The sequence below is a fragment of the Streptomyces pseudovenezuelae genome, from assembly GCF_029892565.1.
GTDB lineage: Bacteria > Actinomycetota > Actinomycetes > Streptomycetales > Streptomycetaceae > Streptomyces > Streptomyces pseudovenezuelae_A.
Genome location: NZ_JARXVH010000002.1, coordinates 1 through 53,889 on the forward strand (window position 1 = coordinate 1; position 53,889 = coordinate 53,889).

Genomic DNA, 53,889 nt, shown 5'->3' on the forward strand with positions numbered 1-53,889 from the left:
GCCTGCTACGACCCCTCCATCCACCAAGCCAACAACAAGGTCAGCACAGCCGCTGAAGAGCCCTTGGCGGCATAGAGGTTGACTCAGGAAACTCACGCGACCAGCAGTTGCCTGCTGTTCCCGGTACCGGTACCGGAGGGCGGCAGCGGAGCGTGACCGGCCGATTTCGCTACAAGTTCCGAAATTAATCCGGGCGGGCACCGGCACGTGGCCGAAACACACCCTTCCTAGCCTCACTGTCAGCCGCAGAGACCCTTCCAGCTCCCGGGGTCCGCGGCACCGAATTCGCTACTTTCGCCGAAATCCCTTCCCTGTCTCGGCGAATCAGCGCCTTCACGACAGGAGCCCCCCGTGCCCGACCTCTCCCGACGCGGCGCCCTGCGGCTGACCGCCGGCATGGCGCTCGGCTGCGCCCTTCCCCTGGCGGGCTGCGGGCGCAGCGACGACACCGCCACCACCGGCACCGCCCGGCACGTCGACGCCTCCCCGGCCACCGGCGCCATCAGCGTGTGGGCCGCGCAGGGCGACGCCGATGTGCTCGACAAGGTGATCAAGCCTTTCAAGGCGGCGAACCCCGACGCCAAGGTGACGTTCACGCTGATCCCGAACGCCGAGTACTACACCAAGCTCCAGGCGGCGATCGCGGCGGGCAAGGGACCCGACGTCGCCCAGTTCTTCCCCGAGTCGCAGGCGCAGTTCCTCGACCCGGCGACCCTGCGCCCCGTGCCGGACGGTCTCGTCGACCCGAGCAGCTTCTTCACGAGCCTCTGGGACGCGGGAGTGGTCAAGGACGTGGCCTACACGGTGCCTTGGTACGCGTACACATACGCCCTCGTCTACCGCTCCGACCTCGCCGCGAAGGCCGGCGTCAAGGCGCCGACCACCTGGGACGCCATGGGGTCGTTCCTGAAGGCGCTGCGAGGCGCCGGTGCCGTGCGCGGACTCGGGGCCGACATCGGCTGGGACATCTTCAACGGCCAGGACGTCGCGATGTACGCCTGGCAGGCAGGCGGGTCGCTGTTCTCCTCCGGTGGGAAGTGGACTCTGGACACACCGGAGTTGATCGACGCGCTGACGTACAACGCGTCCTTCTTCACCTCGGGCGCGGCCGACACCAGCACCCCCACGTTCCTCGACGCGCAGCCGTACTTCGTGTCCGGGAAGACGGCGTCCATGATCACCGGCCCGTGGGTCATCGGCCAGCTCGACGCCGCCGCGAAGAAGGACGGCTGGACGGCGTCCCATGTCGCCACCGCCCCGCTGCCGGCCGGTTCGTCGGGCAGCGTCTCCTTCTCCGCCGGCGGCACTTGGGGCGTGCTCGCCGACAGCGGGAACGCGGACGCGTCATGGAAGCTGATCCGTCATCTCGCCAAGCCGAGCACCCAGGTCGCGCAGTACAAGGCGTACGGCTCGTTGCCGGCCGTCATCCCGGCCTGGAAGGACGACGCCATCGCCGGGCAGCCGCTCCTGGACGCCTTCTTCACCCAGCTGAAGAACACCCGGGCCTTCCCGCAGGTCGCCACCTGGCAGCAGGTCGCGACCCGGCTCGGCAAGGAGATGGAGGCCGTCGCCAAGGGCACGGAGAGCGCGGCGAAGGCCGCCGCGAACGTCCAGGCGTACGCCGAGAGCCTCGGCACCGGGGCGAAGTGATCCGCCGATGACCACGACTCTGCTCCCCGAGACCCGGGAGAGGCGGCTCAGCGGGGCGAAGGCCCGTCCGGCGGGCCGGTCCCGACGGTCCGCTGCCCGCCGTACGGCCGTGGCCTGGCTCTTCCTCGCCCCCTTCGCCCTCGTCTTCCTGCTCTTCACGGCGATCCCCACCGTCGCCGCGCTCGGCTTCAGCCTCACCGACCTGCGGGGCGCCGACCTGCGGACACCGTTCGCCGTCGACTTCACCGGAGTCGAGAACTACGTTCGCCTGTTCCAGGACCGCAGTTTCCGCCAGGACATCGGCAACACCGCCGTCTTCGTGGCCGTCGGCGTCCCGCTGACCATGGGCGTCGGATTCGCCCTGGCGCTCGCGCTGCACTCCGGCATCCGCCGACTGCGCGGAGTGTTCCGTACGGTCTTCTTCGCGCCGGTCGTCACCAACGTCGTGGCGGTCGCCCTGATCTGGAGGTACGCCTTCAACGCCGACGGCACGGTCAACAAGGTGCTCGGCGCCATCGGCCTCGCCGGACCCAACTGGCTCGACGACCCGAACCTGGCCATGCCCGTGGTCATCCTGCTCGGCGTCTGGCGCAACTTCGGCACCGCGATGGTGCTGTTCCTCGCCGGACTGCAGGCGATCCCGCAGGACGTGTACGAGGCGGCGGCCCTCGACGGGGCGGGCAGATGGCGGCAGTTGCGGCACATCACGCTGCCGCTGCTGCTGCCCACCACGCTCATGGTGTCGGTGCTGCTGAGCGTCTTCTATCTCCAGGTCTTCGACGAGCCCTACCTGCTCACCGGCGGCGGCCCGCTCGGCTCCACCGAGTCCATGGCGCTGTACACCTACCGCCAGTTCGGGGCCGGTGAGTTCGGCACCTCCTCGGCCGCGTCCTTCGTGATGCTCGTGCTGGTGGCCCTGGTGAGCCTCGTCCAGTTCAGGATGCTGAGGTCCCGCACATGACCGCCGAACCGTTGATCACCCGCCAACGGGCCCTGGCCCGGCCGCTGTTGTACGCCGCCCTCGTCCTGTGCGCACTGCTCACCCTGCTGCCCTTCGTCTGGGTGGCCAGTGGCTCGCTGCGCAGCCTCGACGAGATCCGCGCCGACCCCGGAGCGTGGCTCCCGCACCGCGTCACCCTCGACAACTTCGTCCGACTCTTCGGCACTCAGGGCTTCGGACGGTTCCTGGTCAACAGCGTCGTCGTCGCGGCCCTCGTGGTGGTCGGCAACATCGTGGCGGCCTCAGCGGCCGGCTACGCGCTCGCCAAGCTCGAATTCGCGGGCAAGCGGCTGGCGTTCGGCGCGGTCATGGCGGCGCTGATGGTGCCGTTCTCGGCGGTGTTCGTCACCCAGTTCGTGATCACCGTCGACCTGGGCCTCGCCGACACCCTCACCGGAATCGCCCTGCCCGCCCTGGCGTTGCCCCTGTCGGTCTTCATCATGCGGCAGTACGCCCTGTCGATCCCCGACGAACTCCTCGAAGCGGCCCGCATCGACGGCGCCGGCGAGTTCCGCATCTTCTTCCGGATCTTCCTGCCGCTGGCCGGACCCGCCGTGGCCACGATCACGATCATGTCGTTCCTCAACTCGTGGAACAACTTCATCTGGCCGCTGATCGTCGCCCAGAGCATGTCCACCTACACCCTGCCGGTGGGCCTCGCCGCCACCAGCCAGGCGGCCGGGCACGTCACCGACTACGGCCTGATGCTGGCCGGCGCGATCGTCGTCATGCTGCCGGTGCTGGTGCTCTTCCTGTTCCTGCAGCGCTACTTCGTGCAGGGCATCGCCGGATCGGGCATGCGGTGACGGCGAAAGGGGCGCTGATGCCCGGCATGAACCAGAGCGCCGTGCGCCGCGTCAACACCTCCGTCGTCCTGCGCGCCCTGGCGGTCTCGGCCGGACCGACGACACTGACCGCCCTCGCCGACGGCAGCGGTCTGTCCCGGCGCACCATCGAACTCATCCTCGACTCCCTCCTCGCGGCGGGCTGGGTGACCGAACTCGAGCGAGTCCCGGTCAGCGGCTCGGCCGGCCGCCCCGCCCGCCGCTACGAACTGCGCGCCGAACACGCCCTGTTGGCGGCCATACGCATCACCACCCTGGACGTGTCCGCCGTCGTCGCCGACGTCCGCGGCCACATCCTCGGCCGCGCCCACCGCCCCCTGCGCGCCTACCAGGACCCGCAGGCCACCCTCGACGACGCGGCCGAACTGGTCCAGGAGGCCCTCGCCGACGCGGGCGGATCCCCGGACCGGCTGCGGGCCGGCGCGGTCGCCAGCGGTGGCGCGATCGACGACGAGGGAGTCGTACGGCACCTGGTGCACACCACCCGCTGGAAGGGCGTGCACCTGCCCGAGGAACTCACGCGCCGGCTCCGGGTGCCCTGCTTCGCCGACAACGACACCAACCTCGGTGCGCTCGCGGAGCGTTGGCGGGGCGCGGCCGGCGACCACGACAACGTCGTATGGGCGATGCTCGGCAACCGGACCGGCCTCGGCATCCTCATCCGGGGCGCCGTGCACCGCGGTCTCGACGGAGCCGCGGGCGAGATCATCGAGGCGGTCTCGCTGCCGGTCGACTCGGTCGAGAACCTCCCCGCGGCCTGGCTGACCTCGCCGGAACCGGCCCGCCGGGCCGTCGCGCTCGCCCGGTTCGACGCGGCCCGGGCCGGCGACACCGGCGCGCTGGCCGAGGTCGACGAACTCGTGGCGAACATCGCGTCGATCCTCACCACCCTGTCCTGGACGGTCGCCCCCTCGCTCATCGTGCTCGGCGGCGGAATGGAGGACGCGGCCGACGTGCTGCTGCCCCGGGTTCGCGCGGCGATGCGCCGCGCCCACACCCCGGCGGTCGAACTGCGCGCCACCCGCCTCGGCCACGACGCGCCGCTCATCGGCGCCGTCAAACTCGCGCTCGACCGCATGGACACCGAACTGTTCGGCCCGCTGCTCTCCAGCCCCTGATCCGCCCCCACGGAGCCTGAATTGACCCACACCCCCCGCACCGACGTCCTCGTCGTGGGCAGCGGCATCATGGGATCCCTCGTCGCCCGACTGCTGCGCGACACCGACCCCGCGCTGCACATCACCATGGTCGACGGCGGCACCCCGATCGGCCGGACCCCCGGCCTGCACCTGCACGACCTCGACGACCCGGTCCTGTGGGCCCGCTACAACGAACAGGTCGCCACCGGCATCCAGGGCATGTACACCGGCGCCGCGGCGGTACGCGAGCCCGCCGGCAGCCTCGACGCCCTCCCGCCCGGCATGGTCCACGCACTCGCCTTCGGCGAGGACGCCACGGCGATGCCCCAGGCGGCGCTCGCCTGGAACGCCGGCGGCATGGGCGTCCACTGGACCGCCGCGACCCCGTGGCCCGCCGGCGACGAGGTCTTCGACTTCGGCGCCCCCGACCGCTGGGCCGCCGACCTCGACACCGCCCACCGCCTCCTCGGCGTCACCCCGTCACCCATCGGCCCGACCGCGATCGGCCGACTCGTCCTCGACGCACTGCGACGGCGCTACGACGGTGTCGGGCCGGACGACCGACGGCCGCAGCCGATGCCCATGGCCGTCGAGGCCACGGCGACCGGACCCATGCCGCGCACCGCACCCGGCACGATCTTCCCTCCGATCGCCACCGGCGAGGACCCCGCCTTCACGCTCCGCACCGGCACGCTCGCGACCTCGCTCACCGTCTCCGGCGACCGGGTCACCGGCGCCCGGCTGCGCGGTGTCGCCGACGGCGCCGCGTCCGAACTCCGGGCGGACACCGTGGTGTTGTGCGCCGACGCGCTGCGCACCCCGCAACTGCTGTTCGCCTCCGGCATCCGACCCCAGGCGCTGGGCCGCCACCTCAACGAGCACGCGTTCGTCACCGCGCGCGTGCTGCTCGACACCGAGCGGTTCGGTATCGACGTGACCGCCCTTCCCCTTCCGCGCCCGGGCGAGTTCAGCACGGACTCGCTGTGGCTGCCGCAGAACGGGCCGACACAGCCCTTCCACGGCCAGATCATGAACCGCACCTACGTGGACGGCGACGGTCGCCCGCTCGCGCACTCCGTCGGCCTGTCCCTGTACGTGCCCGTCCAGTCCCGCCCCGAGAACCGGCTCGTCTTCTCGGGCACCGAGGCCGATCTCGCCGGGCTGCCGCGCATCGGTGTCGAGTTCGGCCACTCGGACGCCGACCGGGCGCTGATCCGGCGGGCGTTCGACGAAGTCCGGTCGATAGCCGAGCAGTTCGGCCCGTTCGACCCCGATACCGAGAGCGCGCTGCTGCCGCCGGGCTCCTCGCTGCATGTGACCGGCACTGTCCGGGCAGGCGCCACCGACGACGGCACCAGCGTGTGTGATCCGAATGGGCGGGTGTGGGGACTCGGCAACCTGTACCTCGCGGGCAATGGCGTGATCCCCACCCCGATGGCCGCCAACGTCACCCTGACCGGCGCGGTGACCGCGGTGCGGGCCGCCCGGGCCGTCGCCGTACGGCACTCCGCACTCGCCGCCCACTGAGAGGAACCCGACCGTGATCGACATCGCCAAGGAGTACCGCGTCGCCCTGCCGGCGTGGATCGACGACGAACTGGCCGACGTGCCCGCCGTCGTCCCCGACCGCGCCGACCGGATGCGTCTCGTGCACCGTCTCGCCGACCGCAACTGGCGTGAGGGCAACGGTGGTCCGTTCGCGGCGCTCGTCGCCGAGCAGGACACCGGACGTATCGTCTCGGTCGGCGTGAACGTGGTTCTCACCTCCGGTGTCTCCAGCGCCCACGCCGAGGTCGTCGCGCTCGGGCTCGCCCAAACCGCCACCGGTGGCTGGGACTTGGGCGCCGAGGGGCTGCCCGCCCACGAACTCGTCGTCAACTGGCGGCCGTGCGTCCAGTGTTACGGCGCCACGATGTGGTCCGGGGTGCGCGGCCTGGTGGTCGCGGGGGAGGGGCCGGAGCTGGAGGAGATCACCACCTTCGACGAGGGCCCCCTAGGCGCGGACTGGGCCGAGCAGTTCGAGGCGCGCGGCATCAAGGTCGTGCACGACGTGCTGCGCGACGAGGCGCTCGCGGTGTTCCGCGCCTACCGGCGGGCCGTCGACTCCGCCGACGGCGTCGTCGTCTACAACGCCCGTGGCGGTACTTCGTGACCCCGCGCTTCGCCACCGACGTCATCACCTTCTACCACCCCGAGTTCTGGGGCCTGAAGACCGCCGACGAGGTGCGTGCCGTCGCCCTGGCCGAGCCCCGGGGCTTCTGGGAGCGGGTCATGGACGCGCTCGTCGAAGCCGGCGTCACCGGCATCGAACTGACCTTCCCGCCGGGCGACATCGACTCCGCCCTGCGTGCCTACGGCGACGCGGCCGGGTTCCGGCGCGCACTCGCCGCCCGCGGTCTGTCCGTCGTGAGCGCCTTCGTCGCCGGCAGCGAGGCCCCCGACTGGCGGCACGGCGACAACCTCCCCGCGATCGTCGCCGACGCCGAACGCCGTGCCGCGTTCCTCGCCGAGGTGGGCGCGGAACTCCTCGTCGCCGGGCTGCCCATGCGCGCCACGGCGGGGACGCGCCCGCCCTTCTTCGTCGACGCCGCGTACATGACCCGCATGGCCGACATCGCACACACCGTCGGGGAGGCCGTCTCGCACCTCGGAGTGAAGCTCGCCTTCCACACCGAGTCCAACAGCACGCTCTGGTACGAGCGGGACATCGACCTCTTCATGGCACTGACCGACCCGCGCTACGTCTGGCTGTGCCCAGACTCCTGCCATATCGCCCTCGGCGGCGGCGACCCCGTCGCCGTCGCGCGCCGCCACTCCCAGCGCATCGCGCTCGCGCACTGGAAGGACGCGGTCAGGCCGATCGACGTGGAACTCACCATCGACGAAACGGTCTTCTCCCAACAGCAGCCCTACATGACCGAACTCGGAACCGGCATCGTCGACTGGCCGGGCTGGGCCGACGCGATGTCCCGCACCCCGGGCGCCGGCACGGTCCTCATCGAGCTGGACGAGGCGGCCGACCCGGTCGCGGCGCTGCGGGCGGGTACGGCCGTCGTACGGGCGGCGCGGGTGTGACCAGGGCCGCGGCCCTCGGTCTCGGTCAGCGCGGCTCGCCGCGGTACGTGCCGAAGTACCAGCGGTTGCCCTCGGGATCACGGGCGGCGAAGTCGCGGGAGCCGTAGTCGGTGACCTGTAGTTCGGTGGTGATCTCGGCGCCGGCCGCCTTCGCGCGGGCGTGGACGCCGTCCGGGTCGGCGGTGACGACGTAGGCACTGAACGCGCCAGGCGGGGTAGGGCAGTTGGTGGGGTCCTGGCCCTTACGGACCGAGCCCAGCATGACGCCGCCGCCCTCGGGCCAGGCGAGTTCGGCGTGCTCGACCAGGTCGCCGTCGCCGTGGACCACGGTCTCCTCGAAGCCGAAGGCCTCGACGAGGAACCGGATCAGTGCGCGGGCGTCCTGGGCACGCAGGCTCGGCCAGACCTGCGGGGCGGGCGGCTGCTTGACCGAGTCGGGAGTGGTGGACGTATCGGAGCCGTCCGGTGCGTCAGGGGTGCTGGTGGTGTCGGGTGTGGTGGAGGTGTCCGGCGTGCTGGACATGATGGGCCGCCTTTCCTGTCGTGCCGGTGGGCGTGGGTCCGTCGAACACCTCCAGCTTCACGCGGGCGGATGGTGCCCGGATTGGATGTTTCGGAACTCCTGCGCCAGCCAGGCGCTCGGCGTGCAGGCGGCCAGTGCCGCGAACTCGCGGTCGAGGTGCGACTGGTCCGCGTAACCGCAGTCGGCGGCCAGCCCCGCGAGGTCGGTGCGGGCGGGGCTGTCAGCAAGTCGGCGTCGGGTCCGGTCGAAGCGGATGACCCGGGCGGCCGCCTTGGGGGTGAGGCCGATCTCGGCGCGGAAGCGGTTGCGCAGGTGGCGTTCGCCGTAGCCGGTCTCGGCGGCGAGTTTGTCGATGCGCAGCCGGCCGCCGGTGGCCAGGAGCAGTCCCCAGGCGTCTGCCACCACCGAGGTGCAGGCCGGTGGCCCGCTCTCGTGGTGGAACATCCGGCGCAGCAGCCAGCCGTCCACGACGCGGAAGCGGGCGGGCCAGTCCGTGGCCTCGCGCAGCCGGTCGTGGGCCTCGCGGACATCCGCGCCCAGGACGTCGTCGGCGTGCAGGTCGATTCCGGTGAGTTCCCCGGCGGGCAGTCCCAGCAGGACGCGGGCGCCCAGGGGGCTGATCCCGATCTGGATGCCGGACTGACGTCCCGGGATGTCGATGAGCGCGGGCGTCAGATGCAGGCCGCCCAGCAGCGCGGCGAAGTCGCCCGGAGCGGCGGCGGGGTCGGGGTGGGCGGCCATGCTCAGCGGGTCGTCGAGGGTGAGGATCAATGTCAGCCAGGGCGAGGGCAGCCCGCGGTGCCGGGTCGGCGGGACCCCGCGCTGGCGGTAGCCCGCATACCAGCCGACCAGCCCGCGCAGCGCCGGCGACGGAGCCGCCCGAACCGCCTCGTCCACGATCTCGGCACCCACGCGCCCATTGTCCCGCGCGGGCCCGCACCGCGCAGGAGCACGTCGGCATGCCTTCGGACGCCGTTACAGCTTTCGGCCGACGCCTCCGAAGTCGTCGACCTCCAGGACCTCCGCGTCGGGGGTTGTCGGGCGCCAGCGGGAGACCGAGACCAGGCCGGGGTCGAGCAGTTCCAGGCCGTCGAAGAAGCGGGCGAGCTGCTGCGGGCTGCGGTTGACGCGAGGGTTGTCGCCCGCCTCGTTCCACTGCTCGATCATGGTGCGCATGCCTTCGGGGTCGAGGACCTCGGTGTCGTCGCACAGCACCAGGAAACTCCCGGCCGGCAGCGCCTCGACCAGGCGCCCGACCAGGTCGTACGCGCTGTCGTCGACGACGTGGGCCGTGATCCCCAGCAGCACGAGGGCGATGGGACGAGTGAAGTCCAGGGTCTTCGCCGCACCCTGCAGGATGGTCTCCGGATCGTGCAGATCGGCGTCTATGTAGTCCGTCCCGCCCTCGGACGAGCTGGTGAGCAGCGCCTCTGCGTGGGCCAGCACGATCGGGTCGTTGTCGACGTAGACGATCCGTGTCTCGGGAGCGATCCGCTGCGCCACCTCGTGCGTGTTGTTCGCGGTGGGCAGGCCCGTGCCGACATCGAGGAACTGGCGGATGCCGGCCTCGCGTACGAGGTACTCCACCGTGCGTACGAGGAACGCCCGTTGGGCCCGGGCGATGTCGAGGATCTGCGGGTTCGCCTCGACGATCTGGTCCCCGACCTGGCGGTCGATCTCGTAGCAGTCCTTGCCGCCCAGCCAGTAGTTCCAGATCCGGGCGGAGTGCGGGACGCCGTTGTTGAAGAGCGCGGTGTCAAGTGGCATGAGAACTCCTGCAGTTGGCCTGTCGCCACCTCATCGCCAACGGCGTGATCAGTCAAGCCGGAGGGGCACCACCGCGCGCCGCGCGTCCGCGGGCGAACCCGTCAGCCATGTCAAAATGTGCGGGTCCCGCAGCTCCCCTGTCGCAGGTCCCGCCGCCGTGCCCCGCACCGACCCACCGAGGTTCCCCGTGACCAAGCCCGCCCCCCGTGAGCCGCAGCGCCGCAACTCGCGGTCCAACCGGGCGCGCATCCTGGCCACGGCCCGCCAGGAGCTCGGGCGGAATCCGGACGTCACCCTGGAGGAACTGGCGCGCGCCTCCGGTGTCGTACGGCGCACGCTGTTCGGTCACTTCCCGGGTCGCGCGGCCTTGCTGGAGGCGCTCATCGAGGAGGGGTCCGAGGCGCTGCGGGAGGCTCTGGAGCGTGGGGCGCGGCCCGCGGAACCGGCTGAGCGGGCGTTCGCGTATTTCATGTTCTCGCTCTGGCCGGTCGGCGACCGCTACCGGATGCTGTTCGGCCTGACCCGGCGCGACCTGGGCCCCGACCGCGTGACCGAGGTCCTCGCGCCCGCCCGGGCCGAGGCCACAGCCGTCCTGGAGCGCGGGCAGCGCGAGGGCGTGTTCCACACCCGGCTGCCGGCCGCCGCACTGAGCGCCGGGCTGGAGGCGCTGACGGTGGCGCTGCTGGAGGCGGTCAACTCCGGGGCGTTTGAGGACGACGGGACCCGGACGGCGACCGCGGCGCTCATCGCGGCGGGAGTTCCCGAGGAGCGGGCGGCTGCCGTGGTCGGGGAGGTCGCGGCGAGCATGCCGCCGGCGGCGGACTGAACACGCGGCGAATTCGTCCTCGTATCGGCTGATGAGACCGGCTGACCGGCTGATGGGATCGGCTGATGTCCGGCCCTGTGGTCGTCCTCAGGCGGCCCGGCCCGCGGATCCTTCCCCGGACCCCTCCTCCGATCCCTCCTCCGGGCGGAAGGTGACCGACTCGCCCGAGAAGCGGGCGGTGAGGCCCGTGGCCGTCGTGCTGACCGTGCGCAGGTGCAGGCCCTCCGGGATGTTGCGCAGTTGGATCGGCTCCGCGAAGACCCGGTCGAGCAGGGTGCGGCCGATGGCGGGGAGCTCGCCGCCCGTGACCTGGAATTCGTGGAGCGAGATGCGGTTGCCGGAAGCCGCGGAGACGGCCGTGGTGACCTTGACCTCGGAGTCCAGGGGCAGCAGAACCGTCGCGCTGATCCGGCCGGGCTGCGCGGCCTGATCGATCTCTATGCCGAGGGCGTTCGAGACGTCCGGGTAGGAGAGGTGGGCGGTCGCCTCGGCCTTGCGCGCCCGCGCCTCCTTGTCGTCGTCCGACTTGCGCACCCCGTCGAGGCTGAGGGCGAGTTCGGTCACCGGCAGCGGGCGCGCGGACCCGTCGGCGGGGATGTCGTGCGCCGTGATGTCGACGTGCCGCAGGGTTCCGGAGGCCAGCTGGGTCAGCACGGGGACACCGCGCACATGGACCTGCGGCGGCAGGGGCGTGCCCATGCCCTCCTGGAAGGCCTTGGCCGTACGGGACTCGATACGCGCCGCCGCGAACCGGTCGGCCGCCACGGGGACGAGGACGAGCGCGAGCAGGGCGGCGAGGGAGATGAGGAACGGTCGGGAGCTGGTCCGCATGGGCCTTCCTTTGGCGAGAGCGTCCGAGGTGGGGGACATTCGAAATGGGTGGGAGCCCGAAGGGGGGTGTCTGAGGCGGGCGGGCGGCCTGCGGGGTGGTCGCCGTATTTGCACATCGATGGGCAATAAACTAGCCTGCTCGTCGATGGGCAATTAACTCGTCCCCTAGGAGCCCCTCCAATGCCCCTCCTCACCGTCACCCCCGTCGAGAAGATGTCCGCGCCCTACCCCCGCCGCTGGTGGGCCCTGCTCGTCCTCTGTCTCAGCCTGCTGATCGTGGTCATGGCGAACACGTCACTGATCGTGGCGGCGCCGGACATGAGCACGGAGCTGGGCCTGAGCAGCAGCGACCTGCAGTGGGTCATCGACGGCTACACCGTTCCGTATGCCGCGCTGATGCTCGTCCTGGGCTCGATCGGCGACAAATACAGCCGTCGCGGCGCGCTCGTCACGGGTCTGCTGGTGTTCGCCGCCGGCTCGGTGATGGGCAGCCTGGTCGACCGGACCGAACTGGTGATCACCGCCCGCGCGATCATGGGTATCGGCGCCGCCGTGGTCATGCCGGCCACGTTGTCCCTGCTGGTCGCGATGTTCCCGAAGAGGGAGCGGGCCCGGGCCATCACGGGCTGGACCGCGACCTCCGGCCTGGCCATCGCGGTCGGCCCGCTGGTGGCCGGTTGGCTGCTGCGGGACCACCCTTGGGGCTCGACCTTCCTGATCAACGTCCCCATCGCGCTCATCGCCGTCGTCGGCGCGCTGGTCCTGGTCCCGCCGTCGAAGGCCGCGCAGATGGGCCGGATCGACTACGTCGGCGGCCTGCTGTCGATCGTGTCGGTGGGCTCCCTGGTCTACGCGACCATCGAGGGCCCGCACTTCGGCTGGGGCGCCGGCCCGATCGCCGCGGCCGTGGTCGCCGGCGTCGGTCTGCTCGCCTTCGTGCTGTGGGAGCTGAGCCACCCGCACCCCATGCTGAACGTGCGCATGTTCCGGCTGCGTCCCTTCAGCGGCTCGATGCTCGCGGTGCTGTTCTTCTTCTTCGGCACCTTCGGCGCGATCTACTACTCCACGCAGTTCCTGCAGTTCGTCCTGAACTACGACCCGCTGGAGACCGGCGTACGACTGCTGCCGCTGGCCGGCGCCGTGTTCGTCGGCGCCGCGCTCACCGGCCGGCTGACCCCGAAGCTGGGCATGAAGCCGATGGTGGTGGCCGGCATGGCGATCGGCACCGCCGCTGTCCTCCTGCTGACGCGGATCGACACGGGCTCGACGTACACCGACTTCCTGGCCCCCGTGATGATGCTGGGCTTCGCGGTCGGCCTGAGCGTCTCCCCGGCCACCGACACGATCATGGGCTCCTTCCCCGAGAGCGAGCTGGGCGTCGGCGGCGGCGCCAACGACACCGCGCTGGAACTGGGCGGCTCCCTCGGCATCGCGGTCCTCGGCTCCCTGCTGGGCACGGCCTACCGGGACAAGCTGGGCGACCTGGTCGGCAGCCGTCTCCCGGCCGCCGCGCTGGACACCGCCAAGGACTCGGTCGGCGGCGGCCTCGCGGTCGCCGAGCAGGTCGCGAAGAACCCCTCGGCCGGCGGGCCCCAGCAGGCGCAGGCCCTGCTCGACGCCGTCCACGAGTCCTTCGCCCACGGCGTCGCCCAGACCAGCCTCGTCGGCGGGATCATCATGGCCGCCGGGACGCTGATCGTCCTCGCGGTGCTGCCTGGACGTCGGGGTGCCGGAAAGGGGCAGTCGGACGACCAGTCGGGTGAGCGCGCCACCGAGTCGACTGAGGGTGTGGGGACGCGGGACGAGGTCGCCAAGGACTCGGCGCGCTAGTTCCCTTGTGGCCTCCGTGGCCCCGGGCCTTGTGCCGCACCGACTGTCAGTGCTGCGCCGTACCCTCCGCCAGATGACTCCCCGCCTCGATCGACGCATCCTGGACGCCGCGCTCTCCGACGTCCGCCAGGCCCTGACCGTGTACGACGACGCCCTGGACTGGCTGCTCCGGCCCGAAGCGGCGCTGAAGGGGCCGTGGGGCGCCGAGGCGTGGGTCTTCGACCCGGCCCTGACCCACGTGTTGCTGGTACGGCACCAGTGGCGGGGTTGGGTGCCGCCCGGCGGCAAGGTGGACCCCGGGGAGACGCCCCGGGAGGCGGCCCGCCGGGAGCTGTTCGAGGAGACCGGGATCCGGGCCGAACTGCTTCCGACCCCCGCGGCCGTCACCGTGCGCTCGTACCACCCGGGCTGGCATGCCGTCCTGGGCGTGTCGTACCTGACGGTCGTGGATCGTGGGACGAGTCTGACTCCCGAGGACGGTCAGCCTGCGGCCTGGCTGCCGCTGGACGCGCCGTGGCAGGGCTGGTTCAGCGAGGACCGGGTGCGCATGGTTCGGTGCGCGCAGTGGATCGGTGATGGGGAACGGAACGGTGACGGAGTGTGGAGCGGCGAGAAGGACTGGAACGGTGAGTGACGCCGCGGGCCCCGCGGACGTGGCCGCACGCCTCACCGGACTCGTCGTGAGCGACGCGCGTCGGATGACCGGGGCGCTCACCGAAGTCGCCCTGGACGGTGGGCAGTCGGTGGTTGTCAAGCGCGGTGACGGGCCCGGCGAGGTGAGGGCCGAGGCCGCAGGACTGCGCTGGCTGGCCGACGCCGGCACGGTCCGGGTCCCGCGCGTGTACGGGGACGACTCGCGGTGGCTGGTGACGGACCGGGTTCCGCAGGGCCGGCCCACGACCGAGGCGGCGCTGGGGTTCGGGCGCGAACTGGCAGCCCTGCACGCCTCGGGCGCCCCCGCGTTCGGCGCCCCACCGCCCGGCGGTCCCGTGGCCGCGTACATCGGCCTCGCTCCCATGCGCAACGAACCCGGCACCGACTGGCCCCGCTGGTACGCCGAGCACCGCGTACTCCCGTATCTGCGCGACGCGTTGGACGCGGGCACCGTCACCTCCACCGAGGCGGCCCTGATCGAGCGCGTCTGCGACCGGCTGCCCGAACTCGCCGGACCGGCCGAGCCACCGGCACGTCTGCACGGCGACCTGTGGAACGGCAACGTCCTGTGGGGCGCCGACGGACACGTCTGGCTGATCGACCCGGCCGCACACGGCGGACACCGGGAGACCGACCTGGCGATGCTCGACCTCTTCGGCTGCCCGCACCCCGACCGGGTGCTCGACGGCTACCAGGAGGCGGCGCCGCTCGCCGAGGGGTGGCGGGAGCGGGTCGGTCTGCACCAGCTCTTTCCGCTGCTCGTGCATGCGGTGCTGTTCGGGCGGGGGTACGCCGAGCAGGCACTGGCGGTGGCGCGGGCGGCTCTCGCTGGGTGACAACGACCTGCCGAGGGACGCCCGGGTGACAACGACCAAGGGGCGCCGCACAGTTGAACCGTGCGGCGCCCCTTGGCGTGATGTCGGCGGCGAGGAAAGCGAACGGACTAGTTTCAGAAGGAGTTGAGAAGGAAGTCCGTTCATGGCCTCGCCTGTGGTCGACCCTAACAGTCAGGCCGGGACCAAGTCGCGCAGATTTTCCGGGGTGATGATCCGGGAGTCCGGATGCAGCCCGTCGGGGCGCTCCAGGCCGATGTAGGTGACGGGCTCCGACGGGATCGTCTCGCCGTCCCACACCGTCACCGTCGTCCCACCACCGGCCATCAGATCGGCGACGTACCGGACGTCGATGTGCTCGCGCTCGACGATGCCGCGCAGGAGCGTCGCGATCGTCACCCGGTTGCCCTCGACCCGGTTGCCCGAATGCAGGCCCTTCAGATACAGGTGCATCCACTTGGCGGTCCAAGTGCCGTCCCGCGCACGCCGGAACGCCAGCGGCAGCGCGACCCGGCCGGGCCCGCGCAGCTCCGACTTCATCCGCACCGTCCGCGCCTCGAACGGCTGCCCCTGCTGCTCGCCCTCGCGGAGCATGAACCCGAAGAAGGACTCCTCGACCTCCTCGAAGCCCTCGCCCGCGAAGATGTTGACCTGCGGCACGATGAACGTGCTGCGCACGGCGCCGAGCCGCAGGTTGATGAACTCCGAGGCCCCGTCGGGCGCTTCGGTGATGTCGCCGGAGTGCTCGCCCTCGACCTGGGTGAGGGACGTGTACGCCAGCCAGGCCACGGTCCGGTACTTGGCGTCCAGCATCACCGCCGACAGGTCGAAATCCGTCCGCTCCTCGGCCTGCTTCCAGTAGACGAAGAACCGCAACAGCTCACCGGCGACCGGCGTGACCGAGCCGCGCGGCAGCACGCCGAGGCCCGCCGCGGTCGCCCGGCCGGACAGCGGGAGCGCCACGTCGAGGACGTCCGGATCGACCAACAGGCGTTCTGGAGCGGGGAGTCGGCGGCCGATCTCCGCGTCGAGGGCGGTGATCAGGCGCTTGCGCTCGGTCGGCAGCACGGGCGGCCGCTGGTCCTCGGCGACCCAGGCGCGGCCGAGCCGGTTGACGAAGACACGGCGTTCGCCGGTGTCCCCGGCCCGGTTGTGAAGGTGCTCGCGCACCGCCAGCACGACCCGGCCGGACACCTCGGTGACGACCGACTCGGCGGCGGCCACCACGGCCTCCCGCTCCTCCTCGTCGATCGCCGTGCGCAGCAGCCGGTCCAGCGAGCGGAACAGCTTGCCCGGCGCGGACTTGAGCAGCTGAGTCGCCCCGAGGACGTCCTGCATACCGAGCAGTTCCTCGACGCGGCTGTCGAAGGAGCGCGCCTCCAGCTCGCCCCGCGCCACGGCGAACACCTGGGCGGCGTGCGGCCACCGCGGGTACTCGTGCGGGTGCAGCCGCTCGCCGAGCCGCTTCCACGGCTCGCGATGGGCGTGTACGTCGGCGAGCTTGGCGGGGGCAGTGGCTATGACGGAGTCCAGTCCGGCGAGCAGCGCGCGGCGCACCGGACGCGGCAACGTCCGGAACCTGGTGGGCTCTTGGAGGGTCACGTCACCGCCGGACAGCGCGCAGGCCAGCCGCAGCACGTCGGTGACGGTGTCCAGAAGCAGCTCCGAACCCGCCGTCAGCCGGGCCTCGTTGACCACGGCACGGTTCTCCCGGACCGGAATCGCCTCCGGCTGCGGGCCGTCCACACAGCGCGCGGCGAGCACCTTGAGGTCGCTCAGGTCGTCGTCGTTCAACGGAGTGCTGCTGCCCGCCAGCGCGAGGTAGAGGGCGGTGACCTCGTCGTCCGTCGTGCTACCCAGGTGCAGGACGGTCAGACGGTCACCGGCCGCGGCGATCAACTCGTCGTGGTGGCCGAGCATTTCGGCGTATGTGTGCTGGTAGGTGCCGTAGGAGGGGAGGGTGAGCAGGTTCACCACACCGCTCTCCAACTGGGCGAGCGTACGGTCGCGGGACGCGTCGTCGGCAAGGGCCTCGGTGATGCAGCGCGTCCAGAAGTCGAAGGTGTCGGGCACGTTGGCCGGGAAGTCGATGAAGTAGACGTTGTGCCGGACGTGGTCGCCGACCATGTCGCGGACCGTGCCCAGCGTGCGCACCGCGGTGTCGACGACCGTGCCTTCGGACAGCCCCGACAGGAGTTCCAGCAGGTCGGCCGAGAGCTTGAAGCCCACGGACATCAGTACGGCGTCGAACTGCCGCGCGGCGACGTCCCCTTGACCGGCCGGGCCGGTGGGCAGGGGGAGTCGGTGGGAATGCCGGATGACCAGCGGTTCCAGAAGGTGGGGCATCCCCGCACTCTCCCAGAGCCGTTCGAACAGGCGCACGTGGTTTTCTGCCGGGGAACGTCCTCTATAGTCAACAATGCGAATAGGTGGTGAATTGGCTATCCGGTCGTCGCGATGCGCTCCGACGGCGGCGGAAGGGGGACCTCGTGCCGGTGGCAGGCGGATATCTGCGATACGTGGCGCTGGGCGACAGCCAGACCGAGGGGCTCGGCGACGGCGACGACGTCCACGGCCTGCGCGGCTGTGCCGACCGGTTCGCGGAGCTGCTCGTGGTGGACAACCCGGAGGTGCGGTACGCCAATCTCGCCGTGCGCGGAAGCCTCGCCGGGCAGGTGCACGCCCAGCAGCTCGCGCCCGCCCTCGCGATGAAACCCGACCTGGCCACCGTCGTCGCCGGCGTCAACGACCTGCTGCGGCCCGGCTTCGACGCCGACGAGGTGGCCGGCCACCTGGAGGCGATGTTCGCCGCTCTCACCGAACAGGGCGCTCGCGTCGCGACGGTCACGTTTCCCGACATCGCCCGCATCACGCCGCTGGCCCGCCCGCTCGCACCCCGGATCACCGCCCTCAACGACCGCATCCGGCAGGCGGCCCGCCGCCACGGCGTGGCGGTCGCCGAGACCGGCCTCCACCCGGTGCTGACCGACCCCCGCCTGTGGAGTCCCGACCGCCTGCACGCCAGCCCGCTCGGCCACGCCCGAATCGCCGCGGCGGTCGCCGACGCGATCCGCCTACCGGGCAGCGACGACAGCTGGACGCACCCTCTGCCCGCCACCTCTCACGCCCCCTCCCGACTGCGCACCGTCGGCGCCGAGCTGTGCTGGGTCGGCTCCTTCCTGGGCCCCTGGCTCGCCCGCCGCATCCGGGGCCGGTCCTCCGGGGACGGCCGCGAGGCCAAGCGCCCCGAGTTGCTCCCGGCCGGCCCGCTGGCAGCCGGACGCCTGAGGGGGCCCACGGAGGCGCAATAGCCATCCCCTTGACTAATCAACACGGTGTTAATTTGGGGGAATGGCTCTGCGCAACGCGGTGATGGCCGCTCTTCTGGAGGGCGAGGCGTCCGGGTACGACCTCGCGAAGGGCTTCGAGGCCTCGGTCGCCAACTTCTGGATGGCCACCCCCCAACAGCTCTACCGGGAGCTGGAGCGCATGGAGAACGACGGTCTCGTCTCCGCACGGGTCGTCCAGCAGGAGCGCCGCCCGAACAAGCGCCTCTTCTCCCTCACCGAGGCCGGCCTCGACGTCCTCCGCGAGTACGTCGCCGAGACCCCCGCCAAGCCCATGGCCATCAGGGACGAGCTGATGGTCAAGGTCCAGTGCGTCGACATCGGCGACGCCGAGGCCGTACGGTCCGGCATCGTCGCGCGCATGGAACGCGCCACCGCCAAGCTCGCCCGCTACGAGCGTCTACGGGAACGTCTGCTCGACGGGCGTAGCGAGGATGAGTACCTGACCACCGCGGAGCGCGTCGGCCCCTACCTCACCTTGCTCGGTGGCATCGGCCTGGAGCAGGGCAACCTCCAGTGGGGGGAATCCGTGCTGCGGAAGCTGGACCAGCGTGCGGCGAAGTCGCTGCCGGCCGACTGACTGAGAATGTTGTTCTCGCACCCTGATGTCGGCCCAGTGCCTTCGGCCGACATCAGCTGAGCGTGAACCCATTGGCGCAGAAGTCCCAGATCTCCTCCGCGGTGAGCGGGTGGGACTCTTCCTGGCCGCTGGACCGGGCGTTGAACATGACGGTCTGCATGGTCAGCGCGGCCACCCGGCGGGCCTCGAAGCCCGAGCGCAGCAGGTCGGCCTCTTCGAGGTCCGTCAGCAGTTCGGTGAACAGCGCGAGCAGCGGTGCGTTCGCGACCCGCATCTCCGCCGGGTGCGAGACCAGCAGGCGCAGTGCGAAGTCGGTGAACAGTGGACGCTGCTTGCCGGAGGTGTCGGGACGCGAACTCTCGAACAGCTCCTGGACGACGACCCTGAGCCGGTCCAGCGGGCTTGACTCCTCGGCGGCGATCGCGCGAAGACGGTCCGCGGACTTGCCCATCGCGTCCTCGAACAGCGCGAGCAGCAACTCGTGTTTGCCGTCGAAGTGCTGATAGAAGCTCCGCAACGACTGGCGCGACCGGTCGACGACCTCCTGCACGGTGAAGTCCGTCGTGCCCTTCTCCGCCGTGATCTCCTGCGCCGCGTCGAGGAACCGCTCGACCCTCTGCTCGGCCCGGCGTTTCGCCGCCTGGGTGGAACGCTCGACCGCGCGCTGCTTCCAGGCCGGTTCCTCGCTGGGGATGCTCACGGGCGGCTTGCCTTCTGCGTCATGGGGAGAACAGTACTGAAATCCCTTGACAGCGCCCTGCGTCCAGGATGGATACGGCCAGGACTGTGGAGGAGACCGATGGTTCCGCGCTGGGAGAATGAGATTTTTGACTGGGCGGCTCGGCGGCCGAGTTGACTAGCCGACCAGGCTCTGGGTGCCGAGGACGCCGAGCAGAGTGAGCTTCTCCGCGTCCTCGGTGCCGGGTTCCGCTGTGTAGATCATCAGGTGCAGGTCGTTGCCCGAGACGTTGAGGATGTCGCAGTCGAGGATGAGGGCGCCCACCTGAGGATGGTCGACGATCTTGCGGGAGCCCTCGTTGCGGGCGACGGCGCCCGACTCCCACAGCTCGGCGAAGCGGGCGCTGTTGGTGCGCAACTCCGTGATCAGGCGCCGTAGTTGGGGATCGGCGGGATAGCGGACGGCCGCCGCGCGCAGTTCGGAGACGATGGCGGTCCGGAAGTCCGCCCGTTCCTTCGTGGTGTGCCGGACCCGGGAGCCGGGGCCGAGGAAGTTGCGCCACACGCCGTTGCGTTCGAAGCCGCGCCAACCCGACGGGTCGCCCATCAGCGCCGCGTACATGGGGTTGGCGAGCATCAGCGTCCAGGCCGCGTCGTAGACGCCGACCGGGGTGTTGACCAGCCGGTCCAGCAGGCGCTGGACGCTCGGGGTGATGTACGCGGGGACCGTCTCCGGGCCAGGCGGCACGAGGCCGGCCAGCCGGAACAGGAACGCGCGCTCGTCCGCCGACAGCCGTAGTGCGCGGGCGAACGCCTCGACGACCTGCGCCGACGGGTTGGTCGACCGGCCCTGTTCCAGGCGCGTGATGTAGTCGGCCGAGATGCCCGCCAGCAGGGCCAGCTCCTCGCGCCGGAGCCCGGCCGCGCGCCGGTGTCCGCCGGCGGGCAGCCCGGCGGACTCGGGGGAGACCCGGTCGCGCCAGCGGCGTAGTGCCTGCCCCAGTTCCGTCGCCGTCATGCCGTCCAGTGAACACCGTCCGCCGGGCCTGTGCCTGGTACCCGCAGTCCCAGGAAGCAGGTACGTCTGGCTGACCGCGCCGCCACGTCGCACGCTGGAGGACATGACGACAACACTCATCACCGGAGCGAACAAGGGCCTCGGCTTCGAGGCCGCCCGCCAACTGATCGCCGCGGGTCACACCGTGTACATCGGCAGCCGGGACGCTGCGCGGGGGCGCCGGGCCGCCGAGCAGGCGGGCGCGCGGTTCGTCCAGCTCGACGTCACGGACGACGACTCCGTCGAGGCAGCCGCCAAGGCCGTCGAGGCGGACGGCGGGCTCGACGTCCTGATCAACAACGCCGGCATCGAGGGGCGCGGCGAGAACAACACGATCATCGGTCCGGCCGACGTCACCGCCGACCAGATGCGGACGCTGTTCGAGACGAACGTCTTCGGCCTCGTACGCGTCACGCGCGCGTTCCTGCCGCTGCTGCGCCGCTCGGCCGCGCCCGTCGTGGTCAACCTGAGCAGCGGTCTGGCCTCCATCTCGACACTCGCCGACCCGGAGTCGCCCGCGGCCTTCTACCTGGGCGTCGCCTACCCGTCGTCCAAGGCCGCGGTCAACATGATCACCGTGCAGTACGCGAAGGCGTTCCCGGAGATCCGGATCAACGCCGTGGAGCCCGGTTTCACGAAGACCGACCTCAACGGCAACACGGGGACACAGACGGTCGAGCAGGGCGCCGAGATCATCGTGCGCATGGCCCAGGTGGGTCCGGACGGTCCGACCGGCGGCTACTTCGACGCCAAGGGCTCGCTCCCCTGGTGAGTGCCCTGGCCGAAACAACAGTCGGATCTGTTCGACCGTAATCGGTTCCGGTCGACTACGGTCGGGTTCCGACGGGTGGGCACCGGCCGCCCGTAGCAGCGCAGAAAGCCGAGGTCATGGCCGTGGACATCGCCGCCCTGCGGGACCACTTCCCGTCCCTCGACCACGGCCTCGCCTTCTTCGACGGACCGGGCGGCACCCAGACGCCCCGCCCGGTCGCCGCCGCCGTCGCGGAGACCCTCACCGGGCCCCTCTCCAACCGGGGCGCCGTGAGTTCGTCCGAGCGGAACGCCGAGCGGGCGGTCACGGAGTTCCGGGCCGCCTACGCCGACCTGCTGGGCGTACCGGCGAACGGCGTCGTCCACGGGCGCAGCGCCACCCAGCTCACGTACGACTTCTCCCGGCATCTGGCCAAGGACTGGCGGGTCGGCGACGAGATCGTCGTCAGCCGCCTCGACCACGACGCCAACGTCCGGCCCTGGATCCAGGCGGCCGACCACACCGGGGTGACGGTCCGCTGGATCGACATCGACCCCGAGACCACGGAACTCGACCTCGGCTCCTTCGAGCGGGTGCTCTCGGAGCGGACCAGACTCGTCGCGGTCACGGCGGCCTCCAACGTCCTGGGCACCAAGCCGCCGCTGCGCACGATCGCCGACCTGGCGCACGGCGTCGGCGCGCTGGTGTACGTGGACGGGGTGCACTACGCGGCGCACAGCCAGGTCGACGTGCCCGCGCTGGGGGCGGACCTGTTCGTGTGCTCGCCGTACAAGTTCCTCGGCCCGCACTGCGGGGTGCTCGCGGCGGCCCCCGAACTGCTGGAGACCATCGAACCGGACAAGCTGCTGCCGTCCACGAACACGGTGCCGGAGCGCTTCGAATTCGGCACGCTGCCCTACGAGATGCTGGCCGGTGCCACCGCCGCGGTGGACTTCCTCGCCGGCATCGCCCCCGGCGCGGGGGTGTCGCGGAAGGAGCGGCTGACGGCGTCGCTGCGCTCCCTCCACGAGCACGAGGCCGGGCTGCGCGCCCGGATCGAGGACGGGCTGCGGTCCCTGGGGGCGGCCGTCACCGTGCACTCAAAGGCGGCCGACCGCACCCCGACTCTCTTGATGGGTCTGGAAGGCCGTGACGCGCGCGATGCGCAGGAGCATCTGGCGGCCCTCAAGGTCGTGGCTCCGGCGGGGTCGTTCTACGCGTACGAGCCTTTCGCCGCTCTGAAGTTGGAGAACCCCTCGCTCCGGGTGGGCCTCGCGCCCTACAACAATGCGGAGGACGTGGACCGGCTCATCTCTGGTATGGCGTCGTTCCTTCAGGCGCCGTTGCGCCGCAGTCGCACCCGGTACGAGTAGTGCTCGGGCAGGAAGTGGCTGATGGCCAGTTCGACGGCCTGCCCGGCGGCTGACTGGTAGACGCGGTCGATGCGCAGGAGCGGTCGGCCCGGTTCGCAGCCCAGGTGTCCGGCGACCTCCGGCGTGGCCCCGGCGACCGTGATGCTCTGCTCGGCCTCGGCGATCGGCTCGGGCAGTCGCTGGTCGAGCAGTCCGATGACCGTGAAGGCGTTCGGCGAACCGGGCGAGGTCAGTTCCGGCACCGAATCCAGCAAACGGCCGACGGCGGGCGGCAGCCAGACGGAGGTGTGGCAGAACGCCACGTCGTCGTGGAGCCGCAGGAAGGACAGCTTGTGCACCCGGTCGGTGTTCAGGCCGAGTCGGCCCGCCGCGTCGACGTCGACCCGCGCGTGCAGGGGAGCGACGACGTCCATGCGGGTGTCGATGGACAGCCCCATCAGGTCGTCCACCGAGCCGAACTGGCGCAGATACTGCTCCTCGCGGGGCATCGCGAACGTCCCGCGCCCCGGCACCCGGTGGACCAGCCCCTCGGCGACCAGGTCCTGAAAGGCCCGGCGCACGGTCTGCCGGCTCACCTCGTACCGCTCGGCCAGTTCGGCCTCCGTGGGCAGCCGGACCCCGTCGGGGAAGTCGTGGCGCAGGATCGCCGTCCGCAGCTCGCGCGCGAGTCTGAGATACGTGCTCTCCCGCTGCGGCCGCTCAGCCATCGAGCCCGCCCCGCGCCACCAACTGGGCCGCGATCACGTTCCGTTGGATCTCGTTGGTGCCCTCGCCGACGATCATCAGCGGCGCGTCCCGGAAGTACCGTTCGACGTCGAACTCGGTGGAGTAGCCGTAACCCCCGTGGATCCGCACGGCGTTGAGCGCGATCTCCATCGCCGTCTCCGAGGCGAACAGCTTGGCCATGCCCGCCTCCATGTCCACCCGCCGCCCGGCGTCGGCCTCCCGGGCCGCGTGCAGCGTCAGTTGGCGGGCGGCCGTGAGCTTGGTCGCCATGTCGGCGAGGTAGTTGCCGATCGACTGGTGCCGCCAGATCGGCTTGCCGAACGACTCCCGCTCCTGGGCGTAGCGCAGCGAGTCCTCCAGGGCCGCGCGGCCCACGCCCAGCGCACGGGCGGCGACTTGGAGCCGTCCGGTCTCCAGACCCTTCATCATCTGGCCGAAGCCCTGGCCCTCGACGCCGCCCAACAGGGCGTCCACGGGGGCGTGGTAGTCCTCGAAGGACAGCTCGCAGCTCTCGACACCCTTGTAGCCGAGCTTGGGCAGGTCGCGGGAGACGATCAGTCCGGGGCCGTGCTCGGCCAGCAGGACGGAGATGCCCTTGTGGCGTGGTTCGGCGGCCGGGTCGGTCTTGCACAGCAGCGCGATCAGGCCGGCGCGGCGGGAGTTGGTGATCCAGGTCTTCGCCCCGTTGACGACGTACTCATCGCCCTCGCGGCGCGCGACGGTCGTCATCGCCTGCAGATCGGAGCCGCCGCTCGGCTCGGTGAGCGCCATGGTCGCGCGGACCTCACCGGTGGCTAGCCGCGGCAGGTAGCGCCGCTTCTGCTCCTCGGTGCCGTACAGGAGAAGGAGTTTGGAGACGACGGTGTGTCCGCCCATCGCGCCCGCGAGGCTCATCCAGCCGCGCGCGAGTTCCTCGGTGACAAGGACGAAGCAGGGTGTCGAGACGGGGTTGCCGCCGAACTCCTCCGGAATCGCCAGACCGTAGACGCCGAGTTCCTTCATCCGCTCGACGAGACGCTCCGGATAGGTGCCAGCGTGCTCCAACTCCCGCACGACGGGCTTGACTTCCCTGTCGACGAACTCGCGCACGGTCCGCACGACCAGCCGCTCGTCGTCGGACAGGATGTCCAGAACGCTCATCGGGTGGCCCTCCAGTGCGGCGGTGGTCAGACGACGCCGTCGGCGCGTAGCGCCTCGATGTCGTCGTGGGTGCGGCCGAGGTCGGTGAGGATCGCTTCGGTGTGCTCGCCGATGTCCGGGACGGGATCCATGCGCGCGGGCACCCCGGCGAGGTCGGCTGGCGGCAGCAGCGCCTGCACCGTGGCGCCGGGCACCCCCACCTCCCGCCAGCGCGCGCGGCCCGACAGCACCGGATGGTCCAGGAACGCGGCGATGTCGTTGACCCCGGAAGCGGCGATGCCGATCGCCTCAAGGTCCTTGAGGAGTTCCTCGGCGTCGGAGCGGGCGAACCGTTCGGCGACGATCGCGTTGAGCTCCGCGCGGTGCGCTACGCGGTCGGGACCGGTGGCGAAGCGCGGGTTGTGCGTCAACTCCGGCCGCTGCAGGAACCGTTCGCACAGGATCGTCCACTCGCGTTCGTTCTGGATGGAGAACAGTACCTGCTTGCCGTCGGCGGTCGGGAAGGCGCCGTACGGGGCGATCGTGGCGTGCTGGGTGCCGAAGCGGGCGGGCTGGGTACCGCCGTAGCGGGTGTAGTAGGCGGGTTGGCTCACCCACTCCGCCAGCGCCTCGAACAGGGACACCTCGACAGGATGCACCCGGCCGGTGGTGGCCCGGGTGTAGAGGGCGGTGAGGACGCCGGTGTAGGCGTACATCCCGGCGGCGATGTCGGCGACGGAGATCCCGACCCGGGCGCTCTCGTCGGGGGTGCCGGTCAGCGAGACCAGGCCGGTCTGGCACTGCACCAGCAGGTCGTACGACTTGCGGTCGGCCCACGGCCCGCTCGTGCCGTAGCCGGAGATCGTGCACGGGATCAGCCGCGGGTACCGCTCGGTGAGGGCGTCGACGCCGAGCCCGAGGCGATCGGCGGCACCCGGTGCGAGGTTCTGCACGAACACGTCCGCGCCGCCGAGGAGTTGGTGCAGGATCTCCTGGCCGCGCGGGTCCTTGACGTTCAGGGTCAGGGACTCCTTGGAGCGGTTGAGCCAGACGAAGTAACTGGAATGGCCGTGCACGGTGGTGTCGTAGCGCCGCGCGAAGTCGCCCTCACCCGGCCGCTCGATCTTGATCACGCGGGCGCCCAGGTCGGCCAGTTGGCGGGTGGTGTAGGGGGCGGCCACCGCCTGTTCCAGGCTGACCACCGTGATGCCGGACAGGGGGAGCTGCTGCACGGTCATGCCTCCTGGCCTGGTACGGGAAGTGCCGGCGCAGCATCTCGGCGGCGGGCGCCAGGTCCTCTGCGCAGATTTGTACGGCCAAATGCGCGAGGCTGTCAACGCTGAGACGTCTTTGTACACATCAATGCGGCACCGGAGCCCGTCGAGTGGACGAGGGCGTCCGGTGCCGCGAACAACGTGAGAAACCGTCGTGTCAGGACTCCCGGCTGGGATCGCACAGCACCATCACCGCACGGGCGACCAGTTCGCCCGCGCCGCCCAACTCCTGGCGGTAGCGGTCCGTGATGCCGCGTACGGTCTGCGCGAAGTCCGGGTCGGCGGCGCGGGAGTGGGCCGGGGGCGGAAGTTCCTGGGCCATCGCGCGGCGGCGGGCCAGGAGAGCGATGATCTCGTCGTCCAGGCGCTCGATGCCGGCGAGTGGCAAGTGTGCCGTCAGGCCGGCCTCGTGGTTCGTCGTCGTCATGATGGATCTCCGTTGTCCCGCGAGAGCGGCGTTCCGCTCCCGTCCGTCCTCGGCCCTCATCGCAATGGGTCCTTCGACTCTTTGCCCGGGGCGGTCAGCGGCAATGCCTCGCGGAACTCCACGGTCCGGGGCGCCTGCCCTCCTTCGACGAGATAGAGGCCATCCATCCCGGCCAAGTCCCCCTCGCGAACGAATAGTTCGCCCCCGCGACGGACGAACTCCGGGCGGCTCGCGAGAACATGGACGCCGATCGCAGATTCGAGGCGGAGGGCGTGGGCGTGATCGGTCGCGACGGCAGACTCGCCGACACAGCCCACCTTCGCGTTGCCGCCGACGTGTTCCACGAGGCGTCGCTCGTACCCTCCGAGCGGCCACGGAGGTGACCGATGCGCTTCATCTTCCACTACCCGGAGACGACCGGACCCGACGGTGACGTGCTCGACGCGGGCCCCCTGCACCAGGTCGCCGCCGCGGCCGAGCGGGCCGGTTTCGACGGGCTGTCGTTCAGCGAACACCCGGTGCCGGGCGTCCGCTGGCTGGCCAACGGCGGCCACCAGACACTCGACCCCTTCGTCGCCCTTGCCTACGCCGCCGCCACGACCGAACGCCTGCGCCTGCTCACGTACTTGGCGGTCGCCCCGTACCGCAACCCGTTCCTCCTCGCCAAGGCCGCCGCCACCCTCGACAAGCTCTCCCGTGGACGCCTGATCCTCGGGCTCGGCGCGGGCTACCAGAAGAGCGAGTTCCATGCCTTGGGTGTCGACATGGACGAGCGCAACGCCCTGTTCGACGAGGTCCTGGACGTGCTCCCGCTGCACTGGAGCGGGGAGCGATTCAGCTATCAAGGACGGCATTTCAGCGCACGGAACGTGATCGCTCGCCCGCGGCCCGTACAGCGCCCGATCCCGGTCTGGATAGGCGGCAACTCGAAGCTGAGCCGACGCCGGGTCGCCGAGCGGGTGCAGGGCTGGATGCCGATGCCCGGGGGAGCGCAGCTCAGCGCCACCGCACGGACGCCGGTGCTCGGGTCGGTGCCCGAACTCGCCGTGCAGATCGCTGAGTTGCGGGAGGCGGCGGCCGGGCGCCCCGATCGGATCGACGTCGCGTACTCCTATGGCGATGTCGAGCCGGCTGTCGGGACCGACCGGCACCGGGAGGCGTTCGCCGAGTTGGAGAAGGCCGGGGTCACCTGGACGGTCGTGTCGTGCCCGGCGCGGGCGGCCTCGGCCACGCTGGAGTTCCTGGACGCGTTCGGGTCGACCCAGCTGCGCTGAACGTCAGGTGCTGCGCCCGCCGTTGACGCCGATCACCTGTCGACGAAGCCGGGCGGAATGGGTGTTCACGGTGATGCCCGCCGGACCGAGCTCCAGCGCAAGGGACTTGGTGGAGCCGCCCAGCGACGCATCTACGCCTTCGTCTCCGAACACCTCGTCTCCGATCACCGTTCTCCTCCCGTCACGGAGAAGCAGGCGTCGCCTCCGGCTGGTGCGCCGCCGGTTCCCGGTCGACGCGCGGCAGCAACAGCGGTGTCGCCAGCAGTAGTACGCCGGCCAGTGCGATCGCGGGGCGGATGCCGATGGCGCCGGCCAGGAGCCCCCACAGTGCGGTCATCGCCGCGATCGTCGCCTTGCTCGTGACCGACCAGGCGGAGAGGGTGCGGGCGACCCGGTCGTTCGCCGTCCGTTCGAGGCGGAAGGTGGAATACACCGGGTTGAACACCGCCGAGCAGAGGATCAATCCGAACTCGACGGCCATGACGAGCACCAGCCCGGACACGCCGGGCCCGATGAAGGCCAGCCCGACCGGCCAGCAGGCGCGCAGTGTCCCCGAGGTGAGCAGGACGCGCCGCCGGCCGTAGCGGGCGACCAGCCCACGGGCCATCCGCGAGCCGAGGAGTCCGCCCAGACAGGGCACGGCGAAGGCCAGCCCGTACTGCCAGGGCGGGAACCCGAGATCGCCGACCATCAGGACCGCGAGCAGCGGCGAGACCGCCATGATCAGGCCGTTGTTGAGGACCGTGTTGAAGAACAGCGGGCGCAGATCGGGGTGGCGCAGGATGTAGCGCCACCCGTCGAGCAGACCGCCCGTAGGCGCCCGGCCGACCGATGCGGACGGCTGCTCCTTGCCGTCGATCGCGCGGATCCCCAGTGCCGACAACAGAAAGCTGACCGCGTTCGTCAGCACCGTCAGCACCGGGCCGAACAACCCGATCGCGGCCCCGCCGAGCGGCGGACCGAGCACGGTGGTGGTCCACATCGTCGCCTCGAAGCGGCTGTTGGCGACGAGCAGGTCCTCCGGCGGAACCAGGGCCTTGAGGTAGGCCCCACTGGCCGCGGTGAAGCTGATGTCGGCCGCCGCGGTGAGGAACGACACAACCAGCAGTTGTACGAAGGTGAGCCCGCCGAACAGATAGGCGGCGGGGACCGTGAGCAGCGCCCCGCACCGGACGAGGTCCATCGCGATCATCACCGGCCGCTTGCGCCGGAACTCCATCCAGGGCCCGAGCGGCACCGCCACCACCGCCCCGACCGCCAGCCCCGCCGCCGCCAGGATCGACACCTCCATCGGCCCGGCATGCAGGACCAGCACCGCGATCAAGGCGAACGCGTCGAAGGCGAGCCAGGTGCCGAGCGAGCTGACGGCGTACGCCGCCCACAACCACCCGAACCGTCGCCCCAGCGACCGTCTGTCCCCCATGACCACGAACAACCCCTCCCGCACCCGTTGCCGACCCGCACATCAAAGCGGGCAACCGGGAACGGATCAAACAACCATCCTGCCCGGCACGTGACAACCAGAGGTTGTCACGTGGAACCGCCCCGGAAGTGGCAGGCGAGCCCCGGAGGCGGCGGTAGAACTGACCCGTGGATCTCGATGCCGTACGCACCTTCGTGGCCGTCGCCGACGCCGGACAGTTCCGGGAAGCCGCCCTGTCCCTGTCGATCACCCAGCAGGCGGTCTCCAAGCGGGTCGCCGCGCTTGAGCGGGAACTCGCCGTGCGGCTGTTCACCCGCACGGCGCGCGGAGCCGTGCTCACCGTGGACGGGCAGGTCTTCCTGCCGCACGCCCGCGACCTGCTGCGGGCCGAGGAGCGGGCCGCAGCCTCGGTGCAGCCCGGCCGGCGCGCGCTGCGCGTCGACGTGATCGGACGCCGGCTCGCCCCGGCGGACCTCCTGCGGGACTTCCATCGGGCCCACCCCGAGGCCGCCCTCGACGTCGTGACCCTCTTCGACGCGGAGGCGGCGATCGCCGCGGTCCGCTCCGGCACCGTCGACGCGTCCTTCCGTGCCCTCACCCGACCCGAACGACAACTGCCCGACGGCATCGCGGCAGCCCGCGTCCACCACGAGCCGCTCCAGCTGCTCACCGGACCGCGCCACGCACTCGCCGCCGCCCGCGAGGTCACCCCGGCGCGGCTGGCCGGGCACCGGATCTGGATGCCCGGCAATGTCGCCGGCACCGAATGGGCCGCCTTCTACGACGACCTGGCCGCCGCCTTCGGTCTCACCATCGAGGTGACCGGCCCCGACTTCGGCACCGAGCCGCTTCTCGACACGATCGCCGACTCACCGCAATTGGCGACTCTTGTCGGCGAAGGAACGCGCATGGTCTGGCCCGCCGACCACGACCTGCGGCGCATCCCGATGCACGGCCCGACACCGGCGTACCCGCACTCGCTCCTGTGGCGCGCCGACAACCCGCACCCGACGCTCGCCCTGCTCCGCACCCACCTCGGAACCGCACGCTCGGGCGGCGACCTCTGGACACCGAAGTGGGCACGCTGACACCCGTACCGCTCTCGGGCATACGACGACGGCGACCGCCCCCCACGTCATCGCCCCCCGCTGCCTTCAGTCGCGGGAGGCGAAGACGTGAAGGGCCGTTCGACGGTCAGTTGAGGGTGTCGGGGTCCGGGCCCGTGCGCAGACCGCGGTCCAGTTCCGCGATCGCGGCCAGCTCCTCGTCGGCGAGCACGAAGTCGAAGACGTCGATGTTCTCGCGGATACGGGCGGGCGTGACCGACTTCGGGATCACCACGTTGCCGAGCTGGAGGTGCCAGCGCAGTACCACCTGGGCCGGCGACTTGCCGTGCCGCTCGGCGATCGCCGTCAGCGCGGGATCGTCCAGCACCGCACCCTGGGCCAGCGGGCTCCACGCCTCGGTGGCGATCCCGAACTCGGCGTGCAGCGCCCGCAGTTCGCTCTGCTGAAGACCGGGGTGCAGCTCGATCTGGTTGACCGCCGGCACCAGCGAGCTGTTGTCCAGCAGCCGACGCAGGTGCGCGGGCTGGAAGTTGGAGACACCGGCCGCGCGGATGCGTCCGTCGGCGGCCAGCTTCTCGATGGCGCTCCACGAGTCGAGGTAGAGGTCCCGGGCCGGGGTCGGCCAGTGGATCAGGTACAGGTCGACGTAGTCCAGGCCCAGCTTGGCGAGGCTCGCGTCGAACGCGCGGAGCGTGGCGTCGTGGCCCTGGTCCGCGTTCCACAGCTTGGTGGTCACGAAGAGGTCGGACCGGGCGAGGTCCGAGGCGGCGAGGGCGGCGCCGACGCCGGCCTCGTTGCCGTAGATCGCGGCGGTGTCGATGCTGCGGTAGCCCGACTCCAGGGCGTTGGTCACGGCGGCGGTGGTCTCGCGGTCGGGGACCTGGAAGACGCCGAAGCCGAGCTGGGGGATCTCGACGCCGTTGTTGAGGGTGACGGTGGGGGTCATGTGCGCTGTTCCTTCGCGGTGTTGTCGGTTCAGTGTCGCGGTAGGTCCGGTCGGTTCAGTGCCGTGCGGCGACGGGCACATCGTCGGCCGGCGCGGACGCGGCCACGACGTGGCCGGTGGTGCCGCGGGTACGGCGGTCCAGGGCCGCGGCCAGGAAGGCCAGCAGCAGCGCGGAGCCGGACAGTAGGGCGCCTATCCAGTTCGGCGACGTGTAACCGAGCCCGGCGGAGATGACGACACCGCCCAGCCAGGCGGCCAGCGCGTTGCCGAGGTTGAAGGCGCCGATGTTGACGGCGGAGGCCAGGGTCGGGGCGGCCGAGGCCTGGTCGAGTACCCACTTCTGCAGCGGGGGAACGGTGGCGAAGCCGAGGGCGCCGATCAGAGTCAGCGTGATCGCGGCCAGGGCCTTGTTGTGCGCGGTCACCGTGAACAGCAGCAGCGTCGCGGACAGGGCGGCGAGCGCGGTGAACAGCATCGGCATCAGCGCGCGGTCGGCGAACCGGCCGCCCAGCAGGTTGCCCAGGAACATCCCGACCCCGAACAGGACCAGCAGCCACGTCACCGCGCCGGCCGAGTAGCCGGCCACCTCGGTCATCATCGGGGTGATGTAGGTGATCGCCGCGAAGACACCGCCGTAACCGAGGACGGTCATCGCCAGCGCGAGCCAGACCTGGACATTGCGGAAGGCGGCGAACTCGGCCCGTACGTCAGGGGACTTGGGCCGGCCCGCCTCGGGGACGAGCTTCGCCAGACCGAGCAGCCCGACGATGCCGAGCGAGGCGACGAGGACGAACGTGACGCGCCAGCCGGCGGCCTGGCCGATGTAGGTGCCCAGCGGGACGCCGACGACGTTGGCGACCGTCAGTCCCATGAACATCAGGGAGATCGCGGAGGCCTTCTTCTCCGGGGCGACCAGGTCGGCGGCGACCACGGAGCCGATGCCGAAGAACGCGCCGTGCGCCAGGGAGGCGATCACGCGGCCGATGAGCATCACGCCGAAGCTGGGGGCGAAGGCGGACAGCGCGTTGCCGACCACGAAGAGCCCCATGAGGAACATGAGCATCTTCTTGCGGGAGACCTTGGTGCCCAGGATGGTCAGCAGGGGTGCGCCGAGGACCACACCGAGGGCATAGCCGGAGACCAGCCAGCCGGCGGTCGGGATGGAGACCCCGAAGTCACCCGCGACCTCGGGCAGCACGCCCATGATCACGAATTCCGTGGTGCCGATCCCGAAGGCCCCGATGGCCAGGGCCAGGAGGGCGAGAGGCATGGGATGAACCTTCCAGGCGATTGCGTGTGTCGCTTACGAGCGTCAACAATAATTGCAGACGCGGTATAAATGCAAATGCAGGTAAGGTCGAGGGCGGGTAGCGCGCGTTTGCAAGCATGTGGGCGGGCGGGTGTGAGGACATGCGGGCGTGAGGGCATACGGGAGCCCTCGTGGCGAAAGTGCCGCGAGGGCTCGACGTCTGGATCTGGGGCCGAAACCCGGGGGTCAGGCAGCCACGCGGAGCGTCTCGACCGCCTTGACCAGCGGGGCGAGCTCGGGATTCGACGCGGCCGCGTCGAGGGCCTCGCGCAGGGCGGCCTCGCTGGTCGGACGGGCCTCCTCCAGCAGCTTGAAGCCGGCCTCGGTGACGTTCGTATAGATCCCGCGCCGGTCGGTGGGGCACAGGTAGCGGGTCAGCAGTCCGCGGTCCTCCAGGCGGGTGACCAGCCGGGTCGTGGCGCTCTGGCTGAGTACGACCGCGTCGGCGACCTGCTTCATCTGCAGATGCCCGCCGTCGCCGTCGTGCTGCCGGCTCAGGACGTCCAGCAGTGAGTACTCGCGCACGCTCAGGTCGTGCGCCGCCTGCAGGGCGCGCTCGATGTGCGCCTCGATCCTGCCGTGCAGCAGCGAGAGGGCGCACCAGCCCTGGGCGAGCGCGGTGAGCGCCGGGTCCGTCGCGGTCATGGCCTGGGTCCTCCGTCGCGTGATGACTGGGATCCAGGATAGGGGATCGGTGAAATTACCAGCGGAAGCATGTAGCGCGCGCATGCAATGAGTGGCGGTCGGTGCGGGTCCGGTGTCCGCCGGTGCGGCTGATATACACGTACGGTGACGGACGACTCCAGTGGATTCCAGGCAGGACAGACGGGCCTCGTGGTGCTGATTCCCGAGGCCGAGCCGGTGGTCCGGACGTGGCGTGAGCGCCTCGATCCCGCCGCCCGCGCGGGCGTCCCGGCCCATGTCACCGTCGTCTTCCCGTTCCTGCACGCGGATCTCATCGACGACGGCACGCGTGCCGCCCTCGGTGAACTGGCCGCCCGGCACCCGGCCTTCGACGTCCGCTTCGAGCGCTGCGGCCGCTTCCCCGGCGTCCTGTACCTCGCTCCGACCCCGGACACACCGTTCCGCCGGCTCACCGATGCGGTCGTCGAACGCTGGCCGGAAGCCCCGCCGTACGGCGGCAAGTACGAGCCGGTGCCCCATCTGACCGTCGGCCAGGTCAAGGACGAGGCCGCCCTGGACGAGGCGGAGGCGGGCATCGGTCCGAGCCTCCCCGTCACGGTTCACGTGGCGTCGGTCGACCTGGTGGTGTTCAGCGGTACGGAGTGGCGGTTGCAGGCGTCGTTCCCCCTCGGACAGCCGGGCGTAACCGGGCAGTTGGACGGAACGGCTCGCTGACCACCCCTCGACGTCGGCGTCAGTCAAGTCGTGCGCGAGTTGCGGTGACCTCTACGGGCGAGCCAAGTGCCGCATCGTCAGCGCCAGTTGGAGCCTGAGCCGGCCCTGCGGTGTGCGTACCGGCCAGCCCAGCAGGTGCTCCGCCTGGGTCAACCGATCCTGGAGCGTGGAGTGGTGGACGTTGATCTCGGCAGCGGCCCCCCGCTGACTCGCCGTCGCGGCCACGGCGTTGAGGGTGGCCAGCAGCCAGGGCAGGGCGGCGGCGGCCGCCTCGATCGCGTGCACGTCGGCCGGTGGATCGTCGCCCGGTGCGATCAGCCCGGCGAGGAGGGCGATGCCGCCCAGCTCATCGGCGTAGATCACCCGCGGGCCGGGGTCCTGCGCGGTGCCGTCGGCCGTGAACCGCAGGGCCGTGTGGGCCTCGGCCCACGAGCGCGGCAGGTCGAGCACGGGGACGGCGGGGCCCACGCCGACGCGGCCGAGGGGGAGCTCCGCGCCGGCGGTCAGCAGGCGGGGTCTGCCGTCGGACGGGGCGAGGGCGCGTACGCGGACGGCCGGGTCGGTGGGGTCGACGCCGAGGAGACGGGCCGCGTGCAGCCGGGCGTCCTGCGGAACCGTCGCGTCCAGCAGCGTCTCGACCAGTGCCGGGTCGTCGGCGAGCGAGGCCGGTGCGCGGCCCCGGGTGCGGTCCAGGACGAGCCGGACGGCACCCGCGGCCCGCTCCAGGATCACCGCGTCGACGACACTGGGTTCCCCTTCCGGGCGCTCCAGCCACAGGGCCGGGACACCGCCCGGCTCCAGCGCGGCGGACGGCCAGGCCGAGTCCGGCACGCCGTCGACGTCCTTGCGGGTGCCGTCGGGCTCGACCCGGACCCGCACGCGCCGACCGCCGTCGACGAGCCGCGCCGGGCAGCCGGCCAGCACGGCGGCACCCCGCACCAGGGTCTCCAGACCGGCCCTGGCCTCGGCCAGGTGATCGAAGTAGGAGATGACCTGCACCGCGGCTCCGGCGTCCGGGTCCAGCGCGGTCAGTCGTCCGGCCAGCTCTTTCATACGTTCATGGTCCTCCATGACGCCGACGTGGGGGAGTCCCGCTAGGCGCGCGATGCCGGCTCTTCGGCCGCCCCGGGGGAAGGGCGAGCGGCGGTTCAGGGGTGGGAGAGGACGTGGGAGGACGTGGACGGAGGCTGAGGGGCGAGGGAAGCCGTGGATCAGGATGCCCCGTCAGCCCGTTCCTCCGCCCGCCGGGGCGCCCCTCACTCGCCGATGAGTCGCCGCAGCCAGTTCAGCCGTGCCGCCCCGGTCGACTGGGACATCGCCGCCTGCGGGGCGAAGCCGTCGTAGCCGTGGAAGCCGCCCGGCCATACGTGCAGTTCGGCCACCCCGCCGGCCTGCCAGATCCGGGAGGCGTAGGCGACCGCCTCGTCGCGGAAGGTCTCCGCGGAGCCGACGTCGACGAAGGTGGGCGGCAGGTCGGCGAGGTCGTCGGCGCGGGCGGGGGAGGCGTAGGGGGAGACGTCCGGGCCGCCGCGCAGTTCGCCGAGCAGCGCCGTCCAGCCGGTGTCGTTGGCTGTGCGGTCCCAGACGCCGAGGCCGGCCATCTGATGGGCGGACGGGGTGTCGTTGCGGTCGTCGAGCATCGGGCACATCAGTACCTGGCCGATCGGGCGCGGGCCCTTGCGGTCCCGGGTCAGCAGGCCGAGTGCCGCGGTCAGCCCGCCGCCGGCGCTGGCGCCCGCGATCACGATCCGCTCCGCGTCGCCGCCCAGCTCTGCGGCGTGCTCCGCCGTCCAGACCAGCCCGGCGTACACGTCCTCGATCGGCGCCGGATGGGGATGTTCCGGTGCCAGCCGGTACTCCACGGAGACGACGATCGCGTCCAGTTCCTTCGCCCAGTCCAGCGCCGCGGTCACGCCGGTCTTGTTGTCCCCGATGACCATGCCGCCGCCGTGGACGTGGTAGAAGACCGGCCGGGTGCCCACGGCCTCGGCGGTGGGGCGAGCGATGAACAGTGAGATGTCCGGCGCGTCCTGGGGGCCGGGCACCGTACGTTCGTCGAGCTCGAAGAACCCGCCGACGGTCAGGTCGAGCTCGGCCAGCATCTGGATCCCCATCCCCTCGCGCATCGCGGTGATGTCGTCCATGGTGAGACCGGGCGAGATCACGTCCTTGATCAGCTCCAGGGCGGCGGCGAGCTCGGGGTCGAACGGGGGCGGAACCAGGGTCATGACGTCTCCTCACGCGGGGCGCGGCGGCTCTCACGTGCCATGGTCGGCGTGCCGCTGCCGTCCGGCCCGCCGCCGTCCGGCGGAAGGTGCCCGCCGAATGGCGGGCGGACGGCGCGAAACCGCCTCGTTGCCCGTTGTTCACCTGTACGTGGTGGAAGAGATCACACGTCGCGACAACGCTGACCAGACCTCTCAACGCTCCAGGAGTACCACCCGTGAACGTCTCCCTCACCGTCTGGCTGCTGACCGTAGTGGCCCTGTGCGTGCTCGTCGCCGTCGACTTCTTCATCGGCCGCAAACCTCATGACGTGTCGGTCAAGGAAGCCGGGGTGTGGACGGTCGTCTGGGTGGTCCTGGCCTGTCTCTTCGGGGTGGGGCTGCTCGTCTTCGGCGGCGCGGGGCCCGCGGGCGAGTTCTTCGCGGGGTACGTCACCGAGAAGTCGCTGAGCGTCGACAACCTCTTCGTCTTCGTCCTGATCATGGCGAAGTTCGCGGTGCCCTCGCAGTACCAGCAGCGGGTGCTGATGGTCGGCGTACTGGTGGCCCTGGTGCTGCGGGCCGGCTTCATCGCGGCCGGTGCGGCGATCATCTCCACCTTCTCCTGGGTGTTCTACCTCTTCGGCGCCTTCCTGATCTGGACCGCCTGGAAGCTCATCCAGGACGCGCGCAAGGATGGGCACGAGGAGGACTACCAGGAGAACAAGCTGCTGAAGGCGGTGGAGAAGCGGTTCGGCGTGGCCGACCGGTACCACGGCACCAAGCTGTGGGTCGAGCAGAACGGCAAGCGGGTCATGACCCCGATGCTGGTCGTGATGCTCGCGATCGGCTCCACGGACGTCCTGTTCGCGCTCGACTCGATCCCGGCCATCTACGGGCTCACCCAGGACCCGTACATCGTGTTCACCGCCAACGCCTTCGCCCTGATGGGTCTGCGCCAGCTGTACTTCCTCATCGGCGGCCTGCTCAAGAAACTGGTCCACCTCAGCTACGGCCTGTCGATCATCCTCGGCTTCATCGGCGTCAAGCTGGTGCTGCACGCCCTCCACGAATCCGGCGTGCACGTCCCGGAGATCTCCATCCCCTTCTCCCTCGGCTTCATCGTCCTGGTCCTCGCGGTCACGACGATCACCAGCCTGCGGGCGTCGAAGAAGCAGGAGGAGCGGGAGGCGGCCCGTCCTTGACTTCGAGAGCGCTCGAAGATCTAGCGTCACGGGTGACGGTCCAGGCGTGGGTGAACGGAGACGGACATGCGTGTGGGTGTGCACATCAACCGGTTCGACCACAGTGGGGGAGGCCCCGCGGTCGGGACGGAACTCGCGTCGGCCGGTCGGGCGGCCGAGGCGGCCGGGGTCAGCTGGCTGTCGGTCATGGACCACTACTTCCAGATGGAGTTCAACGGCGGCGCCGAGGCCCCCATGCTGGAGGCCTACACGACCCTCGGCTACCTCGCGGGGCAGACCTCCACGGTGCAGCTCGGCGGGCTGGTCACCGGCGTGACGTACCGCCACCCCGGCCTGCTCGCCAAGATCGCCACCTCGCTCGACGTGCTGTCCGGCGGCCGTGCCACCCTCGGCATCGGCGCGGCCTGGTACGGCCGCGAGCACGAGGGCCTCGGCGTGCCCTTCCCGCCGCTCGCCGAGCGCTTCGAGCACCTGGAGGAGGCCCTGCGCATCTGTCTGCAGATGTGGGACCCGGCGAACAACGGCCCGTTCGAGGGCAAGCACTACCGGCTGGCCGAGACCCTGTGCGTACCGGCGCCGGTCAGCGCCCCTCGCCCCGAGATCATGATCGGCGGTGGCGGCGAGAAGAAGACGCTGCGCCTGGTCGCCCGCTACGGCGACGCGTGCAACCTCTTCGCGACCTCGCCGGACGAGGTGCGGCACAAGCTCGACGTGCTGCGCGGCCACTGCGACACGGAGGGCCGCGACTACGACGCGATCCGCAAGACCGTCGCGTACAGCGGAGAGGCGGTCAACGAGGGCGATCTCGACGCCTTCACGCGGGACATCGCGGGCTACACCGGGCTCGGCATCGACACGGTCATCCTCTCGCCGCGCCTCGGTGAGACCTCCGGCTGGATCGAGAGCTTCGTGGCGCCGGCCGTTCAGCGGCTGGCCGGGCTCGACTGAGCGGTGGCGGGGCGGCTGCGCGAGACGATCCGCACACCGCGGTCGTCGACGTTCCTGACCTGGAGCGAACCGCAGCCGCAGCGCGTCCACAGGGTGAGCCCCGCCGCTGTGACGTGCCGGGACAGCACCTGGAACGGTTCGGCGCCGTCCGGCCATCCGCAGTGCGGGCAGCCGGTGCCGGTCGGGCTGGTCATGGCAACTCCTCGTACCTCGTGGCTGGTTGACCGTCGCGACACAGCCAGAGTGCGGCCCGACCTCCGTACACGTCCAGGTTGACTTTGCGGACCCGACCTTGAAGCGTGGGCTTCATGATTGATCTGCGCCGGCTCCACGTCCTGCGCGCGGTCGCGCACTACGGCACGGTCACCGCGGCCGCCCGCGCCCTGCACTTCACCCCGTCCGCCGCCTCCCAGCAGATCCGCCAGCTCGCCCGCGACCTGGACGTCGACCTGCTCGAACCGCAGGGCCGCGGGGTACGGCTCACCCCGGCCGCCGAGAGCCTGCTCGCGCACGCCGACGCCATCCAGACCCGCTGGGAACAGGCCGAGCTGGACCTGCGTGCCGATCACGGCTCTCCCGGCGGCCCGTTGCGGGTGAGCGGCTTCCCGGTGGCCGTGTCGGTGCTGCTGGCCCCGATGGCGGTGCGGCTGCACGAGCGGCATCCACGGCTGTCGGTCCGCATCCAGGAGGCGGGTGTGCCGGAGAGCTTCGACCAGCTCTTCGAGGGCGAGGCCGATCTGGCGGTCGTGGAGGCCACCCCGCACAACCCGCCGCTCAGCGACGCCCGCTTCGATCAACAGCCCTTGCTGGACGACCCGTTCGACCTCGTCGTACCCGAGGACCACCCGCTGGCGGGGCGCGAGCGCGTCGACCTGGCCGACGCGGCGCACGAGGACTGGATCGCCCCGGTGCCGGACAGTCCCTGCCGCCCGCACGTGCTGTCGGCGTGTGGCGAGGCCGGCTTCAGCCCCGGCGTCGTGCATCACGCGCTGGACTGGAACGTCACCGCCCACCTGGTCGCCCACCGGCTCGGCGTGGCCCTGATCCCGAGGCTCGCCCAGCTCACCCCGCATCTGCCGATCACCCGCGTCCGCTGCACGGGCAACCCGCACCGCAAGCTGCTCACCTGCACCCGCACCGGCGGCCGGGACCGCCCCGCGGTCGCCGCCGCGCTACGGGAACTGCGCGAGCTCGCGCCGACGGCGGTGGCCTGAGGGACGAGGTGGGCCGAACGGCCGGAAGGGGCCGGAGCCCGTGGCTCCGGCCCCTTCCGGGATATTCGCTTGCAGATCAGGCGGCAACCGTCTCGCCCGCGTGCCCGTGCAGACGGGCGATCACCTCGGTCACCTGCGCGGCGACCTCGGCGTCGTCGGCCGGGTGGGTCTCGGCGAAGCGGACCACGGAACCGGGGATGGAGAGCTTGAGGTCCTCGATCACCTTGCCGCCGGCGATGCCCACGGCCTTGCGCGCCTCATCCTGCGCCCACACGCCGCCGAACTGGCCGTAGGCGGTACCGACCACGGCGACGGGCTTGCCGCCGAAGCCGCTGGCACCGTAGGGGCGCGACAGCCAGTCGATGGCGTTCTTCAGGACGGCCGGAATGGTGCCGTTGTACTCGGGGGAGAAGAGCAGGAAGGCGTCGGCGGCCTGGGCGGCGGCACGCAGCTTGGCGGCGGCGGGCGGCACGTCGCCCTCTACGTCGATGTCCTCGTTGTAGAAGGGGATCTCGGCCAGGCCCTCGAACAGTTCGACGTCCGCGCCCTCCGGGGCCAGCTTCACAGCGGCCTCGGCGAGCTGGCGGTTGTGCGAACCGGCACGAAGGCTGCCGACGAGCGCGAGGATGCGAACAGACATGGGGGACTCCAGAGGGGGGTGCTGAAACATTGCCGTTACGATCCGGACCGAGGTCCGTTTAATTTCTAGCACCCTAAGCGGACTGCGGTCCAGTTTTGTTCCCATGCTTTACGCTGTCTTCATGTCCGCCACCCTGCCGCCCATCCCGGCGCCTCAGGAGCCCGTCGGCGAGCCGGAGTTGTTGCAGCTCAGCGCCGCTGAGGACGAGCCCTGCCTGCGGGCCGACGCCGCGCGCAACCGGGCCGCGCTGCTGGAGGCGGCCACCCGGCTGATCGCCGAGCACGGCGCGGCCGGGGTCACGATGGAGGCGGTGGCCGCCGCGGCCAAAGTGGGCAAGGGGACCGTCTTCCGTCGCTTCGGCGACCGGACCGGACTGCTGATGGCCCTGCTGGACCACTCGGCGAAGAAGCTCCAGGCGGACTTCCTCGGCGGCCCGGCCCCGCTGGGACCCGGGGCCCCGCCTCTGGAGCGGCTGCGGGCGTTCGGTGTGGCGGTGCTGTACCGCACGCACGAGCAGTTGGATCTGCAACTGGCCGCCCAGCCGGAGCCGACCCGCAGGTTCGGCCTGCCGCCGACCCGGGCGCTCACGATGCACGTCACCGTTCTGCTGCGGCAGCTCGTGCCGGACGCCGACTGCGAACTGCTGGCGCGGATGCTGATGGGTTACCTCGACCCCGCCCTGATCCACCACCTCACCAAGCAGTGCGGGATGCCCATGGACCGGCTGGAGGCCGGCTGGGTCGACCTCGTCGCGCGCGTGACCTGTACACCGCAGTCCCGCTGAGTCCGGCTCAGCCGTGGTGCGAGCTGAAGAAGTCGACCAAGCCCTGCGGGGCGTCGTCGCGGAACATCAGGACCCCGTTCGCGGCGGAGTCCGCCGCCGCCTCTTCGCTGCGCGGGAACAGCTTCGCCTCATAGGCGGCCAGTGCGGCTTCGGTGTCGCCGGGGTGTGCGGCCAGCGCCTGGCCCAGTTCGGCCCCGTCGAACATGGCCAGGTTGGCGCCCACGCCCGCGAACGGTGACATCAGATGGGCCGCGTCGCCCAGCAGCGTGACCCCGGGCACCCGGTCCCAGCGGTGTCCGATCGGCAGGGCGTGGATGTGCCGTGGCACCAGCGGTCCGTCGGCGTCGCCGATCAGCGCCCGCAGGCTCTTGTCCCAGTCGTCGAAGTGCCCCAGCGTGTACGCCTTCGCCGCCTCGGTGTCCGTGAAGTCGACGCCGTCGAACTCGTCCTCGGGGACGCTGATCGCCACGTAGATGTGCAGACTGTCGTCGGTCTCGCGGTGGCCCAGGAAGCCCTTGCCCGCGCCGAGCGCCATCAGCATGCCGTCGCCGACGACCTCGGCGCTCACGGGATGCCGCAGGCGGGCGTCGGGGAGGTCCGCCTCGACGAACGAGATGCCGGTGTACTCGGGCCGCGCGTCCGAGAGCAGCGGCCGCACCTTGGACCAGGCGCCGTCCGCGCCGATCAGCAGATCGGTCGTGAAGGAAGTGGCGTCGGCCAGCGTCACCTCGTGCCGGCCGCCGTCGAGCGGGCGGGCGCCGGTGACCTTGGCTCCCCAGCGGACGGTGCCCTCGGGCAGTGAGTCGAGCAGCAGGTCGCGCAACTGACCGCGGTCGACCTCGGGGCGCCCGCCGTTGCCGTCGTCGGGCGTGTCCACGAGGACCGTGCCGTCGCGGTCGAGGACGCGGGTGGCCTCGCCGCCCGGGTTGACCAGCGTCAGGAACCTCTCGTGCAGACCTGCCGCGCGCAGCGCCGGCTGGCCCGAGTCGTCGTGGATGTCGAGCATGCCGCCCTGAGTGCGTGCGGCGGGGGAGTCGTCGAGGTCGAGGACGGCGGCCTCGATGCCGTTCACGTGCAGGACCCGGGCGAGCGTGAGCCCGCCGAGTCCGCCTCCGATGACGGCGATGGGGTGGTGAGGGGTGGTCATGGTGAACCTCCTTGAAAGGGGCGGGACTTGAAGGGGTGGCATGGGGGGCGGAGCGACGTCAGTCGGGTACGGCGGTCCGCTCGATACCGGTGATCAGTGCCTGGAATCCCCACGACTGGCGTACCGGGGGTGCTCCCGAGAGCAGGGTGTCGGCGAGTGCGGCGAGGTGCGGGTGTGTCTGGTCGGACACCTCGTGCAGGGCGCGGGTCAGGGTGTCCCAGTCCTCCTGGGTGGCCTCGTCCGCGGAGTGCTCGGCTGCCGTCGCGGTGGCCTGCTGGAGCAGCATGTCGACACCCCACGCGGCCTGCGCCGGCGGGACGCCGCCCTCGTCGAGCAGGGTCAGCAGCGTCTCGATCAGGGTCAGGTAGTGCGGCCCGCTCGGCCGGGCGGTGAGCGCGGAGCGGGCCAGGCTCGGGTGCTCGAAGAGCATCGCGGTGTACGCGGTGAGGACCCGCTCCAGCCGCTCGCGCCACGTGCCCTCGGCCGGGACGGGACCGATGGTGCCCAGCAGCTCGTCCAGGACGGCCGCGTGCAGCTCCGCGGTGTTGCGCACGTAGACGTACAGCGAGGCCGGGCCGGTGTCGAGCTCCTGCGCCAGGCGCCGCATGGTCACCTTCGGCAGGCCCTCGGCACGCAGCACGGCGACCGCGGCGGCCACGATGCCCTCCCTGGACAGGGCGGGCTTGGCCGGACGCTCGCGGCGGCTGCGGGGGATGTCGGGGCGGTCTGTCATGCCTCCACGGTAACGAACATGTTCGTTGAGAACAAGTTCGTGACGAACATATTCGTTGTAGGCCGAGTGTGGCCTCCGACACAGGTTCTGCAAAGATGCCGTACGTCATGGTGCAGATACCGAACACGCCCGCGCTCGCGTCCCCCGCCGCGCGCCCCGTGCCCACGAGCGCCGATGTGGCCCGCCTGGCCGGAGTCTCGCGCGCGACCGTCTCCTACGTCCTCAACAACACCAGCGCCGTACGGATCAGCGAGCCCACGCGCCGCCGTGTCCACGAGGCCGCGAAGGAACTCGGGTACGTGCCCCATGCGGCCGCCCGCAGCCTGCGCGCCGGACACAGCCGCCTGGTCCTGATGCCCGCCCCGACCATCCCGGTCGGCCCGCTCTACAGCCAGTTCATCAACGAACTCCAGTGGGCGCTCGGCCGCCTCGACTACACGGTCGTCCAGTACGGCACCGTCGGCCTGCAGGGCGACGAGGCCGCCCGCGCCTGGGCCGAACTGCGGCCCGTCGCCGTCCTGGTGCCCGGCGCGGGACTCGGCCCGCAGGGCGTGACGGTGCTCAAGCGCTCCGGTGCCCGGGCCGTCGTCACCCTCGGCCCCGAGTCCGTCGAGGGCGCCCACGCCCTGCTCATGGACCACGAGGCCGTCGGCTTCTGTGCCGGCCGCCACCTGTACGACCGCGGCCGGCGCCGCGTCGGCGTCCTTGTCCCCGAGGAGGGCGGCCTGGAGCCCTTCTCGCTGCCCCGCCTGAAGGGCGTGCGCCGGGCCTTCGACGGCACCGACGCGGCGGTCACCGACCTGCTCCTCGCCTACGACGAGCAGGCCGCCGCGCGCCTCGCCGCCCGCTGGCGCGCCCTCGACCTCGACGCCGTGTTCGCGTACAACGACGAGTACGCGATGCTGCTGATGCGCGCCCTGCAGGACGAGGGCGTCCGCATCCCGGAGGAAACGGCCGTGATCGGCGCCGACGACCTCGTGCTCGGCCGGCTGCTGCGGCCCCGGCTGAGCACGGTGCACATCGAGCTCCCGTCCGGCCGCGACCTCGCCGAACTGGTGGACCGCGCGGTGCGCGACCCGGGTGCCGCGCCCGAGACGCACGAGGTGCTGGGCGCCACGGTGGTCCACCGCGACTCCAGCTGAACCCACAGGAGGCGCCCATGCGCACGACGGTCGGCATCATCGGCGGCGGCCCCGCCGGGCTGCTCCTCGCCCGGCTGCTGCACCGCGCGGGCCTCGACTGCGTCGTCCTGGAGGCCCGGACGCGGGAGTACGTCGAGCAGCGCCAGCGCGCCGGAATGCTGGAGCAGGGCACGGTGGACGCCCTGCGCGAGGCCGGCGCCGCCGACCGCCTCGGCGCCGAGGGCCTGGTCCACCAGGGCATCGAGCTGCGCTTCGACCGCGAACGCCACCACATCGACTTCCCGGCCCTCACCGGCGGCCGCACGGTCACCATCTACGCCCAGACCGAGATCGTGAAGGACCTGGTCGCCCTCCAACTGGTCGAGGGGCCACCGCTGTTGTTCGAGGCGGAGGCCCTCGCGGTCGAGAAGCCGGAGAGCGAGGCACCGGTCGTCCGGTTCGTGCACGAGGGCCGCGAGCAGACACTGAGCTGCGACTGGGTGATCGGCTGCGACGGCTTCCACGGCATCGCGCGCGGCACCTTCCCGGCCGAGGTGTCACGCTCGTACGCGCACGACTACCCGTACTCCTGGCTCGGTGTCCTGGCCGATGTGGCGCCGTCCTGCGACGAGTTGATCTACGCGCGAGGGGAGGGCGGTTTCGCCCTGCACAGCATGCGCTCCGCGCACGTCTCACGCCTGTATCTGCAGGTCCCCAACGACACCGACCCCGACGACTGGCCCGACGAGCGCATCTGGGACGAACTCGCCGCCCGCTTCGCCGTCGACGCCGACTGGACCCTCAAGCGCGGTCCGATCACCGCCAAGTCCGTGACGCCGATGCGGAGTTACGTCCACGAACCGATGCGCCTGGGGCGGCTGCTGCTGGCGGGCGACGCCGCGCACATCGTGCCGCCGACCGGCGCCAAGGGACTCAACCTCGCCGTCTCCGACGTCCGCGTCCTGGCCCGCGCGTTCACCGAACTGCACCGCACGGGCTCCGAGCGACTCCTGGACACCTACTCCGAGGCATGCCTCGCGCGCGTGTGGCAGGCCACGCGCTTCTCGTACGACATGACAAGGATGCTGCATGCTCAGCCGGACGGGGACGCGTTCGAGAACCGGATACAGCTCGCGCGTCTGCGCCGAATCACCGCGTCCCGGCACGCGGCCGCCGAACTGGCCGCCAACTACACGGGACTTCCACTCCAGGGTTGAGTCCTACTCGCCGTTCTGCTCGGCCTGCGCCTGCTGCTCGGCGACGGCCTTGCGGACCTCGTCCATGTCGAGCTTGCGGGCCTGGCCGATGACGTCGGTCAGGGCGGCCTCCGGCAGGGCGCCCGCCTGGGCGTACACGGCGACCTGGTCACGCACGATCATCAGCGTCGGGATCGACTGGATGCCGAAGGCGGCGGCGAGCTCCGGCTGCGCCTCGGTGTCGATCTTGCCGAACACCAGGTCCGGGTTCTCCTCGGCGGCCTTGTCGTAGATCGGGGCGAACATACGGCACGGCCCGCACCAGGCTGCCCAGAAGTCGAGCAGGACGAATTCGTTGTCCGTGACCGTCTGGTCGAAGTTCTCCTTGGTGAGCTCCACGGTGCTGCTCATGACGTGTATCCCTACTTCCTCGGTGTCGGGGCGAAGCCGTCGGCACAACGCGGCCGACCGGTCACGTATTCCGCGCCCCTACCCGTGTGGCCTCCGGCCACACCACCCACCAGACTGAGCCCATGACGGAAACGGAATCCATCGCGTACGACGTAGTGGTGCTCGGGGCCGGGCCCGTGGGGGAGAACGTCGCGGACCGCACCCGTGCGGCCGGACTCTCCACCGCGATCGTGGAGAGCGAACTCGTCGGAGGCGAATGCTCGTACTGGGCGTGCATGCCCAGCAAGGCTCTGCTGCGCCCGGTGATCGCCCAGGCGGACGCCCGCCGGCTGCCGGGCCTCAGTCAGGCCGTACAGGGCCCGCTCGACGCGGCCGCGGTTCTCGCCAGGCGGGACTACTTCACCTCCCACTGGAAAGACGACGGCCAGGTCGGCTGGCTCGACGGCATCGGCGCCGACCTCTACCGCGGCCACGGCCGCCTCGCCGGACCCCGCACGGTCACGGTGACCGGCCCCGACGGGACCGTGCGGACGCTGACCGCCCGGCACGCGGTCGCCGTCGCCACGGGCACCGGTGCCGCACTGCCCGACCTGCCCGGACTCGCGGAGGTCCGCCCCTGGACCAGCCGCGAGGCCACCAGCGCCGAGGCGGCGCCGGGCCGGCTGGTCGTGGTCGGCGGCGGTGTGGTCGCCACCGAGATGGCCACGGCCTGGCAGGCCCTCGGCTCGCGCGTCACCCTCCTCGTCCGCGGCAAGGGCCTGCTCAACCGCATGGAGCCCTTCGCCGGCGAACTGATCGCCGAGGCGCTCACGGCGGCCGGCGTCGACGTGCGCACCGGCACCTCGGTCGAGTCCGTGACCCGCGAGAACGGCACGGTCGTGGTCGTCACCGGCCAGGGAGACCGCATCGAGGCCGACGAGATCCTCTTCGCCACCGGCCGCGTCCCGCGGACCGAGGACATCGGCCTGGACACGGTCGGCCTGGCACCCGGCTCCTGGCTCACCGTCGACGACAGCCTCCGCGTCACCGGCAGCCAGTGGCTCTACGCGGTCGGCGACGTCAACCACCGCGCCCTGCTCACCCACCAGGGCAAGTACCAGGCCCGGATCGCGGGCGCCGCCATCGCCGCCCGCGCCTCCGGCGTACCGCTCCTGGAGACCGACCCGTGGGGCGCGCACGCGGCCACCGCCGACCACAGCGCCGTGCCGCAGGTCGTCTTCACCGACCCGGAGGCGGCAGCCGTCGGCCTCTCGCTCGCGGAGGCCGAACAGGCCGGACGCCGGGTGCGGGCCGTCGACGTCGAGTTCTCCTCGGTGGCCGGCGCGGGCCTGTACGGGGACGACTACCGGGGCAAGGCCCGCCTGGTCGTCGACCTCGAACGCGAGATCCTGCTCGGCGTCACCTTCGTCGGCCCCGGCGTCGGCGAACTGATCCACTCGGCGACCGTCGCGGTCGCCGGCGAGGTGCCGGTCAGCCGCCTCTGGCATGCGGTGCCGTCCTACCCGACGCTCAGCGAGGTGTGGCTGCGTCTGCTGGAGGCGTACCGCGACAACTGACGTCCACCACAGGGAAGTTCACGCGGGGACCACCGACTCCAGGTGGTCCCCGCGCCCTGTCCCTACGGCAGTTGGAAGCCGAGTTCCCGCGCGGCCTCCTCCGGCGTCGGCCGGGCCCACCGCTCCGCCATCGCCTCGTTGGAGGACAGTGAACGCAGCTCGGCGCGGTCCAGATAGATCGTGCCGTCGAGATGGTCCGTCTCGTGCTGCACGATCCGCGCCGGCCAGCCGGTGAACACCTCGTCCACCGCGCGCCCGTGCTCGTCCTCGCCCGTCAGCCGCACCTCAGCATGGCGTGCCACCACCGCCTGCCACCCCGGCACGCTCAGGCAGCCCTCGAAGAACGCGGCCCGCGCGGTGCCGACGGGCTCGTACGACGGATTGACCAGCACCCGGAACGGCTGCGGCACCCGGCCCCGGGCGATCCGCACCTCGTCCGGCACCGGCGCCGGGTCCTCGATCACCGCGATCCGCAGCGGTACACCGACCTGCGGCGCGGCCAGGCCCACGCCCGGCGCCGCGTGCATGGTGACCCGCAGGGCCTCGACGAAACGGGCCAGCAGCGCGGGGTCCAGCTGACCGTCGAAGCGCTCGGTGCCCTTGCGCAGTACCGGGTCACCGGCGGCCACGATCGGCAACGGGCCGTCGGTGGCGAGGAGTTCCTCGACCAGGTCGGCAAGGGGTGCGGGGTCACGGGGAGTTGCCATCGAGCCAGGATGCCATGACGTTCCGCCACGACCGTTGCGCCGTGTGACGCAGGCCACTTGTGTCGCCGGGAACTCGACGCCCTCCGCCCCCGACTACTGGACCGCTACAGCCACACACCGTCCCTGTCCCCCCCGGAGATCCCGCCGATGTCCACCGCTCCCTCGACCACCACGGACGAGGCCCCGAAACCGGCCGCCGCCGTCCCCGCGCCGACCCCCTCCAGATGGGCCCCGCTGCGCCCCCTGGTGCTGCGCCTGCACTTCTACGCCGGAGTGTTCGTCGCACCGTTCCTGCTCGTCGCCGCCGTCACCGGCTTCCTCTACGCCGGCGCGTTCCAGGCCGAGAAGCTCGTGTACGCCCACGAGATGACCGTCTCGAAGGTCGGCGACACCAAGCTGCCCATATCCGAGCAGGTGACCGCCGCCCGCAAGGCCCACCCCGACGGCACCGTGTCCGCCGTACGCCCCTCGCCGGAGTCCGACGCCACCACCCGGGTGCTGCTGTCGGGCGTCGCGGGCATCGACCCGGACCACTCGCTCGCCGTCTTCGTCGACCCCTACACCGGCGAGGTGCGCGGCGCGCTCGAACAGTACGGCTCGACCGGCGCGTTGCCCCTGCGCACCTGGATCGACGAGTTCCACCGGGATCTGCACCTCGGCGACACCGGCCGGCTCTACAGCGAGTTCGCCGCGAGCTGGCTGTGGGTCATCGCGGGCGGCGGCCTGGTGCTGTGGTTCTCCCGCCGCCGGGCACTGCGCAAGGTGCGCGGCACCAGCGGCCGTCGGCGCACACTCGGTCTGCACGGCACCGTCGGCGTCTGGGCGGCGGCCGGGTTCATCTTCCTCTCGGCGACCGGCCTGACCTGGTCGACGTACGCCGGCGCGAACATCGACGAACTCCGCACCTCGCTCGGCCAGTCCACCCCGTCGGTCTCGGCGACGGCCGGCGGCGAGCACGCCGGACACGGGGCGGCCACCGCCACCGGCGACGCCGAACACGGGGTGGGCCTCGACACGGTGCTCGCGGCGGCCCGCGCCAAGGGTCTCACCGACCCCGTCGAGATCGTCCCGCCCGCCGACGAGAACTCCGCGTACGTCGTCCGCCAGGTCCAGCGCAGCTGGCCAGAGAAGCAGGACTCCGTCGCCGTGGACCCGACCAGCGGCGAGGTCACCGACGAACTCCGGTTCGCCGACCACCCGTTGCTCGCCAAGCTGACCCGCTGGGGCATCGACCTGCACACCGGCGTCCTGTTCGGACTGGTCAACCAGATCGCCCTGATGCTGCTCGCGGGCTCCCTGATCCTGCTGATCGTCTGGGGCTACCGCATGTGGTGGCAGCGCGGCCGGGGTTCCTCCTTCGGCCGGCCCATCCCGCGGGGCGCCTGGCAGAACGTGCCCCCGCAGATCCTCGTCCCGTGCGTCGCCGTCATCGCCGTCCTCGGCTACTTCGTGCCGCTGCTCGGCATTCCCCTGGCCGCCTTCATCGCGGCCGACATCCTGCTGGGCGAGATCGCCCACCGGCGGGGGACAGGGGCGTCTCGATGACAGACGACCCCCGTGCCACCTCGGTACGGAGGTGACCCGGGGGTCGGTCGTGCGGTGTGGCTCAGACCTGCTCGAAGTCGCCCGCGAGCGCCGAAGCGATGCGCAGGTGCGAGTCGGCCTCGTCGTCCCGGCTCTGCCGCTGCAGCGTGCGGCCGAGCAGCAGCCGGGCGTAGTGCTCCACCGGATCGCGCTCGACGATGACGCGCAACTCGCTCTCCGCGCGCTTCAGTTGGGCCGAGTGGTAGTAGGCCCGCGCCAGCAGCAGCCGGGGTCCGGTCTGCTCCGGCACCTCCTCGACCAGCCCGTCCAGCACCCGCGCGGCGGCCGTGAAGTCCTTGGCGTCGAAGAACAGCTGCGCGCGCTCCCTGCGCTCCGCCGGTGTTCCGTGGTCGTAGTACGTGGTGTCCACTCGTTGCCTCCTTCGGGCTGCACAACCGGGGGAGGTGATTGAATATTCCACTACCTTGTGGGCGTCGGACGGGTGTGCCTCAGGAGCGGCGCGCGGCCAGCTCCGCGTTCGCCCGCGCGGTCACCTGGGCCAGCACACGGCCGGCCGCCGCCAGGTCCTCGGCCGGGATACCGGCGTAGATCCGGGCGGATATCTCCCCGACCTCGGCCGACACCTCGGCGTAGTACGTCTGCCCGGCGTCCGTGAGCCGGACCTGCGAGGCCTCGGCCGCCAGCAGCCCCTTCGCGATCAGCTCGTCGAGGACGCCCTGCGTCTCGGCCGTGCCGACCTTGAGCGCGTCGGCGATCTCCTCGGCCAGCGCGTCACGCTCGACCGGTGCCCCGGTGACGCGGCCCAGGGTGATCTGCTGCTCGAAGGTGGCGTCGTGGTCGGCCAGGACGCTCTCCAGGACGGCGCGCCCCGCGTAGTGGGCCAGGCCGATGACGCGGCCGTTGGTGGTGGGTGTGGTGGTGGTCATGACTGCTCCGTCTCGTTGTCGTCGTGCTCGTTGTCGTCGTGCGCGGCGAACGTGAAGGGGTCCAGGGGTGCGTCGAGCAGGGTCGCCAGATCGCGCGAGAACTCCTTGGCGCGCGGGCTGTCGAGACCGCCGAGCGGCTCCAGCAACTGCTGCAACAGCCCCTGTACGACCTTGATCGCGCGCCCGGTGACCTCGCGGCCCTGCTCGGTGAGCGCCAGTTGTACGGCGCGGGGGTCCCGTGGGTCCCGGGCCCGCTCGACCAGGCCGGCCGCCTCCAGCGCGCGCGCCAGCTTGGACACGTAGAGCGGCTCCAGGCCCGTGATGTCGGCGAGGCGCCGCTGGCTGGGGCGCTCGTCGGCCCGCCGCAGTCCGTACAGCGAGGCCACCAGCACGTACTGCGCGTGGGTCAGCCCCAGCGGGGCCACCGCCCGGTCGACCGCGACCCGCCACTTCATCGACAGACGCCACACCAGTGCACCGGGCGTCGCCTTCTCCGAACCTGCGCTGGAACCCTTGCTCATGACGGATACAGTACATGGCTACTATGTCCATGGCTACTATGTTTCGGACGGACCCGACGGACCGGCAAACCCCGTTCGGTATCGCCCGGACGGCCCGGACTGACGGAACGGCTCTGACGGGTCTAGGTTGTGGGACATGAGCAATCTTGATCGCGAGGCGGTTCCCGCCCTGTGCGGTGGTCGTGGCTTCGTGGTGGCGGAGCCCGTGCGTGAACTTCTCAGCCCTCGTCGGGTACAGCTCGGCGCGTCCACGGAAGTCCGCCGTCTGCTGCCCAACCTGGGTCGCCGGATGGTCGGTGCCTGGTGCTTCGTCGATCATTACGGCCCCGACGACATCGCCGACGAACCCGGCATGCAGGTCCCGCCGCACCCGCACATGGGCCTGCAGACGGTGAGTTGGCTGCACGAGGGCGAGGTGCTGCACCGGGACTCCACCGGCAGCCTGCAGACGATCCGCCCGCGCGAACTCGGCCTGATGACCTCCGGCCGCGCGATCAGCCACTCCGAGGAGAGCCCGAGTCAGCACGCCCGGCTCCTGCACGGCGCGCAGCTGTGGGTCGCCCTCCCGGACGGCCACCGCCACACCGACCCGCGCTTCGAGCACCACGCCGAACTGCCGGTCGTCACGGCACCGGGCCTCAAGGCCACCCTGATCCTCGGCGACCTCGACGGCGCGACCTCGCCCGGCACGGCGTACACCCCGATCGTCGGCGCCGACCTGACGCTCGCCGGCGGGGCGGACGTACGCATCCCGCTGGAGCGGGACTTCGAGTACGCCGTCCTCGCGATGTCCGGCGAGACCCGCGTCGACGGTGTGCCGCTGCTGCCGGGCTCGATGCTCTACCTCGGCTGCGGCCGCGACGAACTGCCGGTGCGGGCCGAGTCGGACGCCGGTCTGATGCTCCTGGGAGGTGAGCCGTTCGAGGAGGAACTGATCATGTTCTGGAACTGGATCGGGCGGTCCCAGGAAGAGATCGTGCAGGCTCGTGAGGACTGGATGACAGGGTCGCGCTTCGGCGAGGTGAAGGGGTACGACGGCGACCCGATGCCGGCGCCCGAACTGCCGCCGGTGGCGTTGAAGCCGCGAGGCAGGGTGCGCTGAGCCGCTGAGCGCCCACCTGCTCCGCTCGCATTGTGGGCGCGGGCGACTCCGGCGCGCTCACGGCACACGACTCAGCGCAGAGCGATCAGGCCGATGGCCAGTGAGGCGCAGACCAGGCCGAGGACCTGACGACGGTTCAGGCGCTCCCCCAGAAGAAGCAGGGCGAGAACGACAGGGACGGCGGGGTAGAGGGACGAGAGCACGGTGGCCACAGCCATGAGCTGGTGCGCGGTGGCTTCCAGGTACAGCACGATCGCGGCCGTCCCGACCATGCCCGCCGCCACCGCCGTCGCCCATGCACCGGTCGGCATGGTCCAGCGCCCGCCGCCGTAGGGCGTCAGCACGGCGGCGATGACCACGACGGACACCACCCGGCTCAGCGCCACCGGCCACAGACCGCTGTCGCCGTCCACCTGTGCCATGGCCAGGAACTGCAGACCGAATCCCCCGCCGGCCACCAGCGCGCTCGGCACGCCCTCGGACAGCGTTCCGTGGCGCTCCCGGCCCGCACCCGGAGTGTTCTGGGAGACCAGCCAGAGCGCCGGCGGTACGGCGGCCATCCCCACCCACACAGGCGCGGAAAGGTGCTCCCCGAGGAGAATCACGCCGACCAGGACGGGCAGGGCCACCGCACCGACATCGCTCACGGGGACGACGACGCTCATCGCTCCCTGCGACATCGCCCGGTAGAGGAACGCGACCCCCACGCCCGTGCCGACCCCCGACAGCACTCCCCACCCGTAGTCCGCGAGCGCGGCCGAGCCGCCGGACAGACTCGGCGCCAGGACCAGTGCGAGCGCGGTGCCGCCCACCTGGGCATGCAGGGCGACGGTCATTCCTTGGTCCCGCCGGGACAGCAGACCGTTGACGAAGTGCGTGATGCCGAAGCACAAGGCGGACAACAGGGCGAGCGACTCACCCATCGCCCGCCCCGACGACGTCCCGTCGAGCGGGTGAAGGGGCTGCGAGTGACGGGGCCGACCACGTCCTGGGCACCAAAAACATGGCACACCGCCTACCCCCGTACACCGAACCAACGCGGCGCCGGCGAACGCTCGGTGGACGAGGGGGAGGGCGTCTTCCCTCCGGAAGGTCGGCTGTCATACCGAGGGGTCTCTATGCGATCTAGGCCGCTTTCATCGGTGCTTCCTGGAGCGGCGGATGAGCAGCAGCGCGATGAATGCGCCGGCCGCGGCGAGCAGCGGGCCACGGTTGGCCCGTGCCGCCTGCAGGCCCTTGCCTGCCTTCTCGCGTACCGGCTCCGGGGTCTTCTCCCGGGCGAGCTGCCCGGCGTGAACCGCCTTGTCGCGGACCTGCTCCGTAGCCGCGGTGGCCTTGACCCGCACCGCCTCCGGTGTCCTGTCCTGCACCACATGGACCGCGTGTGACGCCTTGTCCCGCAGTTGGGCCTTGGCCTGGGTCGTCTTCTCCTCGACCTGCTGCCTGACGGCGTCCGTCTTCTCCTGGGCGCGGGCCTTGACATCGGCCTTGGCCGCGAGCGCCTCGACGGTCTCACCGAGTTCCTCGCGTGTCGCCTCGACCTGTTCGCGCAGTTCCTCCGTGGAGGGTGCTGCCTCATCGCCCGTGTGCGGCTTGTCCTGGGTCATCGGTGTGCCTTCTCCTTGATCTCGGCCACGTCGGCCTTGACGCTGTCGATGGTCTGTTGCGGCGCAGGCGGGGCTGCCTTGCTGATCTGCTGCTTGCCGAGAGCCGCCATCAGCGCGGTGACGGCGGCCAGGACGGCGGTGACGATCAGCGCCGCCGCCCACACATCCATGACGAGCGAGAGCGCGGCGATCACGGTGGCCACCAGTGCCTGGAGGGTGAGAACACCCACCAGACCGGCGCCGCCGAACAGCCCGCCGCCCTTGCCGAAGCGCTTGCCCTTCTGGACCATCTCCGCCTGAGCCAGGCGCATTTCGTCGCGGACCAACTCCGACAACTGCTGCGAGGCACGTTGGACCAGGTCGCCGACCGGTTCCTGTGCTCCGCTGCCGGTGCGGGGGGAGCCTTCTGCTGTCATGGGTGCTCACCTGTCCTTCGTCGGCGTTCTCGGCAGGCCCTGTGTCGTTCGGCCGACCGGCCGTCTCCTGCCACCGTCTGATCGTGTGTCCGGGTACCCGGACAACGACGCCTCACCGCTCAGTGGTGGGTTTCGTCGCCGTGGCTGCGCAGTAGTTCCTTCACCTTGGCGACGGCGAAGCCCCAGCCCTGTTCGACGGTGGGTTTGGCGGGGACGGCGATCT

At 71.2% G+C, this 53,889-nt stretch carries 59 protein-coding genes (1 of these 59 only partly in view); 27 read left to right on the forward strand and 32 right to left on the reverse strand.

Features of this window, described 5'->3' with window-relative positions; genetic code table 11:
- Nucleotides 1–351: 351 nt before the first annotated feature.
- The 7 genes from M2283_RS04680 to M2283_RS04710 are packed head-to-tail and all read left to right on the forward strand — an operon-like array spanning nt 352 to nt 7,709.
- Entirely contained in the window at nt 352–1,650 is a 1,299-nt protein-coding gene (locus tag M2283_RS04680; protein WP_280874724.1) for an extracellular solute-binding protein, read from the forward strand.
- 7 nt (nt 1,651–1,657) lie between these two features.
- Nucleotides 1,658–2,611 carry a carbohydrate ABC transporter permease gene (locus M2283_RS04685; protein WP_280874725.1) on the forward strand — a complete coding sequence of 318 codons (954 nt, stop codon included), beginning with the start codon at nt 1,658–1,660 and terminating at the stop codon, nt 2,609–2,611.
- Nucleotides 2,608–3,456, forward strand: a complete 849-nt coding sequence (locus tag M2283_RS04690) for a carbohydrate ABC transporter permease (protein ID WP_280874726.1) — start codon at nt 2,608–2,610, stop codon at nt 3,454–3,456. The genes M2283_RS04685 and M2283_RS04690 overlap by 4 nt, the downstream gene beginning before the upstream one ends.
- A 26-nt stretch (nt 3,457–3,482) precedes the next feature.
- A complete protein-coding gene (locus M2283_RS04695) occupies nt 3,483–4,613 on the forward strand; it encodes an ROK family protein (RefSeq protein WP_280875548.1) in 1,131 nt (376 codons plus the stop codon).
- A gap of 21 nt (nt 4,614–4,634) precedes the next feature.
- Nucleotides 4,635–6,161: a GMC oxidoreductase gene (locus M2283_RS04700; protein ID WP_280874727.1), complete on the forward strand. Its 1,527-nt coding sequence runs from the start codon at nt 4,635–4,637 to the stop codon at nt 6,159–6,161.
- 13 nt (nt 6,162–6,174) lie between these two features.
- The gene (locus tag M2283_RS04705; RefSeq protein WP_280874728.1) at nt 6,175–6,786 is read left to right on the forward strand and encodes a nucleoside deaminase; all 612 of its coding nucleotides are present in this window, start codon (nt 6,175–6,177) and stop codon (nt 6,784–6,786) included.
- A complete protein-coding gene (locus M2283_RS04710) occupies nt 6,783–7,709 on the forward strand; it encodes a sugar phosphate isomerase/epimerase family protein (protein WP_280874729.1) in 927 nt (308 codons plus the stop codon). The genes M2283_RS04705 and M2283_RS04710 overlap by 4 nt, the downstream gene beginning before the upstream one ends.
- Nucleotides 7,710–7,734: 25 nt before the next feature.
- Here the strand turns inward: M2283_RS04710 and M2283_RS04715 are convergent, their stop codons facing one another.
- The 3 genes from M2283_RS04715 to M2283_RS04725 form a co-directional block, all read right to left on the reverse strand.
- Nucleotides 7,735–8,232, reverse strand: a complete 498-nt coding sequence (locus tag M2283_RS04715; protein WP_280874730.1) for a VOC family protein — start codon at nt 8,230–8,232, stop codon at nt 7,735–7,737.
- A gap of 57 nt (nt 8,233–8,289) precedes the next feature.
- The gene (locus M2283_RS04720) at nt 8,290–9,144 is read right to left on the reverse strand and encodes an AraC family transcriptional regulator (RefSeq protein WP_280874731.1); all 855 of its coding nucleotides are present in this window, start codon (nt 9,142–9,144) and stop codon (nt 8,290–8,292) included.
- A 63-nt stretch (nt 9,145–9,207) separates the two neighbouring features.
- On the reverse strand, nt 9,208–9,999 hold the full coding sequence (locus M2283_RS04725) for an SAM-dependent methyltransferase (RefSeq protein WP_280874732.1): 792 nt from the start codon (nt 9,997–9,999) through the stop codon (nt 9,208–9,210).
- Between the two features lie 187 nt (nt 10,000–10,186).
- Here M2283_RS04725 and M2283_RS04730 point away from each other — a divergent pair, with 187 nt between their 5' ends.
- Nucleotides 10,187–10,825: a TetR/AcrR family transcriptional regulator gene (locus tag M2283_RS04730; protein ID WP_280874733.1), complete on the forward strand. Its 639-nt coding sequence runs from the start codon at nt 10,187–10,189 to the stop codon at nt 10,823–10,825.
- An 87-nt stretch (nt 10,826–10,912) separates the two neighbouring features.
- Here the strand turns inward: M2283_RS04730 and M2283_RS04735 are convergent, their stop codons facing one another.
- Nucleotides 10,913–11,656, reverse strand: a complete 744-nt coding sequence (locus tag M2283_RS04735; protein WP_280874734.1) for an LmeA family phospholipid-binding protein — start codon at nt 11,654–11,656, stop codon at nt 10,913–10,915.
- A gap of 180 nt (nt 11,657–11,836) precedes the next feature.
- Between M2283_RS04735 and M2283_RS04740 the strand changes: the two genes are divergently transcribed.
- The 3 genes from M2283_RS04740 (at nt 11,837) to M2283_RS04750 (ending at nt 14,976) form a co-directional block, all read left to right on the forward strand.
- Nucleotides 11,837–13,486 carry an MFS transporter gene (locus tag M2283_RS04740; protein WP_280874735.1) on the forward strand — a complete coding sequence of 550 codons (1,650 nt, stop codon included), beginning with the start codon at nt 11,837–11,839 and terminating at the stop codon, nt 13,484–13,486.
- A 73-nt stretch (nt 13,487–13,559) separates the two neighbouring features.
- Entirely contained in the window at nt 13,560–14,120 is a 561-nt protein-coding gene (locus M2283_RS04745) for an NUDIX hydrolase (protein WP_280874736.1), read from the forward strand.
- Nucleotides 14,062–14,976 carry a fructosamine kinase family protein gene (locus M2283_RS04750; RefSeq protein WP_432423029.1) on the forward strand — a complete coding sequence of 305 codons (915 nt, stop codon included), beginning with the start codon at nt 14,062–14,064 and terminating at the stop codon, nt 14,974–14,976. Before M2283_RS04745 ends, M2283_RS04750 begins: the two co-directional genes overlap by 59 nt.
- A 171-nt stretch (nt 14,977–15,147) precedes the next feature.
- Here the strand turns inward: M2283_RS04750 and M2283_RS04755 are convergent, their stop codons facing one another.
- Nucleotides 15,148–17,319, reverse strand: coding sequence for a hypothetical protein (locus tag M2283_RS04755; RefSeq protein WP_280874737.1), 2,172 nt, complete (start codon nt 17,317–17,319; stop codon nt 15,148–15,150).
- 143 nt (nt 17,320–17,462) lie between these two features.
- Between M2283_RS04755 and M2283_RS04760 the strand changes: the two genes are divergently transcribed.
- The gene (locus M2283_RS04760) at nt 17,463–18,284 is read left to right on the forward strand and encodes an SGNH/GDSL hydrolase family protein (RefSeq protein ID WP_280874738.1); all 822 of its coding nucleotides are present in this window, start codon (nt 17,463–17,465) and stop codon (nt 18,282–18,284) included.
- 40 nt (nt 18,285–18,324) lie between these two features.
- Nucleotides 18,325–18,900, forward strand: coding sequence for a PadR family transcriptional regulator (locus M2283_RS04765; protein ID WP_280874739.1), 576 nt, complete (start codon nt 18,325–18,327; stop codon nt 18,898–18,900).
- Nucleotides 18,901–18,952: 52 nt separating this feature from the next.
- Here the strand turns inward: M2283_RS04765 and M2283_RS04770 are convergent, their stop codons facing one another.
- Complete coding sequence (locus M2283_RS04770) at nt 18,953–19,600, reverse strand: TetR/AcrR family transcriptional regulator (RefSeq protein ID WP_280874740.1); 648 nt, start codon at nt 19,598–19,600, stop codon at nt 18,953–18,955.
- Nucleotides 19,601–19,756: 156 nt separating this feature from the next.
- The gene (locus M2283_RS04775) at nt 19,757–20,596 is read right to left on the reverse strand and encodes a helix-turn-helix transcriptional regulator (protein ID WP_280874741.1); all 840 of its coding nucleotides are present in this window, start codon (nt 20,594–20,596) and stop codon (nt 19,757–19,759) included.
- A 103-nt stretch (nt 20,597–20,699) separates the two neighbouring features.
- Here M2283_RS04775 and M2283_RS04780 point away from each other — a divergent pair, with 103 nt between their 5' ends.
- Together M2283_RS04780 and M2283_RS04785 are read left to right on the forward strand one after the other, a co-directional pair.
- Nucleotides 20,700–21,407, forward strand: a complete 708-nt coding sequence (locus M2283_RS04780; protein WP_280874742.1) for an SDR family NAD(P)-dependent oxidoreductase — start codon at nt 20,700–20,702, stop codon at nt 21,405–21,407.
- Nucleotides 21,408–21,523: 116 nt separating this feature from the next.
- On the forward strand, nt 21,524–22,759 hold the full coding sequence (locus M2283_RS04785) for a cysteine desulfurase-like protein (protein ID WP_280874743.1): 1,236 nt from the start codon (nt 21,524–21,526) through the stop codon (nt 22,757–22,759).
- Here M2283_RS04785 and M2283_RS04790 read toward each other — a convergent pair.
- From M2283_RS04790 to M2283_RS04810, 5 genes are all read right to left on the reverse strand, one after another.
- Nucleotides 22,720–23,466 (reverse strand): GntR family transcriptional regulator, encoded by a 747-nt coding sequence (locus M2283_RS04790; protein WP_280874744.1) that lies wholly within the window; start codon nt 23,464–23,466, stop codon nt 22,720–22,722. The two genes, M2283_RS04785 and M2283_RS04790, sit on opposite strands and share 40 nt — an antisense overlap.
- Complete coding sequence (locus tag M2283_RS04795) at nt 23,459–24,625, reverse strand: acyl-CoA dehydrogenase family protein (RefSeq protein WP_280874746.1); 1,167 nt, start codon at nt 24,623–24,625, stop codon at nt 23,459–23,461. The genes M2283_RS04790 and M2283_RS04795 overlap by 8 nt, the downstream gene beginning before the upstream one ends.
- A 26-nt stretch (nt 24,626–24,651) precedes the next feature.
- Nucleotides 24,652–25,842, reverse strand: coding sequence for a CaiB/BaiF CoA transferase family protein (locus tag M2283_RS04800; protein WP_280874747.1), 1,191 nt, complete (start codon nt 25,840–25,842; stop codon nt 24,652–24,654).
- Nucleotides 25,843–26,035: 193 nt separating this feature from the next.
- Nucleotides 26,036–26,305, reverse strand: a complete 270-nt coding sequence (locus M2283_RS04805) for a hypothetical protein (RefSeq protein ID WP_280874748.1) — start codon at nt 26,303–26,305, stop codon at nt 26,036–26,038.
- A gap of 56 nt (nt 26,306–26,361) precedes the next feature.
- Nucleotides 26,362–26,649: a hypothetical protein gene (locus tag M2283_RS04810; protein ID WP_280874749.1), complete on the reverse strand. Its 288-nt coding sequence runs from the start codon at nt 26,647–26,649 to the stop codon at nt 26,362–26,364.
- Nucleotides 26,650–26,691: 42 nt separating this feature from the next.
- Between M2283_RS04810 and M2283_RS04815 the strand changes: the two genes are divergently transcribed.
- A complete protein-coding gene (locus M2283_RS04815; protein WP_280874750.1) occupies nt 26,692–27,579 on the forward strand; it encodes an LLM class F420-dependent oxidoreductase in 888 nt (295 codons plus the stop codon).
- A gap of 3 nt (nt 27,580–27,582) precedes the next feature.
- On the opposite strand, the gene M2283_RS04820 is transcribed toward M2283_RS04815, so the two are convergent.
- Together M2283_RS04820 and M2283_RS04825 are read right to left on the reverse strand one after the other, a co-directional pair.
- A complete protein-coding gene (locus M2283_RS04820) occupies nt 27,583–27,747 on the reverse strand; it encodes a hypothetical protein (protein WP_280874751.1) in 165 nt (54 codons plus the stop codon).
- A gap of 13 nt (nt 27,748–27,760) precedes the next feature.
- Nucleotides 27,761–29,002, reverse strand: a complete 1,242-nt coding sequence (locus M2283_RS04825) for an MFS transporter (protein ID WP_280874752.1) — start codon at nt 29,000–29,002, stop codon at nt 27,761–27,763.
- A 167-nt stretch (nt 29,003–29,169) separates the two neighbouring features.
- Between M2283_RS04825 and M2283_RS04830 the strand changes: the two genes are divergently transcribed.
- The gene (locus M2283_RS04830) at nt 29,170–30,090 is read left to right on the forward strand and encodes a LysR family transcriptional regulator (RefSeq protein ID WP_280874753.1); all 921 of its coding nucleotides are present in this window, start codon (nt 29,170–29,172) and stop codon (nt 30,088–30,090) included.
- Nucleotides 30,091–30,196: 106 nt separating this feature from the next.
- Here the strand turns inward: M2283_RS04830 and M2283_RS04835 are convergent, their stop codons facing one another.
- From M2283_RS04835 to M2283_RS04845, 3 genes are all read right to left on the reverse strand, one after another.
- Entirely contained in the window at nt 30,197–31,015 is an 819-nt protein-coding gene (locus M2283_RS04835; protein WP_280874755.1) for an aldo/keto reductase, read from the reverse strand.
- A 55-nt stretch (nt 31,016–31,070) separates the two neighbouring features.
- A complete protein-coding gene (locus tag M2283_RS04840; RefSeq protein WP_280874756.1) occupies nt 31,071–32,285 on the reverse strand; it encodes an MFS transporter in 1,215 nt (404 codons plus the stop codon).
- A gap of 225 nt (nt 32,286–32,510) precedes the next feature.
- Nucleotides 32,511–32,969, reverse strand: a complete 459-nt coding sequence (locus tag M2283_RS04845) for a MarR family winged helix-turn-helix transcriptional regulator (protein WP_280874757.1) — start codon at nt 32,967–32,969, stop codon at nt 32,511–32,513.
- A 144-nt stretch (nt 32,970–33,113) separates the two neighbouring features.
- Here M2283_RS04845 and M2283_RS04850 point away from each other — a divergent pair, with 144 nt between their 5' ends.
- Nucleotides 33,114–33,683, forward strand: a complete 570-nt coding sequence (locus M2283_RS04850; protein ID WP_280874758.1) for a 2'-5' RNA ligase family protein — start codon at nt 33,114–33,116, stop codon at nt 33,681–33,683.
- Between the two features lie 51 nt (nt 33,684–33,734).
- On the opposite strand, the gene M2283_RS04855 is transcribed toward M2283_RS04850, so the two are convergent.
- Entirely contained in the window at nt 33,735–34,736 is a 1,002-nt protein-coding gene (locus M2283_RS04855; protein ID WP_280874759.1) for a helix-turn-helix domain-containing protein, read from the reverse strand.
- 203 nt (nt 34,737–34,939) lie between these two features.
- Nucleotides 34,940–35,911 (reverse strand): alpha/beta hydrolase, encoded by a 972-nt coding sequence (locus M2283_RS04860; RefSeq protein WP_280874760.1) that lies wholly within the window; start codon nt 35,909–35,911, stop codon nt 34,940–34,942.
- A 215-nt stretch (nt 35,912–36,126) separates the two neighbouring features.
- Between M2283_RS04860 and M2283_RS04865 the strand changes: the two genes are divergently transcribed.
- Complete coding sequence (locus M2283_RS04865; RefSeq protein ID WP_280874761.1) at nt 36,127–37,092, forward strand: TerC family protein; 966 nt, start codon at nt 36,127–36,129, stop codon at nt 37,090–37,092.
- 66 nt (nt 37,093–37,158) lie between these two features.
- The gene (locus tag M2283_RS04870) at nt 37,159–38,040 is read left to right on the forward strand and encodes an LLM class F420-dependent oxidoreductase (protein ID WP_280874762.1); all 882 of its coding nucleotides are present in this window, start codon (nt 37,159–37,161) and stop codon (nt 38,038–38,040) included.
- Here M2283_RS04870 and M2283_RS04875 read toward each other — a convergent pair.
- The gene (locus M2283_RS04875) at nt 38,016–38,234 is read right to left on the reverse strand and encodes a hypothetical protein (protein ID WP_280874763.1); all 219 of its coding nucleotides are present in this window, start codon (nt 38,232–38,234) and stop codon (nt 38,016–38,018) included. The two genes, M2283_RS04870 and M2283_RS04875, sit on opposite strands and share 25 nt — an antisense overlap.
- Nucleotides 38,235–38,348: 114 nt before the next feature.
- On the opposite strand from M2283_RS04875, the gene M2283_RS04880 reads away from it, so the two are divergent.
- Nucleotides 38,349–39,254, forward strand: coding sequence for a LysR family transcriptional regulator (locus M2283_RS04880; RefSeq protein ID WP_280874764.1), 906 nt, complete (start codon nt 38,349–38,351; stop codon nt 39,252–39,254).
- Nucleotides 39,255–39,330: 76 nt separating this feature from the next.
- Here M2283_RS04880 and M2283_RS04885 read toward each other — a convergent pair whose 3' ends face one another.
- Nucleotides 39,331–39,894 (reverse strand): NAD(P)H-dependent oxidoreductase, encoded by a 564-nt coding sequence (locus M2283_RS04885; protein ID WP_280874765.1) that lies wholly within the window; start codon nt 39,892–39,894, stop codon nt 39,331–39,333.
- A 103-nt stretch (nt 39,895–39,997) separates the two neighbouring features.
- Here M2283_RS04885 and M2283_RS04890 point away from each other — a divergent pair, with 103 nt between their 5' ends.
- Complete coding sequence (locus tag M2283_RS04890; RefSeq protein ID WP_280874766.1) at nt 39,998–40,678, forward strand: TetR/AcrR family transcriptional regulator; 681 nt, start codon at nt 39,998–40,000, stop codon at nt 40,676–40,678.
- Between the two features lie 7 nt (nt 40,679–40,685).
- On the opposite strand, the gene M2283_RS04895 is transcribed toward M2283_RS04890, so the two are convergent.
- Both M2283_RS04895 and M2283_RS04900 read right to left on the reverse strand, forming a co-directional pair.
- Complete coding sequence (locus M2283_RS04895) at nt 40,686–41,825, reverse strand: FAD-dependent oxidoreductase (protein WP_280874767.1); 1,140 nt, start codon at nt 41,823–41,825, stop codon at nt 40,686–40,688.
- Nucleotides 41,826–41,883: 58 nt separating this feature from the next.
- Complete coding sequence (locus M2283_RS04900) at nt 41,884–42,558, reverse strand: TetR/AcrR family transcriptional regulator (RefSeq protein ID WP_280874768.1); 675 nt, start codon at nt 42,556–42,558, stop codon at nt 41,884–41,886.
- 107 nt (nt 42,559–42,665) lie between these two features.
- Here M2283_RS04900 and M2283_RS04905 point away from each other — a divergent pair, with 107 nt between their 5' ends.
- Nucleotides 42,666–43,700, forward strand: a complete 1,035-nt coding sequence (locus M2283_RS04905) for a LacI family DNA-binding transcriptional regulator (protein ID WP_280874769.1) — start codon at nt 42,666–42,668, stop codon at nt 43,698–43,700.
- A gap of 17 nt (nt 43,701–43,717) precedes the next feature.
- A complete protein-coding gene (locus tag M2283_RS04910; RefSeq protein ID WP_280874770.1) occupies nt 43,718–44,896 on the forward strand; it encodes a 4-hydroxybenzoate 3-monooxygenase in 1,179 nt (392 codons plus the stop codon).
- Nucleotides 44,897–44,899: 3 nt separating this feature from the next.
- Here the strand turns inward: M2283_RS04910 and trxA are convergent, their stop codons facing one another.
- On the reverse strand, nt 44,900–45,286 hold the full coding sequence (gene trxA / locus M2283_RS04915; RefSeq protein WP_280874771.1) for a thioredoxin: 387 nt from the start codon (nt 45,284–45,286) through the stop codon (nt 44,900–44,902).
- A 122-nt stretch (nt 45,287–45,408) separates the two neighbouring features.
- Between trxA and M2283_RS04920 the strand changes: the two genes are divergently transcribed.
- Nucleotides 45,409–46,842, forward strand: coding sequence for a dihydrolipoyl dehydrogenase family protein (locus M2283_RS04920; RefSeq protein WP_280874772.1), 1,434 nt, complete (start codon nt 45,409–45,411; stop codon nt 46,840–46,842).
- A 62-nt stretch (nt 46,843–46,904) separates the two neighbouring features.
- Here the strand turns inward: M2283_RS04920 and M2283_RS04925 are convergent, their stop codons facing one another.
- On the reverse strand, nt 46,905–47,549 hold the full coding sequence (locus M2283_RS04925) for a peptide deformylase (protein ID WP_280874773.1): 645 nt from the start codon (nt 47,547–47,549) through the stop codon (nt 46,905–46,907).
- A 147-nt stretch (nt 47,550–47,696) separates the two neighbouring features.
- On the opposite strand from M2283_RS04925, the gene M2283_RS04930 reads away from it, so the two are divergent.
- Nucleotides 47,697–49,094 (forward strand): PepSY-associated TM helix domain-containing protein, encoded by a 1,398-nt coding sequence (locus M2283_RS04930; RefSeq protein ID WP_280874774.1) that lies wholly within the window; start codon nt 47,697–47,699, stop codon nt 49,092–49,094.
- Between the two features lie 61 nt (nt 49,095–49,155).
- Here the strand turns inward: M2283_RS04930 and M2283_RS04935 are convergent, their stop codons facing one another.
- The 3 genes from M2283_RS04935 to M2283_RS04945 form a co-directional block, all read right to left on the reverse strand.
- A complete protein-coding gene (locus M2283_RS04935) occupies nt 49,156–49,503 on the reverse strand; it encodes a tetratricopeptide repeat protein (RefSeq protein WP_280874775.1) in 348 nt (115 codons plus the stop codon).
- Nucleotides 49,504–49,582: 79 nt separating this feature from the next.
- Entirely contained in the window at nt 49,583–50,020 is a 438-nt protein-coding gene (locus M2283_RS04940) for a MarR family transcriptional regulator (RefSeq protein WP_280874776.1), read from the reverse strand.
- Nucleotides 50,017–50,541: a MarR family winged helix-turn-helix transcriptional regulator gene (locus M2283_RS04945; protein WP_280874777.1), complete on the reverse strand. Its 525-nt coding sequence runs from the start codon at nt 50,539–50,541 to the stop codon at nt 50,017–50,019. Before M2283_RS04945 ends, M2283_RS04940 begins: the two co-directional genes overlap by 4 nt.
- Nucleotides 50,542–50,677: 136 nt before the next feature.
- On the opposite strand from M2283_RS04945, the gene M2283_RS04950 reads away from it, so the two are divergent.
- Nucleotides 50,678–51,643 carry a pirin family protein gene (locus M2283_RS04950; protein ID WP_280874778.1) on the forward strand — a complete coding sequence of 322 codons (966 nt, stop codon included), beginning with the start codon at nt 50,678–50,680 and terminating at the stop codon, nt 51,641–51,643.
- Nucleotides 51,644–51,714: 71 nt separating this feature from the next.
- On the opposite strand, the gene M2283_RS04955 is transcribed toward M2283_RS04950, so the two are convergent.
- The 4 genes from M2283_RS04955 to M2283_RS04970 form a co-directional block, all read right to left on the reverse strand.
- Nucleotides 51,715–52,566, reverse strand: coding sequence for an EamA family transporter (locus tag M2283_RS04955; protein ID WP_280874779.1), 852 nt, complete (start codon nt 52,564–52,566; stop codon nt 51,715–51,717).
- A gap of 213 nt (nt 52,567–52,779) precedes the next feature.
- Entirely contained in the window at nt 52,780–53,250 is a 471-nt protein-coding gene (locus tag M2283_RS04960; protein ID WP_280874780.1) for a DUF3618 domain-containing protein, read from the reverse strand.
- Nucleotides 53,247–53,666: a phage holin family protein gene (locus tag M2283_RS04965; protein ID WP_280874781.1), complete on the reverse strand. Its 420-nt coding sequence runs from the start codon at nt 53,664–53,666 to the stop codon at nt 53,247–53,249. The genes M2283_RS04960 and M2283_RS04965 overlap by 4 nt, the downstream gene beginning before the upstream one ends.
- 119 nt (nt 53,667–53,785) lie before the next feature.
- Nucleotides 53,786–53,889 carry the 3' portion of a thiamine pyrophosphate-dependent enzyme gene (locus tag M2283_RS04970; protein WP_280874782.1) on the reverse strand. The gene runs 1,666 nt beyond the window's last position, so the window shows 104 of its 1,770 coding nt (coding positions 1,667–1,770); the start codon falls outside the window, past its right edge; its stop codon occupies nt 53,786–53,788.

Excerpts from the sequence above, each read along its gene's own strand:
- M2283_RS04965 (WP_280874781.1), bottom strand. The coding sequence starts at position 53,666 with ATGACAGCAGAAGGCTCCCCCCGCACCGGCAGCGGAGCACAGGAACCG.
- M2283_RS04900 (WP_280874768.1), bottom strand. The coding sequence starts at position 42,558 with ATGACAGACCGCCCCGACATCCCCCGCAGCCGCCGCGAGCGTCCGGCC.
- M2283_RS04895 (WP_280874767.1), bottom strand. The coding sequence starts at position 41,825 with ATGACCACCCCTCACCACCCCATCGCCGTCATCGGAGGCGGACTCGGC.
- M2283_RS04765 (WP_280874739.1), top strand. The coding sequence starts at position 18,325 with ATGGCTCTGCGCAACGCGGTGATGGCCGCTCTTCTGGAGGGCGAGGCG.
- M2283_RS04855 (WP_280874759.1), bottom strand. The coding sequence starts at position 34,736 with ATGAAAGAGCTGGCCGGACGACTGACCGCGCTGGACCCGGACGCCGGA.
- M2283_RS04890 (WP_280874766.1), top strand. The coding sequence starts at position 39,998 with ATGCTTTACGCTGTCTTCATGTCCGCCACCCTGCCGCCCATCCCGGCG.
- M2283_RS04880 (WP_280874764.1), top strand. The coding sequence starts at position 38,349 with ATGATTGATCTGCGCCGGCTCCACGTCCTGCGCGCGGTCGCGCACTAC.
- M2283_RS04945 (WP_280874777.1), bottom strand. The coding sequence starts at position 50,541 with ATGAGCAAGGGTTCCAGCGCAGGTTCGGAGAAGGCGACGCCCGGTGCA.
- M2283_RS04875 (WP_280874763.1), bottom strand. The coding sequence starts at position 38,234 with ATGACCAGCCCGACCGGCACCGGCTGCCCGCACTGCGGATGGCCGGAC.
- M2283_RS04795 (WP_280874746.1), bottom strand. The coding sequence starts at position 24,625 with ATGAGCGTTCTGGACATCCTGTCCGACGACGAGCGGCTGGTCGTGCGG.
- M2283_RS04835 (WP_280874755.1), bottom strand. The coding sequence starts at position 31,015 with ATGACCCCCACCGTCACCCTCAACAACGGCGTCGAGATCCCCCAGCTC.
- M2283_RS04955 (WP_280874779.1), bottom strand. The coding sequence starts at position 52,566 with ATGGGTGAGTCGCTCGCCCTGTTGTCCGCCTTGTGCTTCGGCATCACG.
- trxA (WP_280874771.1), bottom strand. The coding sequence starts at position 45,286 with ATGAGCAGCACCGTGGAGCTCACCAAGGAGAACTTCGACCAGACGGTC.
- M2283_RS04690 (WP_280874726.1), top strand. The coding sequence starts at position 2,608 with ATGACCGCCGAACCGTTGATCACCCGCCAACGGGCCCTGGCCCGGCCG.
- M2283_RS04925 (WP_280874773.1), bottom strand. The coding sequence starts at position 47,549 with ATGGCAACTCCCCGTGACCCCGCACCCCTTGCCGACCTGGTCGAGGAA.
- M2283_RS04800 (WP_280874747.1), bottom strand. The coding sequence starts at position 25,842 with ATGACCGTGCAGCAGCTCCCCCTGTCCGGCATCACGGTGGTCAGCCTG.
- M2283_RS04940 (WP_280874776.1), bottom strand. The coding sequence starts at position 50,020 with ATGACCACCACCACACCCACCACCAACGGCCGCGTCATCGGCCTGGCC.
- M2283_RS04960 (WP_280874780.1), bottom strand. The coding sequence starts at position 53,250 with ATGACCCAGGACAAGCCGCACACGGGCGATGAGGCAGCACCCTCCACG.
- M2283_RS04950 (WP_280874778.1), top strand. The coding sequence starts at position 50,678 with ATGAGCAATCTTGATCGCGAGGCGGTTCCCGCCCTGTGCGGTGGTCGT.
- M2283_RS04685 (WP_280874725.1), top strand. The coding sequence starts at position 1,658 with ATGACCACGACTCTGCTCCCCGAGACCCGGGAGAGGCGGCTCAGCGGG.
- M2283_RS04870 (WP_280874762.1), top strand. The coding sequence starts at position 37,159 with ATGCGTGTGGGTGTGCACATCAACCGGTTCGACCACAGTGGGGGAGGC.
- M2283_RS04695 (WP_280875548.1), top strand. The coding sequence starts at position 3,483 with ATGAACCAGAGCGCCGTGCGCCGCGTCAACACCTCCGTCGTCCTGCGC.
- M2283_RS04755 (WP_280874737.1), bottom strand. The coding sequence starts at position 17,319 with ATGCCCCACCTTCTGGAACCGCTGGTCATCCGGCATTCCCACCGACTC.
- M2283_RS04780 (WP_280874742.1), top strand. The coding sequence starts at position 20,700 with ATGACGACAACACTCATCACCGGAGCGAACAAGGGCCTCGGCTTCGAG.
- M2283_RS04840 (WP_280874756.1), bottom strand. The coding sequence starts at position 32,285 with ATGCCTCTCGCCCTCCTGGCCCTGGCCATCGGGGCCTTCGGGATCGGC.
- M2283_RS04805 (WP_280874748.1), bottom strand. The coding sequence starts at position 26,305 with ATGACGACGACGAACCACGAGGCCGGCCTGACGGCACACTTGCCACTC.
- M2283_RS04775 (WP_280874741.1), bottom strand. The coding sequence starts at position 20,596 with ATGACGGCGACGGAACTGGGGCAGGCACTACGCCGCTGGCGCGACCGG.
- M2283_RS04790 (WP_280874744.1), bottom strand. The coding sequence starts at position 23,466 with ATGGCTGAGCGGCCGCAGCGGGAGAGCACGTATCTCAGACTCGCGCGC.
- M2283_RS04785 (WP_280874743.1), top strand. The coding sequence starts at position 21,524 with ATGGCCGTGGACATCGCCGCCCTGCGGGACCACTTCCCGTCCCTCGAC.
- M2283_RS04910 (WP_280874770.1), top strand. The coding sequence starts at position 43,718 with ATGCGCACGACGGTCGGCATCATCGGCGGCGGCCCCGCCGGGCTGCTC.
- M2283_RS04860 (WP_280874760.1), bottom strand. The coding sequence starts at position 35,911 with ATGACCCTGGTTCCGCCCCCGTTCGACCCCGAGCTCGCCGCCGCCCTG.
- M2283_RS04920 (WP_280874772.1), top strand. The coding sequence starts at position 45,409 with ATGACGGAAACGGAATCCATCGCGTACGACGTAGTGGTGCTCGGGGCC.
- M2283_RS04825 (WP_280874752.1), bottom strand. The coding sequence starts at position 29,002 with ATGGGGGACAGACGGTCGCTGGGGCGACGGTTCGGGTGGTTGTGGGCG.
- M2283_RS04735 (WP_280874734.1), bottom strand. The coding sequence starts at position 11,656 with ATGCGGACCAGCTCCCGACCGTTCCTCATCTCCCTCGCCGCCCTGCTC.
- M2283_RS04845 (WP_280874757.1), bottom strand. The coding sequence starts at position 32,969 with ATGACCGCGACGGACCCGGCGCTCACCGCGCTCGCCCAGGGCTGGTGC.
- M2283_RS04745 (WP_280874736.1), top strand. The coding sequence starts at position 13,560 with ATGACTCCCCGCCTCGATCGACGCATCCTGGACGCCGCGCTCTCCGAC.
- M2283_RS04740 (WP_280874735.1), top strand. The coding sequence starts at position 11,837 with ATGCCCCTCCTCACCGTCACCCCCGTCGAGAAGATGTCCGCGCCCTAC.
- M2283_RS04750 (WP_432423029.1), top strand. The coding sequence starts at position 14,062 with ATGGGGAACGGAACGGTGACGGAGTGTGGAGCGGCGAGAAGGACTGGA.
- M2283_RS04930 (WP_280874774.1), top strand. The coding sequence starts at position 47,697 with ATGTCCACCGCTCCCTCGACCACCACGGACGAGGCCCCGAAACCGGCC.
- M2283_RS04905 (WP_280874769.1), top strand. The coding sequence starts at position 42,666 with ATGGTGCAGATACCGAACACGCCCGCGCTCGCGTCCCCCGCCGCGCGC.
- M2283_RS04885 (WP_280874765.1), bottom strand. The coding sequence starts at position 39,894 with ATGTCTGTTCGCATCCTCGCGCTCGTCGGCAGCCTTCGTGCCGGTTCG.
- M2283_RS04725 (WP_280874732.1), bottom strand. The coding sequence starts at position 9,999 with ATGCCACTTGACACCGCGCTCTTCAACAACGGCGTCCCGCACTCCGCC.
- M2283_RS04815 (WP_280874750.1), top strand. The coding sequence starts at position 26,692 with ATGCGCTTCATCTTCCACTACCCGGAGACGACCGGACCCGACGGTGAC.
- M2283_RS04715 (WP_280874730.1), bottom strand. The coding sequence starts at position 8,232 with ATGTCCAGCACGCCGGACACCTCCACCACACCCGACACCACCAGCACC.